This is a genomic window from Enterococcus raffinosus (assembly GCF_018917525.1).
In the GTDB taxonomy this organism is placed as follows: Bacteria; Bacillota; Bacilli; order Lactobacillales; family Enterococcaceae; genus Enterococcus_A; species Enterococcus_A raffinosus_A.
In genome coordinates, this window is the sequence record NZ_JAHLOS010000010.1 from 1 (window position 1) to 57,671 (window position 57,671).

Genomic DNA, 57,671 nt, shown 5'->3' on the forward strand with positions numbered 1-57,671 from the left:
TAGGTTTATTCAACTATGTGTCCGATCAAAATTTATCTGATTTCAAAATAGCCGAGAGAATTATGGTTGTTAAAAACTCTTAACTATTTAACTTCCACAGTTTAGTTGACAAACCCTATGAAAAGTTTATACTTTCTTTATAGTTGAAAAAACCGAGGAATTCCTCGGTTTTTTTTGCTTCTTCATTTGCAGTCCTATCAGTTATAAGCCCACCTCATCGATAATTAGAAAGATAAAAAGCCGATCATTCGCCATAGAACGACGTGTGATTGCGATCGTATTACAGATACATTCTGCATGTAGACAATCTCCGCATGTTCCCTTTTTGATACAAGGTGTTTTTTTCAATCCTAAACGGTGCGCATTTAGTGGTGCTGTATTTTTACGGACCATCTCAAGTGTCGTCGCTAAATCTCCATACACTTTCTTCATACTGACAAAAGCGAGGACTTTATCAGGTCCATAAGCAATGGCCGCTACCCGGTTTCCCACGCTGTCAACATTTACTAACTCACCCTCTTCTGTTATTCCATTGATACTCGTTAAGAAATAATCGGCCGTTAATGCTTGTTTCATTACTTGCTGTCGTTCTTCTAACGTAGTTGTTTTTTCACGATCAATCATTTTTTGATTTCGACTATATAGTGCTTCAATAATTCCAGATTGTTCAACTGTGATTGAACCCCCAAAACCGACTGACTTTTTTGGATCAATCAGTTCCAAAGCTTGGACTCTAGCTTCTTCTAGATTTTCACAAATAATAGGATGAAAGTTCCTTCGTATTAGTTTTTTGCTAAGCGTCATCGCTGCGACTGTGTATCGTTCTTTCTGATACTCTTCCATCAGTTTCCTCCTCGAACTTCTTCTTTTTATTTTCTCGAATTTTGAAGGTTAGCGCAAGCGCAAACAAAAAGCCTAAGAAAATTCTTAGGCAATTGATGATCTTATTTTTTTCGTTGATTGAGCGCGGAAAGCAGCTAATTCTTTAATATCCGCTAAAATTTTTTCATTGGTCACTTCAAAAGAAATTGATTTGCCAAGTTTACTGGTTTTGGCCTTTTGGTATTTCTCTTTCGTGTAGTCCTCACACATCTGGATTAACACATCTGCATCATCTAACTCCTTAGCACTAAAGGAAATCATTGCTACAAAAAAACCTTGTTTTGGATAGATTGTACACAATGATTTACCGCTCTTTTGAAATTTTATGTTCCAGCCCATCCAGTAGCCATCTCCCATTGAGCATCTACTGTATGTTTTTTTTGGTTTTACTCGATAAGTCTGTGTAAAATGATCTAATAAGTCCTGCCAAAGAGGATTCGCAATAAAATCCGTGATTTGTTGTTCTGTTGGCTCTTGCTCCTTATTGAACACCTCGTACCATTGCATAGTAACACCTGCTTTCCTTCATTTATTAATAGTTACTATAAATTATACCTAATTTCAGATTTCCACGCTTGTCACACAGTGCTCTTTTTTAAGAAAGGCTTCGCGAACTCGCTCAGCTTTTGAGCACCAGGTAGGTACTATTCCACATCAGCTCTGCAAGCAGTCTCTGTGTGTGTCAGCAATAAGACCGAAATATTTCTAAATTGCCAAGAAACACAGTGATCGAAGAGAACTGATGTTGATTGGTACCTCCTCGGTGCTTCTAAAATTTCGAAATATTTTTGCTTATTGCCGAAATGCTAGTTCTACTTAACGGAGTTTAGCAGTAACTGTATGCGTAGCTTGTGTAGAAAAGCTAGTTTGTGAAGCTGGACATGGATATACCTGCTCTAAAGCGATTTATTTATATGATACTTTAATACTTTCTTTATAATGTCAAAAAAAGAAGCCATCCAACACGGATAGCTGGATAGCTCCCTTTCTTAATCCTTTTGTGAGTAACCATTTTGATAGTCAATTTTGATACCGTCTTGAATATTGTAGACAAAAAGATTGAAGGATATCTGGTCGTCTTCAACGCTTTGTGCTTCCATTTGTACACCCCGAGCGACTAACTCGTCCCCTTTAAAGAAGGGCGTCACACGATAACGTACGTGATGATTAGTCTTTCGAATATAGTTGCCTATTTCTTTTTCATGGTCATTCATGCCTGGATCGTTCAATGAAGCCGTTCCAGTCATTAAATTTTTTAGATTATTATTCTCGCCAGAAAACTGATAAGCAATTAAGTGAGCCCGATTATACAAAGGCTCGTCATTATAAAATTTTTGTCGCCAGCCAGTTGGTTTTACGTATAAACGTTCCCGCTCTTGATGAGGCATTATCTCTTTTCCCAGCATTGCATTTGCAGTACCGACGCGGTTCAACTGGTCGAGGTCAGAAAATCGAGTCCACGCCCCCTGCTCCAACGAAAGATCTTTTGTAGTAAAACTAGGACGATTGTGATTCAGTTCGATCGTTTGATGTTGTCCATCATACTCAGGAATCTCTGATAACTGACTAACTGTTATTTCTTTTATTGTGTTGCTTTGCTCATTATTTGGCTTTACTTGCGAATAAACGCCATAAATCCCCGCCAATAGTACAACAACTGCCGAAACTATTTTGGGTGCTTGTCTTTTTGCTGCGATGGTTGTTCAACTCCTATAGAATCTTTTTTCCATCACGCTGATCCTACTATTTGGTTTGCTGCCAAATTTCTTTGATTGCCGGAACATTGCCAAGCTCGGTCAAATTACTTGGCATAATAACAGTGTTGCCATTATTTTCCACTACATGTTTGAAAGCTTCGATCCCAAGATACGCAATCATTTCATCTGTCAGATTGCTTTCAGCAATTGCCTTATTGATTTCTCTAATTCGAGCTGTTTCTGCTTCAGTCAGTTTGGCGATCCGGTCTGCTTCTGCTGCAGCATCGATTCTTGTACGTTCTGCACGAGCATCTGCATCAATCTTGGTCTGCCGAGCGCGCGCTTCCGCATCAATCTGCATTTCAGATGATTTCGCTTCTGATTCTAAGATCACTGATTGTTTTTTCCCTTCGGAAATCGTAATCAACGATTCTTTATCGCGGCTGGCTGTAATCAATTTATTCATTGAATTGACGATTTCATTTGAGACTGAAATTTCGCCGATATTGATTCGGTCGATTGACAAACCATATCCAGCTGTAATGTCCTTCACGCTTTCGTAAAGATTCACGTTAATCTCTTCCGTTCCGTTCAACACTTCATTCAGTTCCATCTTACCGATAATTCCTCGTAAGTTGGATTGGCAATCTTGGATCATTGACGTGACGGAATCCTCATTATCATACACAAAAGCCCGGGCATCTGTCACGTGATACTTGATTGCTTCATCGATTTCAACGATTACGTTATCACGAGTGATCACACTTTGTGGTTCGATTTGGATCGGTGTTTGCTTTAATGAAACCCGGCGACGAACAACATATAAGATTGGAATCAAAAAATGCAGTCCTGGTTCCAGCGTTTTTACATATTTACCGAAACTCTCGACGACTTTTACTTCCCCTTGCTGCACGATCACGACTAATTGACTAACGATGAATATGAGAACAATGATCGCAATTATGATTAAGATGATATTAAGTATTAACAATATAGTTCACATCACTTTCTTCTAGTTTATTATTGATAACGACTAACAACTCTCGACTGGTAAAGTCAACCACTTCCAGCATATCACCAACCTCAGGTGATCCATTAATCACTTTGTAGTCATACCAACTACCTAAAATTCGGATAAGCCCGGTAATGCTATTTACTTTGCTGCGAAAACATTTACCCATTGTTTTCTGCATTTGATAATCCAACACAATCTCCCCCTTCACTATAGTATACCAAAACTTTCACAAACATATTTTCCTTTATTTCATATTACTTTACACATCTCACCTATTTTTTTACACTTAGGAAAGAATGGGGGATAAAAATGATTAAAAATAAAAAACAATGGTTTGGTCTCTTGGTCATTCCATTAGAGCTATTGATCGGAGACTATATTTTCCCGCTCTTTCACTTAACAAACGATCCAAAAGTTGGGTTGCTATCCTCTACCTTGCTTTTTTTTACTGGGTTTTTAGTAATGATCTATCTATTCGGCGATTTCTTAAAAGCAGAATGGCGAGTATATCGTCAAAAACTGTTTCGCAGATTGTTATTGAGCATCGTATTAGTAGCAGGTATTTTTTTATTGTTACGAGTTGTTCGTGGTTTGATTCCCAGCGAACTATTGGAACTTGGCTCTTCAACCAACGATTCTTCCCAAACACTTAGTCCAAGCTGGTCCGTTCTAGCTGCAATCGCACCCTTTCTTGCTCCCTTTGCTGAGGAACTTACTTTTCGCTACTTGCTATTGGGAAAGCTGACGAATAAAGCACTACGTTTGATTATGCTATTCGTTCAAGGAATTTTATTTGGACTCGTGCATTGGAACAATTTTAATGGCAATATCTATGCCATGATTCCTTATATGGCTCTAGGTGTGTATTTTGGTTTGATCTATCTGTTTTCAAAAAACATCTGGAGTTCCATTATGGTTCATTGGATGCTAAATACGATGAACGCTATGTTGCCGGCTCTTCTACTGTTAATCCTTAGCTTATTTGGTATCAAAATTTAATCCTCCTTGTGAGGATTTTTTTATTCTAGTAAAGTCGCGTAAATGAAAAATAAATAGATTCCCACTCCCCAAATTAGCAATAAACAACCGATTGATGCTATTTTGTGCAAACGATTCTCCCTAGACATGACTGGATATTTCACATCAACATATTTACTGCGAGTAATGAATGAGACACCTAACAAAAGTGTCGGAAAAAGAAAAACAGTCAACTTACTGCCCCAGCTATTCACACCTCCGTCAAAACCAAATTGAATCGGAATTTCAGCTGGTAATCGGGAATAGAAAAAAATCCCTAGACTATAAAGTACTATTGAGATCATAAAGCTGATTCGAATCACCCAACGATAAACACGTTCAAAAATCATTTTCCTACCCTCCTCTGTGATTAGCACATAGTATATGCCTAGGTTCAAAGGAACTCTAGTAAATTCAAGTGCTAAAACAACTATTTCTATACAAATAAAATTCCTTCATTAAAGAACCGTTTCATTTGAATCAACAAAAAGTACAAAATATTCTTTTTCGCATAATCCGCTTTCACGATAACGCAAAAAAAACCAACGCTCAGCCACAAACGTTGGTTTCATCAGGATATAATACCCTAAACGGGAGTTACCTCCCGCAACACCTTTAGCATACATCAATCATCGATTGAATAGCAAGAGTACTTTAAAAGAAAAGTAATAAATACCAAAAAGAAAAAACATCGTAGCTGCTCTAAAGCTACGATGTTTGATCTGTCTAAGCGGGTGACGAGAATCGAACTCGCGACGGAAGCTTGGGAAGCTTCTGTTTTACCACTAAACTACACCCGCAGTACATAAGAGAGTATAACGCTTTTTATCCAATCAAACAACTATTTCTTCCAGACAATAAAATTGACAATTTGACCAATACTGATTATCTTACAGTTAGTAAGTATTGTTTATTCGAAAAGGATGTTTGACATGAAAACCTTAGCAACTGTTCAAGAAGCTATTAAAAAGAATACCAATAATATCGTATTTATTTCCTCAGAAACATGCAGTATTTGTCATGTGGATGAACCAAAAGCAAGGAACCTTGCCGAAAGCTATGATATCCCATTCTATCATTTGGATATTATGCATGAGACTGAGTTGGCTGGCTTTTTTGAAGTGTTGACTGTACCAGCGGTCTTAATCTATCACGAAGGAAAAGAAGTTGGGCGGCAGGCTCGATTCATTGATTTCCATACATTGGAAAATCTATTGCATCAGTTACCGAAAGCGGAAGAACAAACCGATTATCAAGCGCTGTTCGACGAGCTATAAACATTTTTTTATAACTGTGTTAAAAATCAAAAAAAGACTATAGATATCATCCACAAATCGGACTGTATCTATAGTCGGAGACTGAGCTCGCGCTCAGTCTTTTTTACTTGCTATCATTATTATGATGTAAGAAATAGATTAAGGTTTGTAATTCGTTGGTCAAGTCCACGCTTTGGATAATAACATCCTCTGGCGCAGTTAGACGAGCGGCAGTAAAGTTCAAAATCCCTTTTATTCCTGCATCAGCCAATTGATCGACCACTTGTTGTGCTTGTTGTGCTGGCAAGGTCAAGATTGCGATCTCGATTTGCTGTAATTTGATTTGTTCCACCATGTTGTCTAATGGATAAACGGGGATCCCATCCACGATACGACCTACGATGTCTTCTTTGACATCAAACGCACAGCTTACACGGATACTATTGCTTTGATGGAATTTGAATTTCAACAAAGCGCTCCCTAAATTACCGACCCCAACCAATGCTACATTAGTCAATTGGTCATCATTCAAGATTTTTCCGAAGAAATGCATCAAATCTTCAACGTCATATCCATATCCACGTTTGCCAAGTTCTCCAAAGTAAGAAAAGTCACGGCGAATCGTTGCACTATCGACTTGGATCGCCTCACTTAGTTCTGTTGATGATACTTTGGTTTTTCCAGCATTATTTAAAATACGTAAATACCGATAGTATAACGGCAATCGTTTAACAGTCGCTTTTGGAATTGAATGTTCTTTCACAATAACTCTCCTTTATCAAAAAAATTCGTAATTGTTGACTACTGCACTATAATAGCAAGAATCTTAGTGAAATTGCAACGCACTTGCTCGAAAATTTGTGAAAAAATCACGATTTATTGAAATGACCGCTTCCAATCGCAACGACTTGAAAAATATGTTAGACTGAATCCATTCGGAAAAATAAATTTAAGGAAGATATCCAATGATTTTATTACAAGCAAATCAAATTGCTCGCTATTTCGGCGCCGACACTTTATTTGAGAATATTCATCTTGAAGTTGCCAGTAAAGCAAGAATCGGTTTAGTCGGACGAAATGGTGCAGGCAAATCTACATTATTAAAAATAATCGCCAATATCGAAGCTCCAGATGCGGGACAAGTGATAAAGAACAAACAAGCCACACTGGGCTACCTCGCGCAAGATACTGGCTTAGATTCAACTGAGACCATTTGGAATGAAATGTTGAAAGCTTTTGATAAAGTTCGTCAAATGGAAGCTCGCATGCGAGATGTTGAAGTGGCGATTGGCGAAACACCTGAAAGCGATAGTCGTTACACTTCTCTTCTGAAGGAATACGACCAGCTGCAGCATGATTTTAATGATCAGAACGGCTATGGCTATGAAAATGAAATCCGCAGCGTCTTACATGGATTTAAATTCGATGAAAGTTTTTATGATAAAGAAATCAGTACCTTATCCGGCGGGCAAAAAACCCGTCTTGCCTTGGCACGAATGTTATTGGTCAAACCTGATATTTTGATTTTAGACGAACCTACCAACCACTTAGATATTGAGACATTGGCTTGGTTAGAAGACTATCTTCAAGGGTATTCTGGTGCGCTCTTGATCGTTTCACACGACCGCTATTTCTTAGATCGCGTCGTCAATGAGATCTATGAAATTTCTCGTCATAAAATCCGTCATTACACTGGAAATTATTCCCGTTATCTTGATTTAAAAGCCGCTCAGCTTGCCAGCGACTGGAAAGCTTATGAAAAGCAGCAGGTTGAAATCGAAAAATTAGAAGATTTCGTTGCACGTAATTTGGTTCGTGCCTCCACTACCAAACGCGCCCAAAGCCGCCGGAAAACATTAGAAAAAATGGACCGCCTAGATCGACCAGACGGCAAAGAGAAATCCGCGAAATTCATGTTTGATATCGACAAAGTTTCAGGCAATGTCGTCTTACAAGTTGAAGAGGCTGCTATTGGCTATGAGGAAACACTCTCTGAACCGATTGATTTGGATATTCGTCGAGAAGACGCTATCGCACTTGTCGGACCGAACGGGATTGGAAAGTCTACATTATTAAAATCGTTGATTGGACAAATTCCCTTCATTAAGGGGCAGCCCCATTTTGGAACCAATGTCACGGTCGGCTATTACGACCAAGGACAGGCTGATCTGCACGGCAATAAGACAATTTTAGCTGAATTATGGGACGAACACCCGACGACTCCAGAAAAAGACATTCGCAATGTATTAGGTGGTTTTCTTTTCAGTGGCGAAGATGTTGACAAGACGATCCCGCTACTTAGTGGTGGTGAAAAAGCTCGAGTTGCGTTAGCAAAGCTTTCTATGAATAAGGAAAACTTTTTGATCTTGGATGAACCTACCAACCATTTGGATATTGATAATAAAGAGGTGTTGGAAAATGCCTTGATCGATTATCAAGGAACCCTGCTATTCGTTTCCCATGACCGCTACTTTATTAATCGTATCGCCAACAAAGTGATCGAGTTATCTCCTGAGGGCAGCAGATTATATCTTGGTGATTACGACTACTATTTAGAAAAGAAAAAAGAAGAAGAAGAAATCGCTGAATTACAGGCAAAAGAAGCTGCACCTGTCGAAGCTCCCAAAAAGAAGTTTTACCAAGATAAGGAACAACAAAAGCTGATTCGCAGCTTACGTCGAAAGATCGAAGCAATCGAAGAGACACTTTCCACCTTGGATGAAAAAATCGCCGAACTCGAGATCCAAATGAGTCAACCTGATATTTTGAACGATCATGTTCAGCTATTAGAATTAACAAATGACTTGGAAGCAAAAAAGGCTGAGCAAGAAGAGCAGCTTTCAAGTTGGGAAGAACTCAGCTTAGAGTTAGAAGAATTCGAATAACTTACAACTTTTGACCGATGACACCTCATACTTTTTTCGTTTTAATAAAAGAGTGGAGGTGTTTTTTATGCGACGAAAAATTCGTCCTTTTTCAATTTTACTGGGAAGCTTTTTAGTGATTTCTAGTCTGGTAATCCTCTCTTCTCGAGTTTTCCACTTTAATAATAATGTTAATAGTCAACAGGATTTTTCCGCTAATGCGAATCAATATTTACAGGAGCATGGACAGGATTTCCCATTACTCGTACAAACCGATTCTCGTTGGGCCGATAAATCCTATGGCAGCGGCTCCGCTCAAAATGATTTAGCCACTAACGGTTGCGCGATTACTTCTTTAGCAATGATTCTTTCTTATTGGGAACATCGAACTGTTTATCCAACTGAAATTTTACAATGGAGCGGCAACCAGTATTATGAGGCTGGACAAGGAACCGCTTGGTCGATTTTTCCTGCCTTTGCTCAAAACTATGGACTGACTGTTGAGGACCTCGGCAAAGATCAAGCAAAAATTCAGCAGCATTTGAATCAAAATCAGCCAATTGTAATCTCCGTTAATCCTGGTGAGTTCACCGATGTCGGACACATTATGGTGATCAAAAAAGATGTGCAAAGCGATCAGATTATTGTTTACGATCCTAACGATAGTCCCGATAAAGGGCACTACATGAAAAAATACTCCATTGATGAGCTTATGTCGCAATTGGCGAATGCCTGGGCATACACAAAATAAAGCTGATGCACATGCATCAGCTTTATTTCTGGGGGTTCCTGCTTTCACAGGGGAAAAAGAATTATTTTTAGGGTTAAGTTCATCTTACGCTACATATTTGAAAAACCTATGAGCTTTTTAAATAAAAATAAGAAAAAAATGTGTCGTATTTATGAAGAGCATCTTCTGTGATGATTCTATCTAAACTGAAAGCATTCATGAGGCAAAAAGCCAGCCTCATGAATGCTTTTTTTACTAATTTATTTGTTGGACCAATGCTTTGAGAATATCGTTCATCTTCTCTCCATTATCTTCCATAATGACCTTCTCAGAAAGAATGAATGAGCCACCTACTCCGATTACATTTGGGTTTTCTAAATATTCGACAAAATTTTCTGCGTTAATCCCGCCGGTTGGCAAAAATTTCACATCGTAAAATGGACCGCTTAAAGCATTTATCGCCCTTAAGCCTCCATAAATGTCTGCCGGGAAAAACTTCACAACGTTGATCCCATATTCAGTTGCTGCTTGGATATCTCTAGGTGTTGCAGTTCCTGGAAAGACAGGAATCTCTTGCTCCAAACAATACTCAATAACCTCAGGAACAACTGCTGGAGACACGACAAACTGTGCGCCGTTTTCAATCGCGATCTTTGCCTCCGTTAGTGTTCGGACAGTCCCTGCGCCAACCATCAGCTTACCAGATTTTGCTAAGCGTTTGATTGCTTCTCCCGCCAGATTGCTTCGGAAAGTCACTTCAATCAAAGGGACGTTATTTTCCAGTAAAATCTCTTCTACTTTGGCCAAGTAACTCAAATCGGTTGCTGTATATAGTGGTAAAAGCTTTGTTTGCTTTAATTGTTCATAGATCTTATGCTCCATATTTACAGGCATTATTTTTCTCACTTTCTAAGGGATTTCTAGTCTTTACGTTTGGTAATGGCTTCATGTAGTCCTTGCATATAGGTAATACCCATCGCTCGATCGTATAGGCCATACCCCGGTCTCGCTACTTCACCCCAAAGTGTCCGGCCATGATCGGGACGAATGACACCGTCAAAACCAACTTCGACTAAAGCTTCCATAATCGCATACATATCAAGAGACCCCTCTGTTGATAAATGAGCAGTTTCTTTAAATTTACGGTAGCCTAAAAACTCCACATTACGGAAGTGAACAAAATTGATCCGATCTCCAATTGCATGAACGATCTTCACCATATCATTATTCGGATCTGCACCAAGCGCTCCGGTGCACAAAGTAACACCATTGTAAGGAGAATCAACCATGCTGATAATACGTTGCAAATCAGCCAGATTTTTTGTGATCCGAGGGAAACCAAAAATCTCCCAAGGCGGATCATCCGGATGAATGCCCATTTTGACATCGGCCTCTTCACAAACCGGGATAATTCTTTCCAAGAAATATTTCAAATTATCAAATAAAATTTCTTCTGTCACACCTTCGTACATTTCAACTAGAGAATTGAATTTGTTCAGACGTTCTTCTTCCCAACCAGATAGCTGAAAGCCTTTGGACTGACTGCTGATTAATTTGTACATATCTCCTGGTTCCATATTGTCTACCACTGCTTGATCGTACAACAACGCTAAGCTGCCATCTTCATTCTCGTAATTCAATGTTGTTTTTGCCCAGCCAAAAATTGGTTTAAAGCTGTAGCAAATCAAATGAACATCGCATGCAGAAAGATTTCTAATGGTTTGGATATAATTATCAATGTACTGATCACGTTCAGCAGTTCCCGCTTTGATCGCATCATGGATCGCAACACTTTCAATTCCTAATAATTCTAACTCTTCTTTTTCAATTGATTCTTTTAAAGCGCGTATCTCGGAAACTTCCCAAACATCACCTGGCATTTTATTCAGTAATGTGCCGACTACACCATTGATACCGGGAATTTGTCTTACATGATTTAAAGGAATGGAGTCGCCTTTTTCTCCATACCATCTAAAGCCCCACTTCATTAATCTTAGTCTCCTATCCTGCTTCTATTTGTACTTTGCCTTCACAAACTAAAATCCGTCCTCTTCATCGTCCTCTTCAATATCTGATGTATGCCAAACAGCTAAGCTATCTGTTCCTTGCGTTAATATCGCTGGCACTGCTTCTTCAACTGGTGTACTTAGAATTTGATGATTGATCGCTTCTAGCAGCATGGGCAAATTGACACCGCCGACTACATATACCTTTTCCTGCAGCTCCGGCTCCAATCCATTCGTAATTAAAACCGATTGATTATACGGACTAGCACTTACTAGGTCTGTTAATACGATAACACCAATAGCCTGATTAACCTCTTTGATGGCTGATTCAATCGTTGTTCCTAATTCTTGAACATCATCTCCGGGGTTTAGATTGACTGTGGCGATATTATTGGTTGTTCCCACGATCACTTCCGCGGCGTCTTTCAAGCCATCACTTAGTTTTCCATGTGTGGCAATTACGATTCCTAACATAAGCCCCTCCATTTCTCTCACTGAAACAAATTTGTTACAGCGACAATATTTTCCATGTTTAACTGTTTCTCTTTTAGATCAGCCTGATTTAAGTAATAGGCTGTGTTCGTTTGATCTTTTCTAGCACTAAAAAGATAACTTACTTTTTGATCTGATTCTTGATAGTCGACGTAGTCATCAATTTTTCCGTTATTCGGCGACTTGCCTACCAAATGCAGAGGTGCAGCAGCACCAACACTGTCCAAATAATAAATTTTACAGTGTCCATTGACCTGCCGTTGTAGTTCCTCTAGGCCCTTATTGCCATAGCTGCCTTCATCTAAAAAAGCATAAGCAATGTTCTTTTGTTTGTTCTCAGCGATCATTTTCAGCATCGCTAATAATGACGACGTATTGCGGACTAACGTTTTCCGATTCGATAATCCCTTGGTAATTTTTCCCAGCAAAGCGAAATAGCCTGCATAAATCACCATAATCGCAAGGGTGCTGATCGAATTAAATTGAAACGAGTTTGGTGAAAACCGCATATAGATGATCGTTCCAATAATGCCTAGAAGAATCGCAATAAGCGTGCTAGTCAAAATAAACGTCGTTGTCTTTTTCGCCTGATCCTTCCGATCAAACAATTGATAGGAACCGATACTTTCAGGAGGAGTATCATAGAAGGTGCAAATCACACGATCCGCCTGCTTGATATTGCCCACATAGACATTTCGCGAAGCATATTTCTTTTGCTGATCATATTCAATGACACGAACGTCTTCACGTATTTTTGCGATATCCGTCACCAAGGCTGCCAGAAATCGTTTCTTACTTTTTTCTGTTCGACGCAGCCGATAAACATATTGGTAACGAAACAGCCAATCTTTGAATACTTCTGATTGCTCCATCTGATCTTCCTCCTGTTTTTTATAGATTAAATTGCTTCAATACATCTTTTAAACTAGATTTTGGTGCCGATGGTGTTGCTTGGAAATAAATATCTTCAACACCGTAATTTTCGTGCATGTCTTTCAAACGTTCTGCATCGTCTTTATTCAAGTAAACAGATTTCGTTACCAATAGATCTCTATCAGGATCTTTTTGAGCGATCCCACCGATATTTAATTCTTTCATGGGTACCCCATGCTTGACTAAATCGTAGATGACACTAACGGTTTTTGTGATCAAAATGCAGTTATATTCTTTGAAATTGAACTCATCCCAGTAAAATTTCGCTTTTTCTGGCGTGATCACGATTGTTTTCTGGCCGGTCCGACTACCTGCATTTTTGTAAAGATCACGCATAAATTTATCTTTTGCTACTACTTCATCTACCACAAAAATTGAATTTACACCGCTTTTTTGCGATAAGGTCATCATTACTTGACCATGAATCAATCGTTCATCTACTCGAGCTAAATTAATTACGCCCATTTCACACACTTCCTTTTTAAAATTATAAGATTCCGACTCCGGCTAAAATGATTAGGATTAAGGTCAGCCAGAGCAATGCTTGCGTTACTTTCAGACCTTTCTTCGTATAGAACCAATAAACACCCATAACAACTGCTAACGGTAAAATACCTGGAACGATCTGATCAAGAATTTCTTGAATAACGAACTTTCTTCCAGAAATCGCAAACTTCAGTGTCGATTCAACTTTTACATAATTTCCTGCTAAAATTCCCATCATAAACAGCCCTAATACGGAAAGTGCTTCAATTGCTGTTTGAACTCCAGTACTTTGCATTAATCCAGTAGCATTTCGTCCCATCGTGAATGATTGTCTCGCAAAGAATACACCCAAAGCTGCCTGATAAATGGCGAAGAAAACGAATGGGAACAATGCGCCTAGGGCACTTCCCTGTTGCGCCCATGGAACAGCGATCGCAATGAAAATATACTGAACTGTTCCTGAGTCAATAGCATCCCCGATTCCGGCTAGGGCCCCCATCAAACCGGCTTTCGTGTTATACATCAGGTCATCCTGCATCAGGATTTCTTTTTTCTCATATTCTTCCTGTGCCCGTTGCTGCTCCATCGATGACATCAAACCAGTGATAACACCGCCACCCCAGCTCAATTGTGTATTGAAAAATAGTAGCTGCCGTTTATATGCGGCTTTTAAGGCATCGTCGTCTTTATATAATTTCTTCAAGATCGGCATCATCGCATAAAGCAATGATGGTGCTAAATAACGTTCAAAAGAATGAGGGATCTCATTAGCGAAATGCCATCTTAGATATGCTTTTGTGACATCTTTACTGGTAATTTCTTCAGGTGCTAGACTTTTATTTGATACTTCCGTCATGTTTTTTTCCTCCTATTTTAATTCATTAAAATCCGTCATCATAATCATCGTCGTCATCAAAGGTAGCGCCAGAGCTTGGTGTCGCAGACTCTGCTGCCGGTGCCGCTCCTTTTCCTTTTTGTGACTGTACAAAAATTAATGCAATCAAAACTCCGAAAATTGCGTAAGTAACCATTGTGATTTCTAGGGATTTCAATACAACACTCATGAAATAAGCTAGGAAGAAAAAGACCATATAATCTTTACGTCCGATAACATAAACGGTTGTCGCGATACCAATCGCGGCTAATCCGCCACCTACTACTTCAAGGATGTGAATGACCACTGTTCCTTCTAAGGCATTGATAACATCTGCAATAACCGGTGCTCCCAAATAAAGAGCAATAAATACTAATGGGACAAATAGGACAAATGATGCGATCGTAGGATAAAGAATGATCGAGCGTTTAATCGCATTCGCATTCAAATCTTCCACGGCTTTATCGGTGTATTTCCCTAAGAATGTGTTGATAAAGAAACGGAATTGATACAAATAGCTTCCTAACAATCCAACGGGTACAGCAACTGCGATCGCCGCTTCTGGCTTCAAATTCCCTAATAACGCTACTGGAACAGCAATTGCTGCAGCAATCGATGGTTCAGCCGGCATTGAGCCGCCAGGTGAGAAAACCCCCATATAAATCATTTGCAAAGCAGCAGTAACAATCATCGCCTGAGCAACATCGCCCATAACTAGCCCTACAACTAATCCAGTCATCAAAGGCGAGAAGCGTAAGGTCAGTGTCGCTCCTCCTCCCAACCATCTGGACATAACCGCAGCGACCCACAGCGCAATCAAAAGACTCTGCATAACACTTAAAGTATCCATAATTTCCTCCTTATTTCTATTTTCTATTCTTCCTTCTTTTCTTAGTAGAAAAGCTTGATTTTCCTATTTTAAAGCACATTCAACAAATCGGCCTTTTTATCTATCATGATTTATTGTGCCGATAGCCTCCATTTATTGCTCATTAATATAAGCTTCCAATTCAAAAATCGAATTCTTCAATAAATCGACTGTAATAGGGATTGGCAACAGATGAACCTTTTCCTTCGAGTCAATGAATTCTACAATCTGATCTAGAACTTTCTCTTCTTTAGGTAAAAGCTGCATTTGCGTCAAGGATGTTGGTAGAGAAAGCTCTTGATAAAATGGCAGCAAGGCATTTATCTGCTCCCACTTCTTTTCAACTGCCAGCTGGTAAAAAATACCATAGGCCACCTTCTCTCCGTGCAAATAATGATGACTTTCAGGGATATATTTGCTCATCCCATCATGCATCGCATGGGCGATGGCATTTCTTGCATACTTATCTCCTAAGCCACCAACCAAACCGGCAACAGCAAATACTATTTCAGACAAATGAACAAACTCTTCTGATACCTCGCCTTTCTCCATATCCTTGATTGCTTTGGCAGAATGATCTAGAATGGCTTTCTTACATAGTTCTGATGTATAGCCAGCTACTTGCAAGAATGGTTCATTTTTTAAGTGTTCCTGCTGTAAGATAGCGTCCGATTCATACCATTTCGCGATCGTATCGGCCAAGCCAGCAACAAAATAGTTAACCGGGGAATCAATAATCAAATTAGGATCGGTAATGAAAAAGGCCGCCTGTCGTAAGAAATGCTCGCTTTTTCCTTCCGCTTCACCGCTTTCCTTATACATCACTGAAAGTGGTGTCCACGGCGCACAATTACTAGCAAGCGTTGGAATCACCCCGAAGTTGACATTTAGCGTATGAGCAGCATACCCAACTAAATCTGTCAGTTTTCCGCCGCCTACACCAATAATGAAGTCGACTGCCTCTTCTTTGACTACTTTAGCGATTCGTTCTGCCCCAAAATAGCTGCATTCACCAGTGTACTGTAGAAAATGGAAACTGTAGTCTCGATCATTTAGAAAATTCAGAAAGGGCTTAGCCTTTTCAAAGGAAATCTGACCATGAACAATCAAAACATTTTTTGCTGAAAATTCTTGTAGTAACTCCGGTACAAAATCGATTGCTCCAACATGATAACGATAAAACTGTGGACCCACTTTAACCTTCAAATCAGTTAGCATTTCCCTGCTCCTTTCTAACCGATAATCTTACTTTCCGCTTGTACTGAACGCTCTGGAATTTTTCCAGCTACCACATCTTCGACATCTCGCAGACATTTCGCGCCCATTTCTTGCAGGCATTCCATCGTATAAGCGGAAGTATGTGGTGTCATGACTACGTTGCTAAAAGCAAGATAAGGATGATCCTTGCGACCCGGTTCTTCTTCTAAAACATCGGTGGCTAATCCCGCGATTTTTCCTGATTTTAAAGCGCTGACAATTGCGTCTTCATCTAATAACGCTCCGCGTGCACTGTTGGAAAGATAAACATTGTCCTTCATTTGAGCAATTTCATCTGTAGAAATCATATGGTAGTTTTCTTCATTTAAACTAGCACACAGACAAATGATGTCAGCCTCTTGTAGTAAATACGGCAAATCAACTTTTTTCGCTCCATAGCTTTCAATATGCAAAGCGGATTTATACGGATCATAGGCTAAGACATTACAACGAAATCCATTTCGCAAAGTTTCTACGACACAACTGCCAGTATTTCCGACGCCAATAACACCGACTGTTTTGTTGAATAGCGTTCGACCGACAAAGTTCGCTCGGTCCTCCCAGCTATCGTTTTTGACACTTAGATCCGCTTCAACGGTTTTTCTTAATAGCGCTAAGAGATTCGTGATATTATTTTCTGCTACTGCATCTCTTTCAACTAATGCTGGAATAATTGAGACCAGCGTATCGTGTTGGCGGGCAGCCTCAATATCAATATTGTTGTAGCCAATCCCATGTCTCGTAATTAAAATAAGTTCATCTTTGTGATCAAAAAATTCCTGAGTGAAAAATGGTGTGACACTTGCAATAATGATATTGTAGCCTTGTAATAATTCCGCTAATTCACGTCCGCCGATTTCCCCGTCCACTGTAAACGATTGAACTTCACCGATTTCCTCAAGCCGTTGCAGCTGCTCACGAAAAATTTTCCCGAAACTGCTCGAATTAACGATCGCTATTTTGTATTTTCCCATCTTCAAAGCTCCTTTTATGCTTGCTTAACAACTTATGACTGACGAATCCTTATCCTCTAATCTGCAAAAAATGCTCTCCTATCGCCACATCTCCTTCTTTTTTGATGAACATCACAGCCTTGATTCATTTTATAAGATTATGGAAACCGATTTCTGATAGCGCTTTAACCTTATGACTCTATTATACAAAAAAATATTTTTTTGTAAACAAGAAAAACAAAAAATATTTTTGTTGATTTTTTTTCTCATTACTAGTATCTTAAGAATAAACATATTGGATTAAGGAGGGGATAGAATGTCTAGCCCAATTCACTTACAAATCAAGTCAATGTATAAAGATTTTAGTCCTAAAGAACAAGCAATTGCCGACTACATATTAGAAAATCCTAACAAAGTTAGCCACAGCTCCATCAGCGACCTTTCGGCTGAGCTAGGTATCGCCGACTCGACTTTTTTTCAATTTACTAAGACTTTAGGATTTAATGGCTTCAAGGATTTCAAAGTTGCTTTATTAAAACAGGAAAATGATTTGACCGCCGTTACAATTCATGAAAATGTTCAAAAGGAAGATTCTGAATTAGTGATGGCACAAAAAGTTTTTAATTCAAATATGACCACTTTGACAGATACTAGCAAGCTGCTAAAGGAAGATGATTTGAAAAAAGCAGTAAAAATGATCTCTGACTCTAGGCGTTTGTGTTTCTTTGGTGTTGGCGGTTCGGAAATCGTAGCGACTGATGCGTATCACAAGTTTTTGCGCTCACCTATTCCTGTGGGTCATAGTACGGATTATCACATTCAATTAATGGAGGCCTCCCTGCTCACAGAAGAAGACTGTGCCATGATTATCTCCCATTCTGGTAAATCCAAAGAAACCATTCACATCGCTGAGGCGGCTAAAAAGAATGGCGCAAAAGTAATTGTAGTGACCAGCCAAATCAATTCACCTTTAGCTAAATTAGGAGACGTGGTCTTTATCTCAATCTCTGAAGAAATTGAATTTCGCTCTGAGGCATTAGCTTCACGAATCGCTCAGTTGAGTATTATTGATTCACTATATGTGATTCTGATGTTCTATAATCGCAAAAATGCGCAAGAAACCATTTCAAAGGTTAGAAAAGTAATATTGAGTTTGAAGGAATAGCAAAAAAAGTGCTCTAATTAGTAAATCATACATACTAATTAGAGCACTTTTTTTAATTTCTACTCTCAAACAGTCCAGCGACCACATATTAACTCGCACATCTCGAATTCTTGATGCTGAACATAATTACATCAATATTTTTTCACACGAACGTTTTCGTAGTTACAATACATATTGAAAGATCATATAATAATGACTCGCTGCTCCTGCTAAAACAAACAAATGAAACAGTTCATGACTACCAAACCCAGGTATCTGAAATTGGCACTTTTTTGAAGCATAGATAAACGCTCCAATCGAGTATAAAATGCCGCTGACAAACAGCCAGACGATTCCTTCAAAAGCCACGCTTTCAGAAAGCGGCTTAACCAACAGTACAATTCCCCATCCCATAATCAAATAGATGGTTGCACTAAACCATTTTGATTCCTTAAACCAGAAGATTTTCCCAATAATCCCTACCAGCGCCATTGACCAGATCAAGATCAAACTAATCCATCCGAGCAACCCTTTCAAACACAGTAAGCAAATCGGTGTATAGCTTCCTGCGATCAGGCAAAAGACCATTGAATGGTCAACCTTTCTAAGTCTTCGATGGACGGTTGGCGAAATATAGAAAATATGATAAATCGTCGATGCGGAAAAGAGTAAGATCAAGCTTGCCCCGTAAATGCAAAAGGAAACCAACTTGATAGGTGGCGCCTCTTGGTTGACTGAAAATAAAATCAAAAGAACAGTTCCGCCAATTGATAGCAGCACTCCCCATAAATGTAATAAGCCACTTGTAATGCTCTCAGCACTACAATAGAATTGTTTTTTCTCCATTTCCTTCCCCTCCGTTCTTAAATAACTTTCATTAATTACTTTGCTGCAAACTAGGATAAACCTCCTCTAAGACACGATCAGGAAAATACTGATCAATTCTTTGCTCAAAACGATTTTGAGCCAGTCCACCAGATTGCCGTTCATTCCAACGCTGTAATGCAAGACCGGACACGGTAAGATTGAGTCCAAACAGTAGTAGCACGATTTTAGTAAGCTTCCGCATCTGAGTTAAACCAATATTTTCTATTAAATTCGATAAGAAAGGATAGATAATTTTAACGAATAAAACACCTAAAACTCCCCAAAAGAATAGATAAACCAGGCTTGTTCGTCCAAAACAGTTGAGAGGGTGTTGACTGTAATCCCATAGTTTGATCCCCAGTAAAAAATCCTTAACCAGACTACCAAAATATTCCGTTATTCCGCCCATCTCTCCGCCGAAAAGAAATAACCTGATTGGTGAATGAATGTGTCGAAGCAGAAGAACAAAGACACAAGCACCTATACCGTATATTGTAAGGAATGGACCAACGATCACCCCTCTGTACCAGATAGGATCTCCTGTCATAAAAAAACGATAGCCATTTTCAATCAAAAAACCGATCATTGAACTAAAAATAAAAATCCAGAACAATTTTGCTCCTTTCATTCTACATTCCTCCCTTCAGTAATTGAACGATTCATTTAATAAGAATAGTAAAAATTATTTCACACGGATATCTCCATTTCTCGTTTCGAGCTTGACTTGAGGAATAGAACTGTCATTTTCGTCCACAAATTCCTTTCGTTGATTTTGAATTTTCCCCTCTTTTGATTTTAAAGTGAAACGGGCCTTTTGTAATTTTGATAATACCAGTGTGATAGGACCATTCTTGGAAAATGCTGACAAATCATCGGATAATTTCTTTACTGTCACTTTAATGCTTCCATCACCATTTGCTAAAAATTCTCCGCCGCCTGAAAAATTAGAAAGAGACAAATTCCCACTTTTGGTTTCGTAATTTACCTCTCCCTTTACCGTTTCAAGTACGGCTTTCGAGCTAGTCGTTTGTAGCCTAATCCTATCAGCCTTCAGACTTTTTAATTTGATGATTCCGCTCGTACTTTTAATTTGCAGCTTCTCTTCACTCTGTAATAGTTTTCCTTCAATCATGCCACTCGTCGTGGTCAAAGTAATTCTGTCAGCAGTTAGATTATCACTAGTTATTTTTCCGCTAGTAGTGTCCAGTGATACCGCTGCTAAAGTTTTATTAGAAAGTTCTGATTCGATCTTCCCACTGGTGGAATGTACCTGTAATTTATTCGTATATTCTTGGGGAATCGAAAGTACCATTTTACTTTTGAAGCTTGATCCTAATGGACGTTTTCCCTCATTGAGAGTTAGCGTCTTTCCTTTTTTAGAAACCTTAGAGTAATACTTTCGTTTATCCCTACTTAGGTATTCCTCCAAAATAATCTTTTGACTTTTCGAATTTTTGATCACTAGGTCATCCGCATCATAATCTAAGACAATTTTTGAAATAGTCTTCATGTTGATCGTTTGGGTATTAACCAGCTTTGCTTCCTCGTCAGAACCACAGGCGGAAAAAACAATTCCCAATAATACACCTCCTAGCAAACCTCTTAAAATTCTTTTGCAAGATTTCATCTTCTCATCCTTTCAGTTAATTGAACCGTTCATTCAATTCTGTTTTTAAGAAAAACAGAGCCTTGCTCTGTTTAAATTCCATAAGCATGCAGCAACAGATCCAGACAGATTTCTTTTGCTTTTCCTCGTGAAAGTGCCCTATCTGGCTCAAAAGCATCATACCTGATGTGCATTCCCCACCAAGCTAGGCTCTCAGTAACCGCCCTGGCAGTGTAAAAAGTGTTCTCAACTTTACGAAATTCCTCTTTTTCAATATAAAGCTCAATATATTGTTGGATCTGAAAAAGAAATCTTTTGCGATAATCGCGATAATAGAAGCTAAGCTCCTTTAAATCCTCCCCATTGTGTTCAATGATTAAACAGCTCACCGCATAATTTGAGACAATATCAAACGCATCAGAAAGCATTGCTTTTAGAGGATAGTCGACAGCCTGATTCTTTAGATGCCCATCAAAGTTCCCCTGATTTTGTTCAAAGGTTTCCATGATTTCATCCTCTAGGTTATCAAAAAGCGTGGAATCAATGGGATAATGCAGTTCTTGCTCAAAAAAGCTCGGGTCAATTGTTCCCTTTAAGATAAAACTGAGAATATCTCTCTTTCCGCTAAAATACTGATAGATCATTCCAGTAGATAAGCCAATTTCCTTTGCAATATCGCGAATTTGCGTTCGACCATAGCCTTTATTAATAAAAAGCTGGCTTGCTGCATCATAAATTAATTCTAGACGATTCTCCATGAATTTCACCTCCATCCATTAATTGAACCGTTCGTTCAATTATAGTTTACCTGCTTTTGCGTCCTTCGTCAAAAAAATTTAGCTTTTTCTAATCAATCTACCTAACAGTTTTTTTACCTCCGTTGTCCTCTTAACTTCGATATCCTTTCAGTTTCGTGAACGATTGCTTTTATAGCACAAAAAAGAATGCACAAGAATTTGTACATTCTCCAAACACCATTCTTCATTTTGATAATTGCTTTTTACTGCGAATTGATAGATTATTACCAGAAACTCGTTTTAACAAGGACACACAAAACTGGATCATAGGACCTAAGAGAAAAATAGCAAAGGCGGTTCCAACACCAAATGTGCTGCCTAAAAGAATGCCGCTGATAACAATGATAAAATCTAGGATGATTCTACCCTTTTGCAGCGAAACCTGTAAACGATTGCAGACACAAAACATCATTCCTTCCAATGGGCCTGAACCTAAGCCACCAGTTAAATATATCGCTGTGCCTAGTGCCATTAGACAAAACCCCAAAAAGGAACTTGCCATACTATTCTGAAAAAATTCGATAGATTGAAAAACGCCCGCCGTTCGATTAATGGTTTCGCCAACTAAGAATGTATTGATGAGACTACCGATTCCTAAAATTCTACGATTGTACAAAAAAGTAATCAACAAAAATAGAAAACTGATCAATTGACTCCAGCGTCCAAAGGGAATCGTTGTATGTTTCATTAAGCCTAAGATCAACGTACTAACAGAATCAAATCCTTGATTGGTCACCACGATCATTTCGATTCCAAGCCCCATCAAGATCGTACCGAAAACCACCAAGAATAATCGACTCAAAAAGTTTTTAGTCATCGGCCTCCACCATCGCCTTTAGCTTTAAAATAAACGCCTCATAATCTTCGCTCATACTTAACTGCTTGGTATTGATCGGCTCTGAAACAATCTCAATGAATTTTTCAAAAAAGTCATTGAACTCATTTGCTTCCTCCTTATTGATTGCGATATAAGCGATTAGCTTAATCGTATGATCGGCCCAAACCAATGGTTCTTGTAGCGTCATGATTGCGACACCGCTTCTTACAGCTTCCAACTCGACCGAATGCGGAACCGCGATTCCTGATGGAAAACTGGTTGGAGACATCCGCTCGCGTTTTTCTACTCTTTCGAGAAATTGAGCATCTACAAATCCTTCATTCATCATCCGCTGATTAATTTGACTTCGTATTTCGATAGGCGTTAATCCAGCAGGATCAAATTGATTGAAATACAATTCTGGCAAAATGAATTTTTCGATGGTTTGATACATGCGTCGTTTTTCGCGCTGTGATTTTAACGCATCAATTCTTTTTTCAATTTTCTTAACATCCTTGTCGGTTAGAAAAGGATGGATAAAAACAGAGCCTTCGTTTGACGAAGCTGTTTCCCGATCCGTTGTTAGCAATAAATCATACTCAGCATTCGCTGCTTTCCATTTTTCTGTCACTGTGACGTTGATATTTTCTCCCAAGCGTTCTTCAATCTCGTTCCTTAGGTTTCTACCAATATCATGATAATCGTTTACTACCAATTGAATAGTAATCTGATTACGAAAATGTTTTTGCGTTTCAAGGAAGGAGCCTATATGTAAAGCAATAAATGAAATTTCGTCATCATTGAACCAGATAGCCAAGCGATCTTGAATTAAAGAAGAAATGTACACGGCTAGATCATAAATCAAGGGATACGCTGTTTTTAAATCCAATAAACTGCTATTGCGAGTAAAGGTTTCATAGTGGGAACGATAATAAAGACTTTGTAAATGAATCGCTAATTTATTGAAAAAATCCTCATCATTCAATTCGACTAAATAGGTCCGCTCCACCTCGGCTAAGACATCCTTTAAGGCGCTGATGATTTTGGGATCAACAAAGCTAGAGAGCTGCTGACTCTTTTCTTTCGTTAAGGTTTCATTTTGCATACCAATAAATAATAATGACAATTGCTCCAATTCTGCGTGAGAAAAATGAATGTCGTATTGCTGAGCCAATTGATTACTGATTTCTTCTGCGATCAAAAATTCCGAGCTACTTTGTGCGGGATTCTCATTCAAGCTTTTCTTTAGACTATGCCCTTGGCGAATGCGTTCGATGCTGATGGCAAAGTGGAGTACGATGTTATTCAGCGAGTATTGATTGATCTGGATATTATTTTCAGCTAACACCTGTTGAATCGTCTGCTGCAGCTTTTCCAGCGAGATGTAGCCGATCATTTGCTGAATACTGACCTTCAATTTTTCCTGCAGGTCACTTTCGTTGTATAAAAGTGAGATGAGGTAGCGGCGTTTTGCCCGTTCTGGTCCGGTTAGCTTAATATAATCTTGTTCGAAAACAATTTGAATCGCATCGTTGGTGATTTCTTTTTTCAATTGTTGAATATCATTTTTTAACGTCGATTCGGAAATAAAAAGTTTTTCCGCCAACTCATAAAAATCAACACCTTCTGATGAGTGCTTCAACAGCTCCAAAAAGATCCGGGATTTGCGATCTTCGGTACCCCCTGACTCGATACCCACCTCCCCATTCAGCTGGTAGCCGCGATGACTGGTCAAAATAAGTGCTGAATTGTTTTGGTTAATCTTGGCAACACGATTACGAATCGTACGAGTGGTGCAATTGCTAAATTCAGCTAGTTCATCTGAGGTTACCCGCCGAGCCTTTTTATTTAGATAATCAATCAGCTCTTTTTCTTTTTTAGTCAGCACATTTACACCTCCATTCAAAGAAAAGTTGATCACGAAGATCAACTTTTCAATTGATTATAACGTCTCGCCGTTTGAAGCAATCACCTGTTTGTACCAGTTAAAGCTGTCCTTTTTGATTCGTTGACCCGAGCCTTTTCCTTCATTATCCAGATCGACATAAATGAAGCCATAGCGCTTTTCCATCTGGGCAGAAGAACAGCTGATAATGTCAATCGGTCCCCAAGCGCAATACGCAATCACGTCTGCCCCGTCATACATGGCACGCTTCATTTGAGCAATGTGCTCAGACAGATAAGCTATACGATAATCATCATGGACCTGTCCGTCCTCCAATTTGTCATACATGCCAAAACCATTTTCCGCAATAATGATGGATTTGTGATAGCGATCCCAGTATTGAGATAATGAATTGTACAGTCCCTGCGGATCAACTGCCCAGCCCCATGGATTGGCCTTCAAATTCGGATTCGGTGTCACCGAAGATGGACTCATCGTATTTTTTGAAGCATCGACCATTTGCGAGTAGTAATAAGACAGGGCTAAATAATCCATTGGATGATCCTTCAGCAATTGTTTGTCTTCATCAGTAATTTCTAGGTGGATGCCATTTTCAGCAAAGTAATTCAAGGCATATTGAGGGTACGCGCCTTGGAATTGAACATCGGTATAGAAATATTGCATACGATTTCGACGCAAGGCCAAGTTCACGTCGTCAGGATCACAAGAATACGGATACGCCGTACAATCTGCCATCATCGTACCAATCATCATATCAGGATTGATCGTTTTAGCATAAGCTGCCAATTTGGCACTAGCAACAAACTGATGATGCACCGCTTGGAAACTCGCTTCCTCATAATTATCTACCGTATCGTAAGGAATCGCGGTTGAATTAAAAGGCTCGAACTGAATCAAATTGACTTGATTGATGACGATCCAATATTTTACCTTTGTTTGATAGCGTTCTAAGACTACTTTTCCATATTTAACAAATAAATCAATCACTTTGCGATTGTTCCAGCCGCCATATTTCAACGTAATTTCAACAGGTGTCTCGTAATGTAAAATAGTAATGATCGGCTCCATCCCCAGTTCAATGATCTTACCAATCAAGCGATCATAGTAGGCCAATCCCTCTTCATTGGGCTCTGTTTCTTCCCCAGTCGGAAAAATCCGTGTCCAGTCGATTGAAGTCCGAAAGGTCTTGAAGCCCATTTCGCTGAGTAATTCCAAGTCTGATTCATAGGTATGATAAAAGTCAATCCCATGACGTTTTGGATAATAACCTTCCGTATCCGCTAGGTTAGCCTTCACATCCGCCAAAGACATCCCCTTATGCTGTTCCTCTGCAATCTCAGCATTGCTTTTATCTGGATAATACTTGTGCAGGTCCGCAAGACTAACGCCTTTTCCATCAACTTTATAGGCGCCCTCTGCCTGATTAGCCGCGATGGCACCGCCCCATAAAAAGTCTTTTGGCATTTGATAATTTTCCAATGAAATTCCTCCTTGAATAATTGTACTGTTTATTTTTGGCTAAAGGTTTCAAACAAGCGAACCAAATGTTCACCGATTAAGATTTCACTTTGCGCTGTCATCAATGTATCCTGCGCATGGCAAAACAAGGTTGAATAACGAATCTGTTCACCTGAGGCTTCTAATTGCAGCGTATCTGTCTGCAAACCGTGAGCAATCACTACCTCTTTACGTGCGGCCTGAACCTCTTGCTTTGCTGTAGTAAAATCCATTGCTTCTATACTTTCCAAAGAATGAACGAGATGATCACGTGCGTTTCCCGCATGAACCAAAATGTTCATCGATAATTGATTTAATTGATCATTCTCCTCTAAATGCTTTGTCTCTTCCATATGCGACCTCCTGCTAATAGCTTATAGTTATTTTTAATGAACAGCTTCTGCCTCTGCTTCCTCCAGGGCCTCCTGAGCTTCTTGTTTTACCAATGAATTGTCATAGGCCTTAAAGAACGGCAGGAATATCAGCCACGTAATGGCAAAAATCAACACACATACAACAATCGCTCGCCAATCCTGCGTTGCTAAATAGGATGTAAATGGGTATGGCATATACCACAACAGGAATGTGCTGGATGGTACGTTGACTAACCCTAATGACATTGTTACATAAGCAATTGTTGGAACAATAATACTGTTGATCCACATTGGCACCATTAAGTAAGGATTAAAGGCAATCGGTGCTCCGAATACTAGTGGTTCATTGATATTAAAAATCGAAGGAATGATGACTGCTTTACCGATTGCTTTTAATTGGGCAGATTTACTCAACAGCAACATCATCACTGATAAAGCCAATGTTGTTCCGATCCCGCCCATTGAAGAAAAGGCGTAACAGGTTTCTTGAGTAGCGATGTTGATTGCTTGTCCACCATTTGCCACCGCTTCGGCATTTGCTGCTAAACCAGACATGTAAACCGGATAAACAACGGGCATCATTACCCAACCAGAAATACCGAATGTATATAGAAATACAGGAATGAAAACTGATAAAACAAAGCCTGGATAGGATTGGACAATGCTTGCTAATGGACTGAAGACTAGCAAGACAACATCAAAGAAATCAATTTTGAATTGGAAGGTAATCAGCCAACCAACCAGTAAGACAAATGTAATCGGCAATAGGCTGTTAAACCAGCCAACAACAAAATCGGGAATTGGTGTATCCTCATCAAAGAATGAATACTTCACAGCAAAATTCATCACGAAGCTGACGAACAAGCCGGTAATCATGGAAAGAAACATGCCCGTCGCACCAAAACGAGAAAGAATGAAGACCGCTTCACCCTCGGCTGTCATCGTTGGGAAGAGCAGCATCATGAATAATACCAAGGAAGCTGCACCAGAGATCAACTTCTGACCACCATAGCCTTTTTTCTCCATTAAATAGTAGGGAATTAAGAACGCTACTACTAACGCATACATCCCGAATGAGAAGTTGCTGATCATAGAAAAATCAGGCATTCCGCTGAAAATATTTTTTAATAATGACACCACTGTTACTAATGAACCAACGAAAACCAATGGCAAAGCAATCATGATGGAATCCTGAATAGCCGATATCCATGGATTCTTTACTACCTTATTCACTTTAGGTGCAAAGGAGTTCGTCATAAAATTCATAATTTTATCCATCAGCTAATCCTCCATTTTTAAAATCAAATCCAATGCCTTCTCACCATTTAACGTTCCATACACTGCCTGCGGAATCACTGCTGCTTTGACATTTTTATCTTTTGTTTGCTCTTGAAGATCATTCAGCATGTACGACAAGTGCGGCCCAATCAACAAGTAATCGATTTCATTAATACGATCATCTAACTGCGATTCGCTCGCTGCCTTCACAGTTACTTCGACCTTTCTTTTTTTTGCCGCTTTTCTAATCGCCGCAGCCATAAAGCCGCTCGAAGCGCCTGATCCACAAATTAACAAGATGTTTTTCATTTTCTTCACCACTTTCATTTATTTACAAGCTTATTATAGGAAAATCTATGCTGGCCTCACAAACTTACTTTTTTCCTAGCAATGGGAAATTCAAGTATTCCTAATTTTGCCAAAGCTAACTCAAGCATACGATTTGGCTAACCAACTTGTTCTATTTTTGGTTAAAAACGACATCTACATCTCAACCTTAACAAATCGCAAAAAAAGACTCCGTGATCCTAATGACCACGAAATCTTTCTTTCATATCAACAATAGGTTTTTTGAGAAAATAACTCCTTGACCGCCTGTTCCGCTAAGGATAGCGGATCGTCTCCTAACAAGTGAAGCTGTCTGCCTGTAGCATCCATATTCTCGGCCAAAAAAGCATAGAAATCCCATACCTGCCCATTTTTCTCGGCGAAGGCCCCGATCGGAAGGTCGCAATTGCCATTCATTTGACGTAAAAAGAAACGTTCTGCCGTTGCCGCTGAAGATGTTTTTTCATCCGTTATTTGAACTAACAAATCAAAAACCTCGCGATCTTCTTTTCGACATTCAACACCTAAAATCCCCTGACCAATTGCAGGGACACATAATTCTGGAGGCAATATCTTATAGCTAGATAATTGATCAAAATAGTTCATTCGTTCTAATCCAGCGCAAGCAAGAACAGTCCCGTCCATCTTTTCGCTTACCATCTTCTCCAAACGGGTTTCTATTTTCCCACGGATTGGAACAAATCGCATATTAGGATACTTCATCGCTAACTGTTTTGCTCTTCGCAGACTACTTGTACCAATCGTTACCTCTTTTTCAGCTTCAAGTACAGCGTCATTCTTCAAAATCAGACAATCCCATGGCTGTGCACGTTTAGGCGTAGCTGCTAGAATGAGGTCGTCAGGAAGGTTGGCGGGCATATCTTTTAAGCTATGTACGGCAAAATCGATCTTTTTTTGTTGCAGCTGGTATTCGACTTCCTTAACAAAGACACCTTTTCCTCCAATTTGAGTCAAAGGTGCCTGCTGCAGTCGATCGCCTTTAGTAGAAAGTCCGACAATTTCGATTTCCAGCTGTGGACAGTGTGTCATTAACAAATTTATCACAATTTGTGTTTGCTTCATGGCTAAGGGACTCTTTCTTGTCCCAACCTTTAATTTTCTCATCGTATTCCTCGATCAATTATTTTTCCTCCACTATTATAGAGGAAGTCTTCGTACTTTCCAATCCTTCGGTGTTTTGTTTCATCCCCACTTTAAAGGCAAGGAAGTACATGCCAGCTAGAATAACGCCGCCACCAACTAGATTTCCCGTCCAGACGAATACCATATTTTCAATGAATTGGCCAATCGTTACTCCACCTGCTAACACTCCAGCAGCTACCAAAAACATATTCGCCACAACATGCTGATAGCCTGCGATGACAAACCCTGCGACAGGCAGCCACGTACCGAATATTTTACCAATAAAATCTCGAGAGGCCATATTCATATAGACCCCTGTGCAAACTAAGATGTTACATGCAATTCCTGATAAAAATGCCTGTAACGGGCCATCTGCCACACGCCCTTGAGCCACCGCAATCGTCCGACCGACAAAATCTCCCTGCAAGGTGTTCGAAAAATAGCCAAAAAATACAGCGACTGCTAAAGCGCCAACCAAATTAAACACTGTAACAAAAAACATATTACGTACCCATTGCTTCAGCGTGATTTCCTTTGCATATAAGGCCATGCTGACTGCCATCATATTTCCTGTAACCAATTCGCCGCCAACTAATAATAAGCAAATGAGACCAAAGGGAAAAACAACTGCTCCCAGCAAATTCACTAAGGTTCCCCATTCCTTTGGCATTGATCCCATCGTACGGATCATTGCAACTCCGGCTAAGCCAATAAAGATTCCCGCCATCGTTCCTAACACAGCGATTGTCAACAGACTGTAATTCGCCTTGGCCTTGCCTCGCGTAATCGCTTCATCTACTAAATCCCTCGGTGATAATGACATCCTTTCACTCTCCTTTTCTTAAGTACAAAACAGTTTTTCTGAAGTCGAATCTATGAATTTGACCTCTTCGAATTGCTGTTCTGATAAATAACGTTCACTGATAAGATCGAAGCGTTTGTCGCGCATTTCTCCTACCTGGTGCCACCAAATATCCGCTCCGGCACTTGTGTAGTGAATCAGTTCGTCGATAGTCGGTGAACGTGTTGAAACAAGCAGATACCGTTTGCCAAATGCTGGCAGCTGTTCAAACCAATTGAATCGACATTCATTTGAAACCACTTTGCCAATTAAAATCATTGCCGGATTTTTAACTCTTTCTTTTGCGATAAGGCCTTCAATCGTTGAAAATGTCCCGCACACTTTCTTTTGTCTTCCATAGGTCCCCCAGCTAATGACTGCAATCTTCGTATTCGCAGAAAAACCTTGGTTTACCAACTGTAAAATGAGCTTTGGCAATGCCTCGATTCCCATGTAGATACAAAGCGTCTGTTCAGCAGAATGTTCAGGCAAGAGAACTTCCTCATTCATTTTTAAATGAGCAGTCATAAAGGTAACTGCTCTTGCCTCCCCCCGTTCAGTTAGAGGAATACCGTTATAGGCTGCTGAGCCACTAGCAGAAGAAACACCGGGAATTATTTCAAATGCGATATTATTACCGGAAACTACTTCCAGTTCTTCTGTTAAACGGCCAAATATTTCGGGCGTTCCTCCTTTTAAACGAACAATTTTGCTGTGATTTTTTTGTGTATCCAGCAATAATTGGTTGATTGTCTCTTGCTGCATACTTGACTGATACGGTGTCTTCCCCACATAAATAAACACACAATCAGGTTTGCAGTAAAACAGCAGCAAAGGATTGACTAAGCGGTCGTAGATCACCGCATCAGCCTCCTGCAGACGCTTTTTTCCTTTAAGGGTTAGTAATTCAATATCACCCGGACCAGCCCCAACAAATGAAATCATCACTAAACCTCTATATAAATGTCATCATCAATGATTTCTACTGGAAACACTCTTAGCTGTCCCTCATCAGGCTCTTGAATCTTTCCATCAATCAATGAAATCTTATATTCACGCATTGGTTCGTACAAATATTCCCCCGATACAATTCCTTCTAACACAGGTCCCTGCGTTAACGGACAGTAATCTTCGATCGCACAGACTCGTCCATCGGAAAGCTGAAAAAGAGCGATTCTTTCTCCCTGCAAATCAATCAAGCGGCCAATTCGCGGAATTAACTTCGCTTTTTTTGTTGCTAATAATTTTGTCAACTTATTCACCTACTCCCACTAATTCTGGCCGTTCAATGGTATACATTTTTTCTCTTAAATCCACGTCCTTGGTAATTGGTCCCCATGAATCCTGGCGGGCTTTAGCCGCAATCGCTTGATTAAGACTGTCCCAAAGTGTTTGACGTTTCTCAGCATCCAACAAAACAGCCTTAACGTTTTCAAACCCCACTCGCTCCACCCAAGGCGCTGTTCGTTCGCCATAAATTCCTGTTTCTCGGTAGTATTGCAGCATTGCGCCACATAGTTCAATGACTTCCTCTTCCGTTTCAACGGTCACTAAATGCTGCGCTTCTACTAGCTCAATCCCGCCATTTCCTCCAATTAGGATTTGGAAGCCATTTTCAACACCGATGATTCCAAAGTCCTTGACTGCTGATTCCACACAGCTTCGCGGACAGCCAGAAACACCTACCTTGAATTTGTGTGGTGTATCAATATACTCAAAGTTTTCTTCGATTTTAATTCCTAGTTCCATCGTCTTCTGGGTGCCAAAGCGACAGAAGCTTTGCCCGACACAGGTCTTAACCGAACGGAACACTTTTCCATAAGCTTGGGCAGCAACCATATCTAGCTCTTCCCAAATTTTAGGCAAATCCTGTTTCGTCACTCCGTATAAGCCGATACGCTGCGAACCCGTTACCTTTACTAATGGAACATTGTAGCGCTCTGCTACTTGAGCCAGTTTAATTAGCTGTTGCGGGGTCGTTTGTCCGCCGCGCATTCTTGGGATAACTGAGAAAGTCCCGTCCTTTTGAATATTGGCGTGCATTCGTTCATTGACTACTCGTGAATCTCGTTCATCTTCATGCTCCGCTGGCCAAGCGACATTCAGATAGAAATTGACCGCAGGACGGCATTTATAACAGCCCTCAACGTTGCGCCAATCTAGTTTAGCAAAGACCGCTTGCGTACTTGTCAGATGCTTAGCATAGATTTGTGTAACGACCTGATCACGATTTAAATCTGTACAAGGACAGATACCCGTTGCCGTGGTAACGGCATCCCCCAGTTCATATTCTAATAAGGTTTGGACCTGCGGCTTACACTTTCCACAGGAGGTACCAGCTTTCGTGACCTTTCCAACTTCTCCGACACTGGACAAGCCCTTTTCACGAATTGAACGCAAAATCGTGCCCTTATCAACGCCATTACAGCCGCAAACTGTTTCGTCATCTTCCCATTCGACAACGTCCGTCCCCATGCCTGCTCCTTCACCTATTGCTTGAAGCACAGCAATCGTCTGCAGATCCAGCTCGTTGATTTCTTGGCCTTTTTTCATCATATTGTAGTAGCGACTACCGTCATCAGTGTCGCCATAAAGCACGATTCCCTGAATTTTCCCATCCTTCAAGAAAATTTTCTTATATTTTTTAGAGGCACTGTCAAATGCTTCGATACTGTCCATACCCTCAGTATTTAAAATGTTGCCGGCAGAATAAAGATCTGCACCAGAAACCTTTAATGAGGTAAAGGTCTTTGAACCTTGATAAGCTTTAACTTCTGACTGCTCCGTAAGCAGATCTGCCAATATTTTTCCTTGCTCGAACAGCGGTGCCACAAGTCCGTAGCAAATACCATTGTGCTCGACACATTCGCCGACTCCGTAGATATTCGGAAGGCTGGTCTCCATGTAATCATTAACGACAATCCCGCGATTCACTTCTAAACCAATTTCCCGGGCCAGCTCCACCGCTGGACGAATACCGATCGACATCACGATCAAATCCGTTTCGATTTCTGTACCGTTTGAAAAACGCATACCTGTCACGCGCTCGTTTCCTAAAATCTCTTCGGTACTATGCTCCATCAAGAATTTCAGGCCTTGCTCTTCAAGCTCTGCCTGCAATAACTTTCCGGCCTTCTCATCTAATTGTGTTTCCATCAGCCATTTTGCCAGATGGACAACCGTGACATCCATCCCTTGCTCCTGCAATCCCTTTGCCGCTTCAAGACCTAGCAAGCCGCCGCCAATAACGACCGCCTTTGAATATTTTGCTGCCGCAGCTAACATTTCTGCCGTATCGTCGATTGTTCGAAAAGCGGTCACCCCTTCCTTATCTGCTCCAGGAATTGGCAGAATAAAGGGATGAGAACCGGTAGCGAAAATAATTTTGTCATAGGCAACAACTTCCCCTGATTCAGTTGTGATCGTTTTCACTTCTGTGTTTATACCTACCGCTGGATCTGCATTTTTCAGAATAATTTGATTTTCCAGATACCATTCGGTTGGGTTTGTAATGATTTCATCGACTGTCATTTTTTTCTGCAATACATTCGAAAGCATAATTCGATTGTAATTTGGATATTGCTCGCCCCCAATGATCGTAATCTCATACCGATCAGGATCGCGCTCCAAGATTTCTTCTACTGTACGAACGCCTGCCATTCCATTCCCAATTACCACTAACCGTTCTTTCACTATCTCCACCTCAGCTTCTATTTGTTCACATAATCACAATAAAGGATATCAAGTGTTTTTTATATTAGGGAATCCCCTAATTATTTAAGAAAGTCTTCGCGAACTCGCTCAGCTTTTGCTTATTGCCGATATGCTAGTTCTGCTTAACGGAGTTTAGCAGTAACTGTATGCATAGCTTGCGTAGAAAAGCTAGTTCGTGAAGCCGGAAATGGATATGCTTGCTGTAAAGCGATTTATTCATGTGAAAATTTTATACCTTCTTTCATAGTCAAAAAAGCAGATGTGACCTAAGTAATAGTCACACCTGCTTTTTCAAATAATTAATGTTACAGAGGCAGAAGCTTAAAAATAATCCGAAATTTCCTTAAGCGACCACTTTCAATCACGATTAAATGTAGGGCGTTAGTCTTTCAAGAATCGCTGAGACTAATGCTGCGCTATCTTGCATAGTAGGCAGCAGAATATCCTGTGCTCCTCTGTGTTCAATAATATTATTTTTTATTTTTCTCGCCAGATACCCCTCCGTTAAAAACAAACGTTGAATAATCATAGGTTCGCTCTGCTTCTCCAAAATAGGCAGATACAGATGCTCCCCATAATAACCAGCTGGATAGACCCTTCGTCCAAGTTGCCTTTCAAGCTTACTAGCGATTTGCGCTAGCTGCTTAAACGGTTCCTGATAATGGGGTGTGCCGTGTGCGATCAAAAGTACCTCTGCCCTTGAATCCTTCACCGAGGTCACTTGCTGCAACAAGAATTTCTCAACTGCATGCGTTGTTCCCAAAGTAGGCAAGATTTGATAGGGCACCTTCTTATTAAGTGCTTTTTGGGCACGCTTCGGTAAATCCTCATTTGCGTGGGTGGCTGGAAAAAGCAGCACCGGCAGAAAAATAATCTCGCTTACCTGTTGCGATAATAAGGATTGAATAGCCATCTCTAAGGTTTGATGTTCACCTTCCAGCAGCCCTATTTCATAAGGGAGCGTAAGGTGTTTCGTTGCTGCTTCAATCCCTGAAAAATTTGCAACTGAAAGCTTGTTTTTGCGACCATGTAAAACAAAGATAATCCCGATCATTTCTCTTCTCCTAACTAAATCAGCTTACTCAGGCTCCAAACAATTCCTTTTTTTAGAAATCAATCAAATGATTTTTTAAGCTGTATTGTAATAGACTCGCGTAACTTTCCAATTTGAGTTTTTTTCGAATATTTGCCTTATGGACCTCTACTGTCTTTACGGAAATGAATAACCGTTCGGCGATTTGCTTATTATTATTTCCTAGGGCGATCAGTGGCAAAATCTCCTTCTCACGCTTAGACAAGCTGGCGTACAAAGGATCTTCTTTCTCTAACGTAATCTCGCCTAACTCCTGTTCCGTGTAGCCATCATAGTATCGCTTGCCAGCATAAACGCTTCGAATCGCTTTTGTCAAGGTCTCGTCATTTGCTGTCTTTAAAATAAATCCATCAGCCTTCGCCTTCATCGCCTCTTGCACATAGGAACGATCATCATACATGGTCAAAATAATCACCTTAACCTGCGGGAAGGTTTCCTTGATGCGTTTAGCAGTCAATAAACCGTTCTCACCAGGAGGCATGCTGATATCCATTAAAAGAATATCAATTGGGTTGTTTTCAACCAGCATAAAGGCCTCGTGTCCATCTGCGGCATCTGCCACCACATCCATATCCGGCTGAGCATTCACTAAAAATGCCAAGGCATTACGAATCATCGCATGGTCATCCGCAATAAGAATTCTCACTTTATCTCCTCCTTCAGAGGAACATGAAGTTTGATACACGTTCCTTGGTTTGGTCTAGCGTAAATGGTTAACTTACTATTAATTGAATGGGCACGCTCCTTCATATTTGCCAGACCAAATCCCTTTTCCTTATGCTCTCCTTCAAATCCGATTCCCTGATCCTTTATTTCAACTAGCAAATCTTCAGTCTGAAACGAAAGCCGAACAGTCATTTGATTTTCACCTGAATACTTCATCGCGTTGTTGACTGCTTCCTGAATAATTCGGTAAATGGTTATTCGCGTGGTTTCATTCATGGTTTGCTCTTCACCTTCACGCAACAGATTTATTTCAAAACCGGTCATTTCACTGGTTCGCTCAACAAACTGTTCCAATGCGTGAACAAGTCCAAAGGCATCAATCGCCATTGGCCGCAATTCACTAGCCATTTCTTTAATTTCAGTTAGAACCTCTGAAAAATGACGATCGATCCCTTTTAATTTCTCCATCTGGGCATCGGAAGACAACCATTTTAATCCTCGCGTTTCCAGCATCAAGCTGTAGACACTTTGAGCAATACCGTCATGCAAATCTTGAGCAATTTTCTTTCTTTCATACTCACGCGCATTATTTAAGTAATCAAAAAAGGAGGTCTCGGTAGAAATAGTTGGCCGTGCTTGAATTTGCAAAATTCTCTGCTTACCATCAGATTGTAGGCTTCCCCAGAACTCTTCTTGTTTTCCATTGCAATCGATTAAAACAAACGGAAATCCGGACTGAGATATTTTTCCTGGCAATGAGCAATTTAAGCACTCTTCTTTTGTGCTATGCAGCGCGCACCCTTCCCCTCGACTAATTTCCAATATTGCTTTTAAGCTAAATCGATAATTTGTTTCAATCTGCTTGGCTAATTGTGTAACCGCCAACACCTGATCGGATTGATCTAAAAGCCATAGCGCTTCTTGGATACGTTGAAACAATGATAAAGGAAATTCAATCATCCTGGTCCTCCTCGAACAGTTCGCTCAATTCACTTGCCAGCTTTTCCAATTGTTCTCTTTCAGTCTTAGTAAACTGATGATTTTGGCGATAGCCCAGCAACAAGACCGCCACCACTTCTTTGCGCTTGATTACCGGAGCTGCTAAGGCGACCTGTAATTTTTCTAGTCTAGCAATTGGATAATCAATCAGCTTTTCTGGCTGCTTTAGTATGTTCTCATCTAATTGTGTTCGTGCTGTTTTCCAAACCAATCCAGCAATACCTCTGCCGATTTGCAATCGAATCTTTTTATAGGCCTCACTTTGATTCCCCGCTACATAGATCCAGCGAATCTCCTTTGGCTTATCGTCTGTCGCTACATTACATGCAATCCCAGCAAAATCACACGCTAGTCGCTGCTGATGCGCTTGCAGCCATTTTTGAGTGGTGTCCATAGTGATTACTCCAATTCCTTATTTTTTCTTACTTTTAAAATTCGCTCATAATTTCACTATTATCATACCAAAGTCTTGGCAATAACCCTATATCCAAAATGATTATTCGACTAAGGAGACGATACTTTGAAGGTGATAGGATTTTTAGCACCGTTAAAAAGACTGGATAATTAGTTATCCAGCCCTCCAGATTCGTAATCTATTCTTTCAGCATTCTCAGTTCAATTAATAATGATGAAAATCGCTGGTCTTCCAACAATGGATAAAATTCCTCAGATTGTTCAATTAAATCAGCCATTCGTTCTGCGATATATTGGGTGGAAACGGAGGAGTCCTTCAACGCAATTTGATTGAATAGAAGGTCTTTTCTTGGATTCTTCAATGTAAAGGCTGTTTTTAAAGCAGGGATAAATTTTTTTAATTCCTTTAGTGCTTCATCGTTTTTTCCTTGTATCGCTAAAATTTCAGCCTTAAACAAATAGTAATTGGCATTGGTGCCAGAAATCTGATCAATATGAAGCAGTTTATCCATTTCGATACCAATTTCAACAATTTCAATCGCTTTTTCATACTCCTTCTGCTTACGCGCGACTTTTGCTATGTGATAAAGATTCAGACTAGCATCTCGTAATTCTTGGAATAGACAAAGCTGACTCAGCTTCAAAGATTCCTCATAGGCTTCCTTTCTATATAGAATAGTTGTCTTCATCATTCGAGGATCTTGATTTACTGGTGGTAATTCCTCGATCACCGCCTCAGCCTTGGCTAATTGCTCATCCATCAAATAGAGGCTTGCCAAAACATGCAGAGAAGCTTGCTTCAATTCAAGATTTTCCGATGTTCGAAGCCCCTCAAATGATTGAATTGCTTCATGAAGTTGATGCTTCATCTGACTCTCCTCAGAAGAAGCGTTCAGATAGAAGATATACACTGAAGCTAGGCGAAAGCGTAACAGGTCATCACTAGGATAGACTTTCAGCAGCGCGTCGCAAAAGTCCATTGCCTGTTGACTATCACCTGTTTCAAAAATAGCTCGGGCTTCTTTTTCAAAATTCGCTACTTCCAGCTCGCTCAATGCTTTCTTAAAATTGACTAGCTGATCCACACTCGTCTTCAACAATCGTGCCAACGGGCCTAATAAGGAAATGTCTGGATAGGTACTGTCTGTCTCCCACTTCGAAACGGCAGCAGTTGTGACTCCTAAAGCTGCCGCTACCTGCCCCTGTGTCAAATTCTGTTCTTTTCTAAGCTTCTGGATAATCCTTCCCATTAACAACGTCATGTTAATCGCCCCTCTCTGATCACCTTTAGTGTACCATTGCTTGTCGTAATTGATAATGGAGCAGTTGTTAACGAATTGTAGGATTTTATTAACCAACAAGATTTTTTCTACAGCAAAAAAGCGTAAGACCATTAGAAAGATCATTACGCTCTCAAATTTTAAATCTTCGCCAAGTATTCAGAAAATTTGTTCAAACCGGCAATCAATTCTTCTGTACTACAACCATACCCGATCCGAACACAGTTTTCAAATTCAAAACAATCTCCAGGAGTAAACAGCAAACCATGATTATCGATCAGATCAAGACAGAGTTCTCTGCTTGGACGATCAAAATCATAATAAAGCAGTGTCACGGTACCTGCCTGTGGTTTTACATAAGAGATGTGGGGTTCTTTTGCTACCCACTCATCTAAAATCTTCAAATTGTCACGTACGATTTTTAGATTCCTTACCAAGATTTTTTCTTTATTTGCTAAAGCGATCGCAGCTAGTTCCTCATCAATCATGCCGCAGCTGATAGTATTATGATCACGGTGAAGCAAGCACTGCTCTAACGCTTTGACATTTTTTGTCGCAATCCAGCCTAACCGCAGCCCAGCCAGCGACCACACCTTCGACATGCTGCTAACACTGATGCCTTTTTCATACATATCGGCAATTGAAGGGCTCTCCACCTCTTCTTGAGTCAATCCGCGATACGTCTCATCTGAAAGAATATAAGCATCTGCTGCTCTAGCAATCTCAATAATCTCTTCCAGCATCCCACGATCCATTAAAGCACCAGAAGGATTGTTAGGATTATTAATGATGATCATTTTCGTTTTTGTACTGACCTGATTTCTCAATTGCGTCAAGTCAGGCAAGAAATTATTTTCAGGTGTCAACACATGCTGCTTCACCGTTGCTTGGAAAGAAGACGGAATCGAATACAGCTGCTGATACGTTGGTAGTACAGCTACCACCTCATCCTCAGGTTCAACCAATGAATAGAGCACCAAGTGATTTGCGCCAATTGCGCCATGGGTCGTCGTGATATTCTCTGCTTGGATCGTTTCGTAAAGGGAAGCAATCCCTACTTTAAACTTTGGATTGCCAAAAATATGTCCATAAGTCAGGCGCTTTTGCGTCAGTTCGTTTAATACTTCATGCTTATTTAATCCAGCAATCGCGAATAACTCATCCATGCTGATGGAGTCGACACAAGTCTCTCCGGTGTTGTAAATCGCTTTATCTTCATGTTCATTCATCCATAATTCCACTTTAAACGGCTCTATCTTCATTCTGTCGCTCCCTCTCCTGACACTCGACACTCGATGAAGCTTTTATCAGCAAAATTTCATCGTCTTTTTATTATAGAGGATATGGTGCAGTGTAGCTAGAAGGATTTTCGTTTTTTACCAATTAAAAAGCAGTGCGATGACTGCTTACTTTAGGTGGATCTTTTGGAGACTCATGACTTCAAAAAAATCAGAACAGCTGCTTTCAACTAGCTGCTCGATCGCTGGAGTTGGATCGACAAAGTTTTTGATGTGGACACAGGACAAACCAGCCGCAACTGAGGATCGTATCCCATTGGGGGAATCTTCATAAACGACGATTTGATCGACAGGCTGCTGAGCGACCTCGATCGCCTTGAGATAGATTTCGGGATCGGGCTTTCCTTTGGTAACCTGATCACCGTATACACCAAAAGAGAAGAATCGGGCGAGCTTCAAGTTTTCCAGAATGCTTTCTGCTTCTTTTTGATAACTAGACGTAACAATGCCGCAAATGATCCCGCGCTTTGACAAATAAACCAAATATTCGAAACAGCCTTTAGTTATGGGAAAAACCGCCTGCGCTTGTGGCTGCTCTCGTCTAGCCATAAACTCTTCAAACAGCTGATCAAACATCGGAATCTCACCGAAGTGCTTTTGAAACCTTTCCTTCAAGATCGATGTCGGCGATCCGACAACACTTTGATAAAAATCCTTCTCTAAACAGTACCCCTCTCGTACCATCAATTCCTGCCAAATCGAAAAATAATAGCGTTCTGAATCAATCAATGTGCCATCCAAATCAAACAATGCAACCTTCATTTTTTTCCTCCCTGACCAAAGAGCACCGAGCGTAAGCTCGATGCTGATGGTTATTCAAGATTGGCATGCCGGAAATCCATATCCGTCTGCTCTTGGTTTAGTTCCTTTTTCAAATCAACGATTAGTGAATCATAGACAAGCCAAGATAACTGCTCAAAAGAGGAGCCGTTTGGCTGGATCGATGGTGCTTTCTCTGTTGCCTTATCACCCGTTGAAATACCGGGAATTTGAATCAATGCATCAGCCATCGTACCAATCGGATTCTTCGGGTGGATCGTGATCGTCGCCAATTGAGCTTTTTCACTTTTAGCTTTTTTTGCCATATTGACCAGACCTGATGTACGACCTGAGCCAGACCCGATTATGATCAAGTCGTTTTCGCGAATCGAAGGGGTGGTTGGCTCGCCCACAAAATACACGGTAAAGCCTAAATGCATCAAACGATTAGAAAAGGCACGAGCCGCAAACCCGGAACGTCCGGCACCAGCAATGAAAATACGTTTTGCCTTTAGTATCAACGATTGAACCTGTTCCAATTGCAGTTGATCGATTTGATGAGCATCTTCAGTCAGCTCAGTTAGGATTGCAAGTAAATTTTTTGATGGGGTCATCCGTTTTCGCCCCCCTAAGCTTTCGCAAGCATCGCTTTTTTGATCAAGCGTGCTTCTTCTACAGGATCGGGCGCATGGGTGATGCTGCTGCCAACAATAATGATATCAGGATTCAGAGCAACATATTTATCGATCGTCTTGCTGCTGATCCCGCCAGCGACTGCAATCTTACTTTTCTTCGCACAAGTTGTCATGACCTTCAAATCGTCAAGTGGAGTTCGACCGCAGGCTTGCTGATCCGCTCCTGTATGGACCGCTAACACATCTACCCCCAGCTCTTCCATTTCTGCCACTTTTTCTTCAAGATTTGCCACACAAATCATATCGACGACAATTTTTTTTTCAAAATCGCTTCCTGCTTTGACACATTGCTTGATCGTCGCTACATCAGTCACACCCAAAACGGTCACATATTCGGCACCTGCTTCAAAACCCAGCTGTGATTCATAATAGCCGCCGTCCATGATTTTCTCATCTGACAAGATCTCTTTATTTGGAAACTTCTCTTTGAATTGGCGGACAGCCTCCATCCCGGAATCAATCACAAATGGTGTACCCACCTCAATAATATCAACGTGCTCCTGTACCTTTTCTGCAAAGACTAATGCTTCCTCTAATTTTAACTCATCCAAAGCTAGTTGTAATTTCATTTTTTCACCCTATCCTTAATAGTTTTTCAATCCAGCAGCCTGTCCATCGGCCTCTAATAATTGTGTGATCTCTTCATCTAAATCAACGATCGTTAGTGATAGACCACCCATGTCTAACGAAGTGACAAAATTACCGACATAAACCTTTTCGATCTGATGACCCTGGTCCTTTAATATGGATAAAACTTGACCACAAATGACATATTGCTCCATCAGCATGGTTGAGCCTAAGCCTGAGATCATTACGGCCAATTTTCTATTTTCATCAAAATCAAAGTCCGTCAAAATAGCTTCCGTCATCTCGTGAGCAATTTCATCTGCAGTACCTAATGCTTTCTTTTCAATCCCCGTCTCACCATGGTGACCGATCCCAAACTCCATCGTCCCCTCGTCGATCAAGAAATTAGGCGTACCGACAGCTGGAATGGTACATGGTCTGACTCCGACACAAATACTTCTGGTTCGGTCAACTACTTTTTGCGCTACTTCTATGACCTCATCCAATGTCGCACAACTCGCTGCTTTTGCTCCGCCAACCTTCCACATGAAATACCCGCCAGCGATTCCGTGACGCTTTTCACGAGTTTCTTTAGGAGAAGAGGCGATGTCGTCTGTCGCCACGACATACTTGACTTCAATATCCTCATCCTCAGCCATTTGAATTGCCATTTTGACATTCATATTATCGCCGGCGTAGTTACCAAACAGGCAGGCCACCCCTCGTCCATTATCTGCCTCGATCATTGCATCCAAGAACGCTTGAGCGGGCGGTGAGGCAAAAATTTCACCAATTGCAACAGCGTCCAACATTCCTTCACCCACATAACCTAGAAAGGCTGGCTCGTGTCCGCTGCCTCCACCCGTAATTACGCCGACTTTTTCTTTCTTCTCCTTGAGGGTGACGACTCGCTCATTCAGCGGCGAAAGCATCACCTCAGGATGTGCCACCACAAAGCCCTTCAGCATATCCTCAACAATAAAATCTGGATTATTCACAAAAATTTGCATCGCTGCTATTCCTCCAATAATTCATAGATTGTTTGTACCATCGCTTCAAGGATTAAATAACAAGAGGTCGCTCCGGCATCCTGATGTCCGATCGAGCGATCACCAATCCGGCTTGCGCGTCCAATTTTTGCAGGGATCGCCTTTGTAGATTCAAGACCTGTCTTAGCCGCAGCTAAAGATTCTGCTAAACAAAGCTCAAAGCTTTTCCCAGCTGATAATGCTTTTTCATATGCTTCAACTGATGGAATCAACACATCCATCAAACTTTTATCACCAACTCGAGCATCCGTTAGTTCAGCAAGATTTTGATACGCCTTCTTCAACATATTCAGCATTATTTCTTTGTTGATCTTTCCGCTCTTTCTGGATGCCGCACTTAGTCCTCTGAAGAAACTTCCGTATAATGGTCCCATCGAGCCGCCGATTTTATTCATCAATACCTGACTGATGACTTTTAATCCTTCACTCATGGTGTAATCAGATTGTTTATCTAGCTCATCTCTGGCGATGGTGAAGCCCTTATTCATATTGATGCCATGATCACCATCACCGCCATGACTATCGACCTCAGTTAAATATCCTTTGTTGACTTTGATCGTGGAAATAATCGCGTCCACCACTCGACTTCCTGCTTGATTTGAAAATTCTGCATTCATGCCGACTTACCCCTTCATTTCCAGAAATTTCTGATAATTTTTCTTGATCGCCTGATGCATCCGATTGTCTAATGGAATCTTCGTATAATGAACGATTGCTTCATCAATACCCTGCTCGGCCACATACGCTAAAAGTTCAACAGATTGTTCGTCTTCTGGATTGTCAAAAAGGAATGCTGCTGCGATCCCTTCTAATAGGCGTTGATTCTCTAGTCCCAGCTCTTCGCATTGAACACATGGCCCTACCAAGCGTTCCTCTGGTTGCAGCTTGCGAATCGGCGAGCGAGACACTCGGGTAATCAGATCCTCGATGCCCGGTGTCTGGTAACGATCCATAATAAAATTGATGTAGTCGATCATATCCTGTTCAGTGAAGCCATATCTTTCCATTAACAAATGTGCGGATTCCCACATCGTCTCGCGAATCATCTGTACTAGCTCTTCATTATGGAAAACATCCTGGATAATGGAGTAGCCATGGACAAAACCAATATACCCAGCCCATGCATGACCGCAGTTCACTATATAAAGCTTCCGTTCGATATATTTTTTCAAATTGGTCGTATAGATAACCTCCTTGATCGGCTTATCTGCTGGATCGACTAATTTTGATTCTTCGATCACTAATTCATGATCGCGACCGATGTCGATCGTCTTTTTCCCTTCGTGCTCAGAAGCCAATACCATCCGGTCAACCGCGGTATTAGGAAATGCCGCGATGGTGTCTAGCCAGCCCTCCACTGATGAATCTAATGCAAGAATCGCTTTACGCAGAATCTCGCTATTGAACATCGCATTCTCACACGCCAAGATGTTTACTCGATCATGGCCATGATCCACACGCTTTTTCAATCCTTCAAGAAGAACAGGAGCAATCTTTGGCAAATTTTCAGCCCAGACTGCTGTCGTGATCAAGTCAGTGGTACTGATTTGATCAATGATCGCTGCTTGATCTTCGATGGAAGATAATGCGTGGATGTGTGTCAGCTGTTTCTTTTTGTACGCCTCATTGATCAGATACAAATCAAAGGTGTTCGTTTCATTGATTTGGTCAACTAAGCCGCTATCAATATCAACGATCGTTACCTCAAAATCTGATTCATTCAACAGGTCAGCGATAAAGCCGATCCCGATACTTCCTCCGCCAAAGTGTAATGCTTGTTTCATTAAACGACGACCTCCTCAAAAATTTTCAAAATCTCTGCTTTAGATGTTGCTTGACGAAGAATCTCGACATTTTCCATCTCTGAACAAATCGTCGCAATCTGTCCTAAAATCTCTAGATGCTCATTATTTTTTCCCGCTATACCGAAAACTAAATAGGCTGTGTTCCCATCAAAATCGACACCTTCTGGAACCTGTAATAACGAGATTCCAGATGAGTGGATTTTTTCTACTGACTTCACTATGCCATGGGGAATAGCAATATTGTTTCCGATGTATGTCGAGACTTCTTCTTCCCGCGCCAGCATGTCCTGAAGGTAGCTTTCCTCTACATACCCATTTTCAACTAGAATTTTTCCAGCAGCTAAAATGGCTTCGATTTTATTCTCATAGTATTGATTCAATTGAATATTTTCGTCTTTAAAAATTTTCATCTTCCCATCTCGCAATCTATACAATTTCATTCATCTTTACTAAATAGGTTTTCAAATCATTCGCTGATTCGATTTTGCTTAATTCGTAGACATGATCAAAAAAGATCTCTTTGACTTGTCGATAAAACTTTTGACTGATCTCTGAAAAATCTTCCGTTGTTTCGATCACGACTAAATAATAATTGCCCAACTGCTTGGACGCCTCAGAAATCAACTGGATACGATCCGCCGATAAAGCTTTGTTTCTGCGAACAATGAAGTTCACCGTCTGTTCCTGCTGCACCGTTGTTTGAATGCTGTTAGTCAGTTTCGCTTCATCAACGTCCAATGCAATAGCTAACTGCTTGAGTGCATCTCGCTTTTTCTTGATTTTTGTAGTGAATATTCTTTTTTCGCTGAATTGACAATGATTCATCAGCTCCAAGATTTTTTGGGTGTAGAACAGCTTCTGGACAAGATGCTGTTCAAAATCCTCGACATTCATCTGCTTTTGCCGCTGGATCGTTTTTAGATCGCTATATTTATGATTGTTGATCTTAGTCTGGACTAAAGCCAATTCCTGTTCATTCAGTAAAGGAGAGACCTTTAAGTAGTCTTCCGGCGCCAATGGCAGCGGGATCGTGGATAGAACGAGTTCGTAATCATGAACATCTTTATTATGCAGATCAGTTAGCGAAATAATATCTTTTACGTAAACCTCTGGAACTTCGTATTCCAACCGGCTGGTCAGCATTTTTGATGAGCCCATCCCACTGGAGCACACGATCAACACACGAAAGGCCTTATTAGATAGCTTGTCGATCATCATCACGAAGTACAACACGAGGAAACACAGCTCATCTTCTGGAAAAAAGTCTTTTCCGAAGACTTCTTCTGCTGCGCGACTGACAATCTCAAAGATGAACAGATAATTTTTCTTGATCTCATCTTTCATGGGATTTCTGACAAACAGCCCGCTATTGATCCGCGTGACGGCCTTTCTTAAATGCGCAGACAGATCGCGAATTTGTCGTTCATTGCCGTGAAGCTTCACCCCTAATTGTGCTTCGACATTATTCACCATGGCCTTCACTGAAACGGCGATATCATTATCAAAACGCGGCAGGTCAAACTCATCTGTATGATTTCGCTGGAAATATAAGTGAATGATCCACTTCAAGTAATCCAAAAAGGATTCTGGATGACTTTTTTTCGCCAAGATCGTCTTTTGCTTTTCAATCATTCGTTGATAAAGTTTGTTCCCTGTTTGATCCAGCTCGATGGCGATCGTATCAATCGAATTATTTGGCAGAGCGGTCAGATGACAGATATTGAGCCATAAAGAGAGTAAAATGACGAGCTCCTGTAAATCATTATCGTCAATATCTGCCTTCAACTCGCCTAACTGCTCGTATGCAAAATGGAGAGGTTCATTTATTTTTTGAAAACAAATCTTTTTATAAAATGAATCCTTCGATTTCTTTAGTAAAAACCAAGCGATAAATTCCGAAGAAGTCACATGCTTCGTCAAGATATCCAAAGTCAAGATATGACGATTGATCACATCCGTCTCCAATTTGATCCCTTCGCCTTTTTTAGGGATCACTCGAATCCCCTTTGCAGGTAGATTATCTGTTAAAAAGGCGATATCCTTCTTGATTGTTGAAAGAGAGACTAATAATTCCGCAGCAATCGCCTGCATCTTGATAAAGTCCTCTTCCAACAATAGGATCAATGTGACGAGATCGACCCGTTCTGTCACAGTCAAGATTTGATGAATATTCTGCTTTTGAAAAGCCTGCTTCAGTGCTGAGAGACTCTCAGACTTGCCTTGAATCTCAAAGCCTTCTGAAGGAATCGTCACCAGTTCCAAATCAAAGGTCTTCAAGGTCGCTTTAATATTTTTTAATTCTCTGTAAACGGTCCGCTCATTGATGTTCAGCTGATCACTGATATCCTGTGCTGTATGTTTATTTCTACTATTTAATAAGATCGTTAAGATAGAGCTCTCTTTGGTAGATAAATACATGTAGATTCCTCCCCCATCTATGAATTAGTAGAATTCATCATACTACACTAATCTGAAAGCGGATACACCTATTCGCCATTGTTTTCTCGGATAAACTTTATAAAACGGTCATATTCACTATTGTCCAAGAAATTCTTGATCGTCAAAATAGGAACCTGTTTATCACTTGTCAGACCTTTTACCCTCTCTAATAAAATTTCATTAGTAATGATCAAATCGGCGTTCTCTGGAATGTTGTCAACTGAAACATTTTTGACTGTTACCTCCAGCATATTTTTACGGGCTTTGGTACTCAACATGGACGCCCCCATCGCACTAGATCCCATCCCAGCATCGCAAGCGATGATGACATTCTTGATCATCTTGCCTGTTGTCACAGCAGTCTCAGCTACGATTGGTTCTGGCGCTGCCGTTTCGAATGCTTCTGTAGTAGATGCACCAGCACCCTCTAAAGCCAACGCTTCTTCAGCCGCAAGATCCTTTTTCAAACTTAGGCGCAAGAAGAAGGCACCGACAACAAAGGAAACTAAGACTGCTGACGCATACATCGCGATGTTTACGACAAAGTTTCCTCGCGGCGTCATCATCAGTAAAGCTAAGAAGCTGCCGGGAGAAACGGCGCCGACCGTTCCACCACCGAATAATTGACCAATAGCTAAGGCCACCATGTTGCCTGCAATCGGTGCTAAGATCGTGACTGGTTTGATCATGGCATAAGGAAAGGCTACTTCACCGATCCCGCCTAAGAATTGGATGAGCATAGAGGCTGGTGCCGATTTTTTTGCCATCCCTGTACCAAACATTGAAAAAGCGATCAGCAATCCAACCCAAGCGCCGCCATTTGCTTCAACTAAGAATAAGAGCGATTTGCCTGTTTCTAGTACTTGCTGGGTCCCCAATGGAATCATGATCCCATGGTTGACAGCGTTGTTTAAGAAAAGAACTTGTGCCGGCTGAACAAAGATACTGGTCAATGGAATCAAGTTACGCGCCATCAACCAATCGACTCCTCCTGAAATGAAGGATAGAATAACTGCAAAGATCGGCTCGACTGCCACAAATCCAATAAGTGCTATCGCAAACCCAAGAAATCCTAATGAGAAGTTGTCCACCAGCATTTCTAACCCCGGCTTTACTTTTCCCTTAAATAATCCGTCAATCTTCTTCATCAGAATCGCACCGATCGGCCCCATGATCATACCGCCGATCAACATTGTGATATCCGCTCCGACAACTACCCCCATAGTTGCCAACGCGCCGATTGCTCCGCCTCTTTTACCGTAAACGTTGTATCCGCCAGTATATCCAATCAAGACAGGTAATAAATAATTCAAAATCGGCGGAACCAGTTCATTTAAGTGTTCATTCGGCGTCCATCCAGTCGGGATGAAGAACGCTGCCATCAAACCCCAAGCAATAAATACGCCGATATTCGGCATCACCATCGAACTTAAAAATCCACCCATACGCTGAATCTTCGCTCTCCAGCTATTTGCATTTGCAGGTTGCTGAAATTCCATTTTCTTTTCCTCCTTAAGAATATTCGTTTTAGAAAGCGCCTTCTGACACTAATTATAGGGGGCGTTTTTCAGAAAAGCTATCGTTTGAAAGGACACCTTTGTCAGTCTTCCTCTGTCAAAAATACTCTTGTGAGACTTTTCAGCATTCTTTAGACTTTAAGTACTAATAGTTATTGGAGGGAAATGTATGTCTGTAAAAAAACACACACAGAAAATAATTGAGGAATTGTCATTCTTTGTCGATTACGAGAACGATGAGGAGCTAGATCAATTAGTAGAAGCAATCTTGGCTGCCAAAAAGATTTTTCTTTCTGGAGCTGGCCGGTCAGGTGTCGCTATCAAAGGATTCACGAACCGTTTGCTTCATTTAGGCTTAACGGTCAGTCTTGTGGGTGAGATCAGTTGCCCGAGAACAGCTAAGGGGGATTTGTTGATTCTCGGTTCTGGTTCTGGTACCACACCGAGTTTGGTAGCCTTAGCTAAAAAGGCCAAGAAAAACGGGGTGACACTTGCTTTGCTTACGATGGATAAAGAATCTGAAATAGCCAAGCTAGCCGATGTCGTTGTCGGACTTCCCGGCGTATCGCCGAAACTAAAAGAAAATAATCTCACCTCGATTCAACCGATGGGTTCTGCCTTTGAACAAATCAGTTTTCTAACCTACGACGGGATCATCCTAGAATTAATGGAAAGGATGGGAGAAACTGGAGAGAGTATGCTGGAAAGACATACCGATATGGAGTAAAAAAAAATGCGGAATTGCTCTAGGTTAGCTAATTCCGCATCATCATTATTCGAACATATATTTTGCAAATCTAAATCGTTAAAAATCTCACTTCCTTAATTTCCTAGTCAGCAAAAGTCCTTACTCATAGCTGTTTCAAATTTTTATACTAGGCTATATTCAAGCAAAAATAAACTTTTCTTTTGCACCTTTTTTACTTCCTTTAGGCACACTTCTTCCTCAACGACTCAGAGGTAATACAATCCAGCCTTGCAAACGATAACTAAAATCTCTGAGGCTATAACAAATAAACCTTAATAAAAGGATGTAAAAATTACTTCTAGATCTTACCAAATCTCTTCAGTAATGCCCGTTCCCGCTTCGTATAATTGTTTTTGGATGCGGTTTTTGATTTGGGTGGTTTTTCGTCAGGTGTATCAATCATGGTACCGGCAGCCACTAAAGTCCGTTCGTCCTCATCTTTTGAAGATGTAGATTTGGATGTTTTCTTTGCTTTATCAGAAATATCCGGAACAATTCGATCATTTAGATTCGTTCTCTGTGAGATTAGGTTATTATAGGGCAACATGTCAAAATCTTCATCACTTACCTCACCGAGTTCCGCTTCACGCATAATCGCTTCTGCTTCCTTCAGCAAGCTTTTGATCAGCGTAATCAGCTGATCCTTGTTCAGCAAATGAAGGTCGTAGCCCTTCAATAGATCTGACTCTTCATCTGTAACCGCTTTTATTTTTTGGGTTTCAACAACAACTTCTTTTGCTTCTTGCTCTTTCGGTGCTCGCGAACTGTAAAGCGTAGTGGTCCCTTGGCATTCGCAATCCAAGAATTTTGCAAATTGGCGTATATCTCCCTTTTTAAAAATTGTCATTTTTGTCAAAATGCCAAGAATGCGCTTCGTCTCATCAAGAGTCTTGCTTGGATCAACGTCTCTTAATTTCCAGACATGCTTCTTCCCACTTTCATCTTCAAAGTAAGAGATAAGAGTATAGTTATCATATTTTTCAGTAATTTCAGCTGTCCCTTTATTTTTCAAGTAGCTCTCATAGATCCGGATCTTTTTGGTCGCTTTATAATAGTTTGTTTCAGTTTTAAATAAACGTTTAATAACAGTCAGCCATTCAGATTCTTCCACATAATCCTTTAAGAATGGACAAAACTTTTTAAGCGTTTCACTCGGCTCAGCATGGAAAAGCAGCTGTCGAACAAGGTCTTGGCACGGTAGTGAAAAATCGCTAACTACTAATGCATTTCTTAAAATGATCGCGATAATGTATTCAATGACTAGATCTACATTTCCAGTCTCATCCCAGAATTTATACACTTTCTTCTCTAGGTTTTCCTTTTTCTTGACTGTAAAGAGTTGTCTTCTTGTCAGCTGCTTTATTTCCATGTACTTCGCTTCCTTTCCACTTGCCGAATTTACGTTTTTTATTTAGTTCTATTATTAATTAAAATGAAGAAAAGTGGAAATCCAGCTTGTTTTGACGAAGAAACATTATTAGTAAATTTTCATTCTTATTTAAGTCACTTTATTGGAATCTCTAAAACAGAAAACAAGAGTTGCTAAATATTTTTCAAATAAATCAATGTAGAATCAGTAAAAAAAGTTTCAAGTGAATGATAAAATATGAAAAATCGAACTGAAAATTATTAATTTTTGAACACTATTCTTTTTCTTAAATTTTTATATCAAAGCTGAATTCTCATGCATTTTAGGCTTCTCTAAACTATAGAATTACCTGAGGATATTCGCTATTTCTAACCCAAAATAACCGAAAAAAAACCGTCGCGAGTTACACGACGATTCTTCTCATAGTGATCTGTCAATTAAAATATAGAGCAGTGTTGCTAGAACCAGAATAATTCTGATATGGATACTGACTCTAAAAATGAAGGAAACCAATAGCAATCCTAAACAGCAGGCTATGATGAATGATCGTTTTCTCATAAATAAACGCCAATATACCCGCCGCCAATGGCCTTATAATAATCGATTCTTTTCTTTCCGCGATAGGTTTTTGGCGGAACATTTTTGAACCATTGTTTTAATGTTAATGTCCTAGCTCCGATATTTCCTGTTTGAGTGTCAAAGCTCACGAGCTCATTTTCCGCACCAAGTGCCGATACTGGCGTTGTTGCCAATACTGTTAATAAAAAGACTGCTACCATTTTTTTCTTCATAATCGCTCAACCTCCTATTACTTCAAATTATAAAGGCTGAGGAGTGATTTGTTCGAAATTTGTCATAAACGCTCATTATTTTGTCTTAATCGCTGTTTCAAGCTGTTTAATTAGCCGAATAGAAAGTAAACATTTCTCCCCATTTACCATAATGACCTCTCTTTTTTTCTTATCGATCAGCTGTATATTCTTATAATTGATCACATACGATTTATGGATTCGAACAAGTAGTGGCGATAACTCTGGAACATCATTTATTTTCCCATAAAATTCTAACGTGCTATTGGCTAAGTGGAGAATCAGTTTGTGAGGCGTTGGTGCTGTTTCAAAAAATATCACCTGCTGCAGATCAAATACTCGAATTTGATTGCCAATTTTGAGCTGGATGAAATCATCAGCCTTTTGTGCTTCTTTTTGATAATGTCGCTGAGCCTGATTTAACGCCTCTTGAATTCGCTCCCGTACAGCAGTGATCTCAGCTTCTTTTAAAATATAGTCCATAGCCTCGACTTTATATTTGAAAGTTAGCGCCAACAGCTCATCATGAGTGGTGATAAAGACGATTTTACCGTGTAAATCCTTTTCCCTGATTTTTGCACCTAATTGAATCCCATTCATATCACACTGCAAATCAACATCCAAAAAATAAATCCCTCTGCAATCCGGATGTTGCTCTAAATAATCAAGAATATGTTCCGGTGTATCTGTACTAACTTTGATCTCCATGTCCAGCTCTTCGATCAGCAAATACTTTCTAATATAGGATTCAATTTGATTTCGTTGAGCCTCATTGTCTTCACAAATAAAAATTCCTAACACACTTACCCCTCCTCGCCGATTACAATAATCTTCTGGATAAATCGTTGTTCAGATAGGATTGTTTCCAAAAGAATATGGGGCTCCATCGATGTTAACTCGTCAATATTGGAGAGCCCAAGTCCTCTTCCTTCTCCCTTTGTTGAAAACCCTTTTTGTTTCAACACTTGCAATGGCTCAATCTGCTCACGTGCAGTATTTTCTATCACAAAAATCGTATCCCCCTTAATCGAAAAAATCCCGATTGACACTTTCCCCCCTGGCATTGTTTCGACTTCCTCGATCGCGTTATCTAGCAAAATACCTAGAATACGAATCAGCACGACCGAATCAACCGCCGGATTCAACTGAATATCATCATCCGTTTCGATTTGGATGGCGATATTTTTTTCTTGGGCAGCTAGCAGTTTCATGGTTAAAATACTTTTTATCTCCAGTGAATCGATTTTATTCAATTCATCTGCATGAAGGACATCACTTCTCAAATAATTCTTAGTTTTTTTGACACTTGAATTGAAGAAAGTTTTTAACGCTTCGAATTCTTCATTTTCTATATAATATTCGATTGAGGTTAAAAGATTAACGTAATCATGGCGAAACTCCCGAATTCCTTGATATTGATTTTTTAAATCCTCAATATATCGTTGGTGTATAGCATGCTCAAGCTGTCTTTTTTCCGCCTCCAGCTTCAAGTTTTGGTTACGGGAAATCGCTTGAATGATCACCCCGCCAAAAATCGCAAAAACCAGATAAAAAACAGAAACAAAGGCCTTTAAAAAGAAGGTCGATGCATAGAGTGAAATCGTCCAATAGGAAAAATAGACGATCAATGAAATCGTTGATAAATAGGCGAAGAGATTGACTTTTTTCTTTCGTCTAATCAAGGGCAGCAACCACTTTTTATAGGCCATGATGCTAAGAAGCAAAAGACCTAGATGAAGTAACAAAAATAGAAAAAAGATTGGAATGCTCTGCTGCTGGATGACCAAAGAAAGCAAAGGCTTAGATATATTGCTTACTACTATCTCAATCAGGCAGGCGCTGGAAACCACCAGCAATGAAGTGACAACATTCCCTTCCTCTGAATTTTTCACCGATAAAATTAGAAAAAAGATATACATCACGACAGTATCAATATAGGAAAAATAGGCCCCTACGAAAAAACCAAATAATACAATCAGTAAAATCAATAAGTAGTTGATCCGCTTTTTATTTTTAATATCGTCCAGAATAAAATAATTAATTCCAAACGCGATTAAATGCGAAAAAGATAAATATCTAATAATAAATGTCAATAGCATTAATTTGCCCTTCCTTTTCTGTTAGTCCAAGTATACCAAATTAGAAAGAATGGACACACGAAACTTTTAATCCCTTTCTATTTAGAAATCATCATACAAAAGACTATCTATGCTAAATTCAGAACATACAGATTGAAATTGACTTTTCCAAATATACCTTCTACTCTTAAGATAAACGCCAAATTATAAAGCTTGAACGATGCCGATCATTTATTATAAAGGAGCTGCTTTTATGAACTATCAAGAAATCAAATCATTGTTCCCCTCCTCTTCATTGCAGACTACAAACGATCATAGTCCTGATGATATAGCTATTCCCGTAGAAGCTGGATTCATTCGGATATCGAAAAAAGAATTAACTGCCCGTGAAGAAGAACTCTTAACTCTTCTCTTTGGTAAAAATAAAATTGATAAAGAAAAACATTCTTGGTATTCATTTTTATTCGAAAACAAATCAATTGACCAAGAAGGCCATTACCGAGTGATTCAAATAAAACTTAGCACCTCTGATTTCCCGCTAAAAGAACTTTGGATTGAAGAAATCAAACAAATTTTTCCGAATATCGTAGACTTCTTTTTTACAACCGAAACTACCGCCTTTCTCGTTGAAAAAGAATCCGATGACTATTTGAGTACCAATGACCTTGATGGCTTGTTTCTAGCTCTTGATACGGATTTCAATGTTTCGACAAGATTATTTGTCGGTTCCTTTCATTCTAGCCAACATAAATTTGCTGAATTTTTTTCTGAAGAGCAGACAGTCTTTTGGGAAACAACGACAAACTTGAAATGCAAAGATATCTCCAATGTGGCGATGTCCTTCTATTCAAACGAGAACATAAAAGCCAGCGTGCTTTTATCGGAGCTTTATACAATGTGGCTTAAGAAAAGTGAGATGTGTGAGATTATTCCGGCACTTTGGAACAATCTAGGAAATCTCAGCTCGACGGCAAAAGATTTGTATATGCATCGCAACACGCTGCTATATAAAATTGAAAAATTTTATTCTGAAACAGGACTTAATTTGAAAGAAGCGAATGCACTTTTTCTTGGTTACCTTCTTATCTTGAATTTTCATCATTCCTAGGATTTCGGCAAACTATACAAAAATTGGCTTTTTTCTTGTGTACATTCACGTTGAGATAAGAAAGCGCAATCATGTATAGTTTGAGTAACAAATCGAGGAGGGAACAAAAATGGTTGAAATCGCTTTAAATGGTATCCACAAGAAATATGAGAACAATGAGAATTACTCGGTCACGGATTTTAATTTACATATTAAGGATCGCGAGTTTATTGTATTCGTTGGACCTTCAGGATGTGGGAAATCTACTACCTTAAGAATGATCGCTGGATTAGAGGATATTTCTGAAGGTGAATTTCTGATAGACGGCAAACTGATGAACGATGTTGCGCCCAAGGACAGAGATATTGCGATGGTTTTCCAAAACTACGCACTCTATCCGCATATGACAGTCTTTGACAATATGGCTTTCGGGCTTAAGCTGCGAAAATTTGATAAAAACGACATAAAAAATCGGGTTGAAAATGCCGCTGAGATTTTGGGCTTGACTGAGTATCTTCACAGAAAACCTTCTGCTTTATCTGGTGGACAAAGACAGCGTGTTGCTCTAGGACGAGCAATTGTCAGAGATGCTCAAGTCTTTCTGATGGATGAACCTTTATCCAATCTTGATGCCAAGCTGAGAGTCGCCATGCGAGCAGAGATCGCTAAACTTCATCAACGCTTAAATACTACCACCATTTATGTTACTCATGACCAGACTGAAGCCATGACCATGGCGGATCGAATCGTCATCATGAAGGATGGCTTTATCCAACAAATAGGCTCGCCGCAGGAAGTCTACAACACGCCTAAGAATGTCTTTGTGGCTGGCTTTATTGGCTCGCCGGCGATGAACTTCTTCACCGTCCGACTATCAAATGGCTGTATTACCAATGAGCATGGTCTGAACTTAAGAATTCCACAAGGGAAGAACAAAGTCTTAGTCGAAAAAGGCTACGAAGGCAAAGAAATGATTTTTGGTATCCGTCCCGAAGATATTCACACTGAGCAAATTGTCATTGATGCGACACCAGAAGCTACTGTAAGATCAGAGATCGTCGTTTCTGAATTACTTGGTGCAGAAACCATGCTTTACTCAAAAATTGGCGATACCGAATTTGTCTCACGTGTTGATGCCCGCGATTTCCATCAACCAGGTGAGAAAATTGATTTAGCCTTTGATTTAAATAAGAGTCACTTTTTTGATAGTGACACGCAAGAAGCGATCACCCTGCCTTAAAATCAAACAGATTTACACTATTGACCACCCATTTTCACAAGGGTGGTCTTTTTGATTTCTTTACATCTAAAAATTTGAATAGTTGATTTTTCTTATTTATCGTATATAATTTCCTATATAGAAAGGATGAGGCAGATGTCAGAAGCAAAACCCTACGGAACGGTACTCATAAAAGCAGCCAGAATTATGGATTTTTTAGCAGAGGAGCCTGATCAATCCCTTCAGGAAATTACAGCTGCTACAAAGATGACACCTTCAACAACTATTAAAATATTAGACACCTTAGTCCTAATTGGCTATGTAAAAAAAAGTGAGCATAAAACCTATCGGCTAGGTTCAAAATTAATTCGCTACGCCAACCAACGGCTTGAACAAATAGATCTGGCAGAAATCACTCTCCCCTATCTAGAAAAGCTCCAGCAAACGATTGATGAAACCATTCATTTAGGGATTTTAAACGATAATGAAATTCTCTACATAAACAAACTGGATGCAAAACACCAAACGATTCGCATGTCGTCAAAGATTGGGATCACACGTCCGTTATACAGTTCTGCCATGGGTAAAGCTGTCCTGGCAACCTTTTCTCAGGAAGCCTTTGATCAATATCTGGCAGAGCATACCTTAGTTCCTCATACAGAGAACACTATTACCAATCCTTTACGCTTGGCCAAAGAGCTAAAGGAAATCCGGCAGTCAGGGATTGCCTTTGACGATGAAGAGGTCGAATTGGATATCTTTTGTGTCGGTGCTTCCTTAGAAAAAGACGGACAAGCGATTGGTGCTTTTAGCGTCAGTATGCCTAAATACCGACTAAACGATGAGAAAAAACAGTTGATTATCCAAACGATCCTTCAAACCAAAAGAGACTTAGAACAACTGTTAAATAAATAGCAGAAACCTGCTTAGCTGATTGGACACATGCCTGTCCAACCAGCTTTTTTCTGTTTAAGAAGCCTTATCCACCTCTTGCGCAAAAAAAAGAGCAAGAAAAACAATTTTCTTCATTAAACCGTTTGCAATTCCAGCTTTTCCATGTATAATGAAACTATAAATTTCCTTATAATAAAATATGATTTCCAAATAAGAAAAGAGTGGTAATTGTGAAAAAGATTGAAATTCTTCAACGATTAGAAAAGGCCGGCGTTATTGCTGTTGTTCGCGGGAAAACAAAAGAAGAAGCATTACAGGCAAGTCACGCGATTGTAAAAGGCGGAATGCATGGACTCGAGTTAACCTTTACTGTTCCACAGGCAGACGAAGTAATCCGAGAACTATCTGAGGCCTATCAAGATTCACCAGAAGTAGTTGTTGGTGCCGGTACTGTGTTAGATGCCGTGACTGCCCGCTTGGCGATTATGGCTGGCGCTGATTATATTGTCAGCCCTACCTTTGATCAAGAAACAGCGGAAATCTGCAACCTCTATCAAATTCCGTATTTACCCGGTTGTATGACGATTACCGAGATGAAACAGGCCTTGAAGAGCGGTGTGGATATTATTAAGCTCTTCCCAGGAAGTGCATATGGCCCGTCGATTATTCCAGCCTTTAAAGCACCTCTGCCACAGTTGAATATTATGCCAACTGGCGGAGTCAGCCTAGACAATATGGCCGAATGGTTCGCAGCCGGTGTCATTACGGTCGGCGTTGGTGGTAATCTGTTAGCCCCTGCGGCAACTGGCAATTTTGAAAAAGTAACCGAGGTAGCTGCCCAATACATGACGAAGTTCCATGAAATAAAAGGACACTAATCCCACATTCAATCGTTAAATAGAAACTTGAAAATAAACTCATAAAGGAGGCTAATCATGGGAAAGGTTGTTACTTTAGGGGAAATCATGCTGCGTCTTTCGACCACAGCTGGTACACGACTCGCACAGGCTGAAGATTTTTCTGCTCATTATGGCGGCGGTGAAGCCAACGTCGCAATTTCCTTAGCAAACTATGGACATCACGCGGTTTTTGCCAGTAAAGTGCCTACAAACGAACTTGGTCAGGCTGTGAAAAAGCATTTGAATCGTTATGGTGTTGATACTTCTCAGCTTTTGCTGGGAGGCCCTAGACTGGGAACCTATTATCTTGAGGCGGGTGTCGGTGAACGTGGCGCAAGTGTGGTCT

The 57,671-nt window shown here is 40.2% G+C and carries 61 protein-coding genes and 1 tRNA gene (1 of these 62 running past the window's edge); 11 read left to right on the forward strand and 51 right to left on the reverse strand.

Annotation, left to right across the window (positions count from 1 at the left end):
- Positions 1–201: 201 nt before the first annotated feature.
- The 5 genes from KQI58_RS08445 to KQI58_RS08465 all read right to left on the reverse strand — a co-directional run bounded on the left by KQI58_RS08445 (position 202) and on the right by KQI58_RS08465 (position 3,772).
- Complete coding sequence (locus tag KQI58_RS08445) at positions 202–843, reverse strand: lactate utilization protein (protein WP_216408209.1); 642 nt, start codon at positions 841–843, stop codon at positions 202–204.
- 84 nt (positions 844–927) lie between these two features.
- Complete coding sequence (locus KQI58_RS08450) at positions 928–1,389, reverse strand: DUF3788 domain-containing protein (RefSeq protein WP_216408211.1); 462 nt, start codon at positions 1,387–1,389, stop codon at positions 928–930.
- A gap of 482 nt (positions 1,390–1,871) precedes the next feature.
- Entirely contained in the window at positions 1,872–2,528 is a 657-nt protein-coding gene (locus KQI58_RS08455; protein WP_253295854.1) for a DNA/RNA non-specific endonuclease, read from the reverse strand.
- 97 nt (positions 2,529–2,625) lie between these two features.
- Entirely contained in the window at positions 2,626–3,570 is a 945-nt protein-coding gene (locus KQI58_RS08460) for an SPFH domain-containing protein (RefSeq protein WP_216408213.1), read from the reverse strand.
- Positions 3,557–3,772 carry a hypothetical protein gene (locus KQI58_RS08465; protein ID WP_216408439.1) on the reverse strand — a complete coding sequence of 72 codons (216 nt, stop codon included), beginning with the start codon at positions 3,770–3,772 and terminating at the stop codon, positions 3,557–3,559. The genes KQI58_RS08460 and KQI58_RS08465 overlap by 14 nt, the downstream gene beginning before the upstream one ends.
- Before the next feature lie 131 nt (positions 3,773–3,903).
- On the opposite strand from KQI58_RS08465, the gene KQI58_RS08470 reads away from it, so the two are divergent.
- A complete protein-coding gene (locus KQI58_RS08470) occupies positions 3,904–4,593 on the forward strand; it encodes a CPBP family intramembrane glutamic endopeptidase (protein ID WP_216408215.1) in 690 nt (229 codons plus the stop codon).
- Between the two features lie 20 nt (positions 4,594–4,613).
- On the opposite strand, the gene KQI58_RS08475 is transcribed toward KQI58_RS08470, so the two are convergent.
- A complete protein-coding gene (locus tag KQI58_RS08475; RefSeq protein ID WP_216408217.1) occupies positions 4,614–4,961 on the reverse strand; it encodes a DUF1648 domain-containing protein in 348 nt (115 codons plus the stop codon).
- Between the two features lie 379 nt (positions 4,962–5,340).
- Positions 5,341–5,411, reverse strand: a tRNA-Gly gene (locus KQI58_RS08480).
- A gap of 132 nt (positions 5,412–5,543) precedes the next feature.
- Here KQI58_RS08480 and KQI58_RS08485 point away from each other — a divergent pair.
- Positions 5,544–5,888: a thioredoxin family protein gene (locus KQI58_RS08485; RefSeq protein ID WP_216408219.1), complete on the forward strand. Its 345-nt coding sequence runs from the start codon at positions 5,544–5,546 to the stop codon at positions 5,886–5,888.
- A 103-nt stretch (positions 5,889–5,991) separates the two neighbouring features.
- Here KQI58_RS08485 and KQI58_RS08490 read toward each other — a convergent pair whose 3' ends face one another.
- The gene (locus KQI58_RS08490) at positions 5,992–6,630 is read right to left on the reverse strand and encodes a redox-sensing transcriptional repressor Rex (RefSeq protein ID WP_102871434.1); all 639 of its coding nucleotides are present in this window, start codon (positions 6,628–6,630) and stop codon (positions 5,992–5,994) included.
- 202 nt (positions 6,631–6,832) lie between these two features.
- On the opposite strand from KQI58_RS08490, the gene KQI58_RS08495 reads away from it, so the two are divergent.
- Together KQI58_RS08495 and KQI58_RS08500 are read left to right on the forward strand one after the other, a co-directional pair.
- Positions 6,833–8,752 carry an ABC-F family ATP-binding cassette domain-containing protein gene (locus KQI58_RS08495; RefSeq protein ID WP_216408221.1) on the forward strand — a complete coding sequence of 640 codons (1,920 nt, stop codon included), beginning with the start codon at positions 6,833–6,835 and terminating at the stop codon, positions 8,750–8,752.
- A 67-nt stretch (positions 8,753–8,819) separates the two neighbouring features.
- Positions 8,820–9,482, forward strand: coding sequence for a C39 family peptidase (locus KQI58_RS08500; RefSeq protein WP_216408223.1), 663 nt, complete (start codon positions 8,820–8,822; stop codon positions 9,480–9,482).
- A 234-nt stretch (positions 9,483–9,716) separates the two neighbouring features.
- Here the strand turns inward: KQI58_RS08500 and KQI58_RS08505 are convergent, their stop codons facing one another.
- The 9 genes from KQI58_RS08505 to KQI58_RS08545 all read right to left on the reverse strand — a co-directional run bounded on the left by KQI58_RS08505 (position 9,717) and on the right by KQI58_RS08545 (position 17,351).
- Positions 9,717–10,355: a bifunctional 4-hydroxy-2-oxoglutarate aldolase/2-dehydro-3-deoxy-phosphogluconate aldolase gene (locus KQI58_RS08505; protein ID WP_216408225.1), complete on the reverse strand. Its 639-nt coding sequence runs from the start codon at positions 10,353–10,355 to the stop codon at positions 9,717–9,719.
- 26 nt (positions 10,356–10,381) lie between these two features.
- Positions 10,382–11,449 (reverse strand): mannonate dehydratase, encoded by a 1,068-nt coding sequence (gene uxuA / locus KQI58_RS08510; protein ID WP_216408227.1) that lies wholly within the window; start codon positions 11,447–11,449, stop codon positions 10,382–10,384.
- Between the two features lie 48 nt (positions 11,450–11,497).
- Positions 11,498–11,941, reverse strand: coding sequence for a PTS sugar transporter subunit IIA (locus tag KQI58_RS08515; protein WP_216408229.1), 444 nt, complete (start codon positions 11,939–11,941; stop codon positions 11,498–11,500).
- A gap of 17 nt (positions 11,942–11,958) precedes the next feature.
- Positions 11,959–12,831, reverse strand: coding sequence for a hypothetical protein (locus KQI58_RS08520; protein WP_216408232.1), 873 nt, complete (start codon positions 12,829–12,831; stop codon positions 11,959–11,961).
- A gap of 19 nt (positions 12,832–12,850) precedes the next feature.
- A complete protein-coding gene (locus KQI58_RS08525) occupies positions 12,851–13,357 on the reverse strand; it encodes a PTS system mannose/fructose/N-acetylgalactosamine-transporter subunit IIB (protein WP_216408234.1) in 507 nt (168 codons plus the stop codon).
- A 22-nt stretch (positions 13,358–13,379) separates the two neighbouring features.
- Complete coding sequence (locus KQI58_RS08530) at positions 13,380–14,234, reverse strand: PTS system mannose/fructose/sorbose family transporter subunit IID (RefSeq protein ID WP_216408235.1); 855 nt, start codon at positions 14,232–14,234, stop codon at positions 13,380–13,382.
- Positions 14,235–14,259: 25 nt separating this feature from the next.
- The gene (locus KQI58_RS08535) at positions 14,260–15,102 is read right to left on the reverse strand and encodes a PTS mannose/fructose/sorbose/N-acetylgalactosamine transporter subunit IIC (RefSeq protein ID WP_216408237.1); all 843 of its coding nucleotides are present in this window, start codon (positions 15,100–15,102) and stop codon (positions 14,260–14,262) included.
- Positions 15,103–15,234: 132 nt separating this feature from the next.
- Entirely contained in the window at positions 15,235–16,338 is a 1,104-nt protein-coding gene (locus KQI58_RS08540) for an iron-containing alcohol dehydrogenase family protein (RefSeq protein WP_216408239.1), read from the reverse strand.
- A gap of 14 nt (positions 16,339–16,352) precedes the next feature.
- Positions 16,353–17,351, reverse strand: a complete 999-nt coding sequence (locus tag KQI58_RS08545) for a D-isomer specific 2-hydroxyacid dehydrogenase family protein (protein ID WP_216408241.1) — start codon at positions 17,349–17,351, stop codon at positions 16,353–16,355.
- A gap of 295 nt (positions 17,352–17,646) precedes the next feature.
- Here KQI58_RS08545 and KQI58_RS08550 point away from each other — a divergent pair, with 295 nt between their 5' ends.
- Positions 17,647–18,495, forward strand: a complete 849-nt coding sequence (locus KQI58_RS08550; RefSeq protein ID WP_216408243.1) for a MurR/RpiR family transcriptional regulator — start codon at positions 17,647–17,649, stop codon at positions 18,493–18,495.
- A gap of 162 nt (positions 18,496–18,657) precedes the next feature.
- Here the strand turns inward: KQI58_RS08550 and trhA are convergent, their stop codons facing one another.
- From trhA to KQI58_RS08700, 30 genes are all read right to left on the reverse strand, one after another.
- Positions 18,658–19,320 carry a PAQR family membrane homeostasis protein TrhA gene (gene trhA / locus KQI58_RS08555; protein ID WP_216408246.1) on the reverse strand — a complete coding sequence of 221 codons (663 nt, stop codon included), beginning with the start codon at positions 19,318–19,320 and terminating at the stop codon, positions 18,658–18,660.
- Between the two features lie 31 nt (positions 19,321–19,351).
- Positions 19,352–19,969 carry a putative ABC transporter permease gene (locus KQI58_RS08560; RefSeq protein ID WP_216408248.1) on the reverse strand — a complete coding sequence of 206 codons (618 nt, stop codon included), beginning with the start codon at positions 19,967–19,969 and terminating at the stop codon, positions 19,352–19,354.
- Positions 19,970–20,023: 54 nt separating this feature from the next.
- Entirely contained in the window at positions 20,024–20,920 is an 897-nt protein-coding gene (locus tag KQI58_RS08565) for a DUF4097 family beta strand repeat-containing protein (RefSeq protein WP_216408250.1), read from the reverse strand.
- A gap of 119 nt (positions 20,921–21,039) precedes the next feature.
- Positions 21,040–21,705, reverse strand: coding sequence for a TetR family transcriptional regulator (locus KQI58_RS08570; protein ID WP_216408252.1), 666 nt, complete (start codon positions 21,703–21,705; stop codon positions 21,040–21,042).
- Positions 21,706–21,928: 223 nt separating this feature from the next.
- A complete protein-coding gene (locus KQI58_RS08575) occupies positions 21,929–22,561 on the reverse strand; it encodes a YczE/YyaS/YitT family protein (protein ID WP_216408254.1) in 633 nt (210 codons plus the stop codon).
- Complete coding sequence (locus tag KQI58_RS08580) at positions 22,554–24,449, reverse strand: BglG family transcription antiterminator (protein ID WP_216408256.1); 1,896 nt, start codon at positions 24,447–24,449, stop codon at positions 22,554–22,556. Before KQI58_RS08580 ends, KQI58_RS08575 begins: the two co-directional genes overlap by 8 nt.
- 54 nt (positions 24,450–24,503) lie before the next feature.
- Positions 24,504–25,946 carry a glycoside hydrolase family 1 protein gene (locus KQI58_RS08585; protein ID WP_253295855.1) on the reverse strand — a complete coding sequence of 481 codons (1,443 nt, stop codon included), beginning with the start codon at positions 25,944–25,946 and terminating at the stop codon, positions 24,504–24,506.
- Between the two features lie 29 nt (positions 25,947–25,975).
- The gene (locus KQI58_RS08590; protein WP_216408258.1) at positions 25,976–26,317 is read right to left on the reverse strand and encodes a PTS lactose/cellobiose transporter subunit IIA; all 342 of its coding nucleotides are present in this window, start codon (positions 26,315–26,317) and stop codon (positions 25,976–25,978) included.
- 33 nt (positions 26,318–26,350) lie between these two features.
- Positions 26,351–27,616 carry a PTS sugar transporter subunit IIC gene (locus tag KQI58_RS08595; RefSeq protein ID WP_216408260.1) on the reverse strand — a complete coding sequence of 422 codons (1,266 nt, stop codon included), beginning with the start codon at positions 27,614–27,616 and terminating at the stop codon, positions 26,351–26,353.
- Between the two features lie 3 nt (positions 27,617–27,619).
- Positions 27,620–27,925 (reverse strand): PTS sugar transporter subunit IIB, encoded by a 306-nt coding sequence (locus KQI58_RS08600; protein WP_207107058.1) that lies wholly within the window; start codon positions 27,923–27,925, stop codon positions 27,620–27,622.
- A 246-nt stretch (positions 27,926–28,171) separates the two neighbouring features.
- Positions 28,172–29,068, reverse strand: coding sequence for a hydroxymethylbilane synthase (hemC, locus tag KQI58_RS08605; protein ID WP_049220644.1), 897 nt, complete (start codon positions 29,066–29,068; stop codon positions 28,172–28,174).
- 16 nt (positions 29,069–29,084) lie between these two features.
- Positions 29,085–29,909, reverse strand: coding sequence for a formate/nitrite transporter family protein (locus KQI58_RS08610; RefSeq protein WP_216408264.1), 825 nt, complete (start codon positions 29,907–29,909; stop codon positions 29,085–29,087).
- Positions 29,910–29,927: 18 nt separating this feature from the next.
- Positions 29,928–30,872: a uroporphyrinogen-III C-methyltransferase gene (gene cobA / locus KQI58_RS08615; protein ID WP_216408266.1), complete on the reverse strand. Its 945-nt coding sequence runs from the start codon at positions 30,870–30,872 to the stop codon at positions 29,928–29,930.
- 2 nt (positions 30,873–30,874) lie between these two features.
- Complete coding sequence (locus tag KQI58_RS08620; RefSeq protein WP_016181941.1) at positions 30,875–31,180, reverse strand: nitrite reductase (NAD(P)H) small subunit; 306 nt, start codon at positions 31,178–31,180, stop codon at positions 30,875–30,877.
- 1 nt (position 31,181) lies between these two features.
- Positions 31,182–33,620 carry a nitrite reductase large subunit NirB gene (gene nirB, locus KQI58_RS08625; protein WP_216408268.1) on the reverse strand — a complete coding sequence of 813 codons (2,439 nt, stop codon included), beginning with the start codon at positions 33,618–33,620 and terminating at the stop codon, positions 31,182–31,184.
- Positions 33,621–34,008: 388 nt separating this feature from the next.
- Positions 34,009–34,695: a sirohydrochlorin chelatase gene (locus KQI58_RS08630; RefSeq protein WP_216408270.1), complete on the reverse strand. Its 687-nt coding sequence runs from the start codon at positions 34,693–34,695 to the stop codon at positions 34,009–34,011.
- A gap of 52 nt (positions 34,696–34,747) precedes the next feature.
- Positions 34,748–35,380, reverse strand: coding sequence for a response regulator transcription factor (locus tag KQI58_RS08635; protein ID WP_016181938.1), 633 nt, complete (start codon positions 35,378–35,380; stop codon positions 34,748–34,750).
- Complete coding sequence (locus KQI58_RS08640; protein WP_216408272.1) at positions 35,377–36,360, reverse strand: sensor histidine kinase; 984 nt, start codon at positions 36,358–36,360, stop codon at positions 35,377–35,379. Before KQI58_RS08640 ends, KQI58_RS08635 begins: the two co-directional genes overlap by 4 nt.
- Complete coding sequence (locus KQI58_RS08645; protein ID WP_216408274.1) at positions 36,353–36,793, reverse strand: GAF domain-containing protein; 441 nt, start codon at positions 36,791–36,793, stop codon at positions 36,353–36,355. The genes KQI58_RS08640 and KQI58_RS08645 overlap by 8 nt, the downstream gene beginning before the upstream one ends.
- A gap of 199 nt (positions 36,794–36,992) precedes the next feature.
- Positions 36,993–38,075 carry a helix-turn-helix domain-containing protein gene (locus KQI58_RS08650; protein WP_216408277.1) on the reverse strand — a complete coding sequence of 361 codons (1,083 nt, stop codon included), beginning with the start codon at positions 38,073–38,075 and terminating at the stop codon, positions 36,993–36,995.
- Between the two features lie 158 nt (positions 38,076–38,233).
- Complete coding sequence (locus KQI58_RS08655; RefSeq protein ID WP_216408280.1) at positions 38,234–39,355, reverse strand: aminotransferase; 1,122 nt, start codon at positions 39,353–39,355, stop codon at positions 38,234–38,236.
- Positions 39,356–39,499: 144 nt separating this feature from the next.
- Positions 39,500–40,153 (reverse strand): HAD family hydrolase, encoded by a 654-nt coding sequence (locus KQI58_RS08660; protein ID WP_216408282.1) that lies wholly within the window; start codon positions 40,151–40,153, stop codon positions 39,500–39,502.
- A gap of 50 nt (positions 40,154–40,203) precedes the next feature.
- The gene (gene hxlB / locus KQI58_RS08665) at positions 40,204–40,764 is read right to left on the reverse strand and encodes a 6-phospho-3-hexuloisomerase (RefSeq protein WP_216408284.1); all 561 of its coding nucleotides are present in this window, start codon (positions 40,762–40,764) and stop codon (positions 40,204–40,206) included.
- A 14-nt stretch (positions 40,765–40,778) separates the two neighbouring features.
- Entirely contained in the window at positions 40,779–41,414 is a 636-nt protein-coding gene (hxlA, locus tag KQI58_RS08670; RefSeq protein WP_216408287.1) for a 3-hexulose-6-phosphate synthase, read from the reverse strand.
- Between the two features lie 15 nt (positions 41,415–41,429).
- The gene (locus KQI58_RS08675; protein WP_216408289.1) at positions 41,430–42,422 is read right to left on the reverse strand and encodes a dihydroxyacetone kinase subunit DhaK; all 993 of its coding nucleotides are present in this window, start codon (positions 42,420–42,422) and stop codon (positions 41,430–41,432) included.
- Positions 42,423–42,427: 5 nt separating this feature from the next.
- On the reverse strand, positions 42,428–43,078 hold the full coding sequence (gene dhaL, locus KQI58_RS08680; RefSeq protein ID WP_216408296.1) for a dihydroxyacetone kinase subunit DhaL: 651 nt from the start codon (positions 43,076–43,078) through the stop codon (positions 42,428–42,430).
- A 6-nt stretch (positions 43,079–43,084) separates the two neighbouring features.
- Complete coding sequence (locus KQI58_RS08685; protein WP_216408298.1) at positions 43,085–44,245, reverse strand: mannitol dehydrogenase; 1,161 nt, start codon at positions 44,243–44,245, stop codon at positions 43,085–43,087.
- Positions 44,245–44,676 carry a PTS sugar transporter subunit IIA gene (locus KQI58_RS08690; RefSeq protein ID WP_127979359.1) on the reverse strand — a complete coding sequence of 144 codons (432 nt, stop codon included), beginning with the start codon at positions 44,674–44,676 and terminating at the stop codon, positions 44,245–44,247. The genes KQI58_RS08685 and KQI58_RS08690 overlap by 1 nt, the downstream gene beginning before the upstream one ends.
- A 16-nt stretch (positions 44,677–44,692) precedes the next feature.
- On the reverse strand, positions 44,693–46,684 hold the full coding sequence (locus KQI58_RS08695) for a BglG family transcription antiterminator (RefSeq protein ID WP_216408301.1): 1,992 nt from the start codon (positions 46,682–46,684) through the stop codon (positions 44,693–44,695).
- 68 nt (positions 46,685–46,752) lie between these two features.
- A complete protein-coding gene (locus KQI58_RS08700; protein WP_216408303.1) occupies positions 46,753–48,204 on the reverse strand; it encodes a PTS mannitol transporter subunit IICB in 1,452 nt (483 codons plus the stop codon).
- 187 nt (positions 48,205–48,391) lie between these two features.
- On the opposite strand from KQI58_RS08700, the gene hxlB (KQI58_RS08705) reads away from it, so the two are divergent.
- The gene (gene hxlB, locus KQI58_RS08705) at positions 48,392–48,949 is read left to right on the forward strand and encodes a 6-phospho-3-hexuloisomerase (protein ID WP_216408304.1); all 558 of its coding nucleotides are present in this window, start codon (positions 48,392–48,394) and stop codon (positions 48,947–48,949) included.
- Positions 48,950–49,268: 319 nt separating this feature from the next.
- On the opposite strand, the gene KQI58_RS08710 is transcribed toward hxlB (KQI58_RS08705), so the two are convergent.
- From KQI58_RS08710 to KQI58_RS08725, 4 genes are all read right to left on the reverse strand, one after another.
- Positions 49,269–50,339 carry a hypothetical protein gene (locus KQI58_RS08710; RefSeq protein ID WP_216408307.1) on the reverse strand — a complete coding sequence of 357 codons (1,071 nt, stop codon included), beginning with the start codon at positions 50,337–50,339 and terminating at the stop codon, positions 49,269–49,271.
- Positions 50,340–50,893: 554 nt separating this feature from the next.
- Positions 50,894–51,130: a hypothetical protein gene (locus KQI58_RS08715; RefSeq protein WP_216408309.1), complete on the reverse strand. Its 237-nt coding sequence runs from the start codon at positions 51,128–51,130 to the stop codon at positions 50,894–50,896.
- Between the two features lie 75 nt (positions 51,131–51,205).
- Positions 51,206–51,949, reverse strand: a complete 744-nt coding sequence (locus KQI58_RS22990) for a LytR/AlgR family response regulator transcription factor (protein WP_216408311.1) — start codon at positions 51,947–51,949, stop codon at positions 51,206–51,208.
- A gap of 2 nt (positions 51,950–51,951) precedes the next feature.
- The gene (locus KQI58_RS08725) at positions 51,952–53,247 is read right to left on the reverse strand and encodes a sensor histidine kinase (protein WP_216408313.1); all 1,296 of its coding nucleotides are present in this window, start codon (positions 53,245–53,247) and stop codon (positions 51,952–51,954) included.
- A 232-nt stretch (positions 53,248–53,479) separates the two neighbouring features.
- On the opposite strand from KQI58_RS08725, the gene KQI58_RS08730 reads away from it, so the two are divergent.
- From KQI58_RS08730 to KQI58_RS08750, 5 genes are all read left to right on the forward strand, one after another.
- The gene (locus tag KQI58_RS08730) at positions 53,480–54,334 is read left to right on the forward strand and encodes a helix-turn-helix domain-containing protein (RefSeq protein WP_216408315.1); all 855 of its coding nucleotides are present in this window, start codon (positions 53,480–53,482) and stop codon (positions 54,332–54,334) included.
- Between the two features lie 109 nt (positions 54,335–54,443).
- Complete coding sequence (locus KQI58_RS08735) at positions 54,444–55,553, forward strand: ABC transporter ATP-binding protein (RefSeq protein ID WP_016181915.1); 1,110 nt, start codon at positions 54,444–54,446, stop codon at positions 55,551–55,553.
- 135 nt (positions 55,554–55,688) lie between these two features.
- Positions 55,689–56,447 (forward strand): IclR family transcriptional regulator, encoded by a 759-nt coding sequence (locus tag KQI58_RS08740; protein WP_216408318.1) that lies wholly within the window; start codon positions 55,689–55,691, stop codon positions 56,445–56,447.
- A gap of 209 nt (positions 56,448–56,656) precedes the next feature.
- On the forward strand, positions 56,657–57,304 hold the full coding sequence (locus KQI58_RS08745) for a bifunctional 4-hydroxy-2-oxoglutarate aldolase/2-dehydro-3-deoxy-phosphogluconate aldolase (RefSeq protein ID WP_216408320.1): 648 nt from the start codon (positions 56,657–56,659) through the stop codon (positions 57,302–57,304).
- 57 nt (positions 57,305–57,361) lie between these two features.
- Positions 57,362–57,671: the 5' portion of a sugar kinase gene (locus KQI58_RS08750; protein ID WP_216408321.1), read on the forward strand. It continues 701 nt past the right edge of the window; the window shows 310 of its 1,011 coding nt (coding positions 1–310); its start codon is at positions 57,362–57,364; its stop codon lies beyond the right edge, outside the window.

Bases quoted from the DNA above. Each gene is read 5' to 3' on its own strand.
- KQI58_RS08685 (WP_216408298.1), bottom strand. From the start codon at position 44,245: ATGAAACAAGCATTACACTTTGGCGGAGGAAGTATCGGGATCGGCTTT.
- KQI58_RS08470 (WP_216408215.1), top strand. From the start codon at position 3,904: ATGATTAAAAATAAAAAACAATGGTTTGGTCTCTTGGTCATTCCATTA.
- KQI58_RS08525 (WP_216408234.1), bottom strand. From the start codon at position 13,357: ATGGGCGTAATTAATTTAGCTCGAGTAGATGAACGATTGATTCATGGT.
- KQI58_RS08700 (WP_216408303.1), bottom strand. From the start codon at position 48,204: ATGGAATTTCAGCAACCTGCAAATGCAAATAGCTGGAGAGCGAAGATT.
- KQI58_RS08740 (WP_216408318.1), top strand. From the start codon at position 55,689: ATGTCAGAAGCAAAACCCTACGGAACGGTACTCATAAAAGCAGCCAGA.
- KQI58_RS08500 (WP_216408223.1), top strand. From the start codon at position 8,820: ATGCGACGAAAAATTCGTCCTTTTTCAATTTTACTGGGAAGCTTTTTA.
- KQI58_RS08545 (WP_216408241.1), bottom strand. From the start codon at position 17,351: ATGGGAAAATACAAAATAGCGATCGTTAATTCGAGCAGTTTCGGGAAA.
- KQI58_RS08650 (WP_216408277.1), bottom strand. From the start codon at position 38,075: ATGACGTTGTTAATGGGAAGGATTATCCAGAAGCTTAGAAAAGAACAG.
- KQI58_RS08550 (WP_216408243.1), top strand. From the start codon at position 17,647: ATGTCTAGCCCAATTCACTTACAAATCAAGTCAATGTATAAAGATTTT.
- KQI58_RS08465 (WP_216408439.1), bottom strand. From the start codon at position 3,772: ATGCAGAAAACAATGGGTAAATGTTTTCGCAGCAAAGTAAATAGCATT.
- KQI58_RS08575 (WP_216408254.1), bottom strand. From the start codon at position 22,561: ATGACTAAAAACTTTTTGAGTCGATTATTCTTGGTGGTTTTCGGTACG.
- hxlB (WP_216408304.1), top strand. From the start codon at position 48,392: ATGTCTGTAAAAAAACACACACAGAAAATAATTGAGGAATTGTCATTC.
- KQI58_RS08690 (WP_127979359.1), bottom strand. From the start codon at position 44,676: ATGAAAATTTTTAAAGACGAAAATATTCAATTGAATCAATACTATGAG.
- hemC (WP_049220644.1), bottom strand. From the start codon at position 29,068: ATGAGAAAATTAAAGGTTGGGACAAGAAAGAGTCCCTTAGCCATGAAG.
- KQI58_RS08725 (WP_216408313.1), bottom strand. From the start codon at position 53,247: ATGCTATTGACATTTATTATTAGATATTTATCTTTTTCGCATTTAATC.
- KQI58_RS08520 (WP_216408232.1), bottom strand. From the start codon at position 12,831: ATGGAGCAATCAGAAGTATTCAAAGATTGGCTGTTTCGTTACCAATAT.
- KQI58_RS08715 (WP_216408309.1), bottom strand. From the start codon at position 51,130: ATGAAGAAAAAAATGGTAGCAGTCTTTTTATTAACAGTATTGGCAACA.
- KQI58_RS08610 (WP_216408264.1), bottom strand. From the start codon at position 29,909: ATGTCATTATCACCGAGGGATTTAGTAGATGAAGCGATTACGCGAGGC.
- KQI58_RS08590 (WP_216408258.1), bottom strand. From the start codon at position 26,317: ATGGAAGAGACAAAGCATTTAGAGGAGAATGATCAATTAAATCAATTA.
- KQI58_RS08735 (WP_016181915.1), top strand. From the start codon at position 54,444: ATGGTTGAAATCGCTTTAAATGGTATCCACAAGAAATATGAGAACAAT.
- KQI58_RS08540 (WP_216408239.1), bottom strand. From the start codon at position 16,338: ATGCTAACTGATTTGAAGGTTAAAGTGGGTCCACAGTTTTATCGTTAT.
- KQI58_RS08695 (WP_216408301.1), bottom strand. From the start codon at position 46,684: ATGTATTTATCTACCAAAGAGAGCTCTATCTTAACGATCTTATTAAAT.
- KQI58_RS08515 (WP_216408229.1), bottom strand. From the start codon at position 11,941: ATGTTAGGAATCGTAATTGCCACACATGGAAAACTAAGTGATGGCTTG.
- KQI58_RS08655 (WP_216408280.1), bottom strand. From the start codon at position 39,355: ATGAAGATAGAGCCGTTTAAAGTGGAATTATGGATGAATGAACATGAA.
- KQI58_RS08595 (WP_216408260.1), bottom strand. From the start codon at position 27,616: ATGGATAAAATTATGAATTTTATGACGAACTCCTTTGCACCTAAAGTG.
- KQI58_RS08485 (WP_216408219.1), top strand. From the start codon at position 5,544: ATGAAAACCTTAGCAACTGTTCAAGAAGCTATTAAAAAGAATACCAAT.
- KQI58_RS08475 (WP_216408217.1), bottom strand. From the start codon at position 4,961: ATGATTTTTGAACGTGTTTATCGTTGGGTGATTCGAATCAGCTTTATG.
- KQI58_RS08570 (WP_216408252.1), bottom strand. From the start codon at position 21,705: ATGGAGAATCGTCTAGAATTAATTTATGATGCAGCAAGCCAGCTTTTT.
- KQI58_RS08505 (WP_216408225.1), bottom strand. From the start codon at position 10,355: ATGCCTGTAAATATGGAGCATAAGATCTATGAACAATTAAAGCAAACA.
- KQI58_RS08730 (WP_216408315.1), top strand. From the start codon at position 53,480: ATGAACTATCAAGAAATCAAATCATTGTTCCCCTCCTCTTCATTGCAG.
- hxlA (WP_216408287.1), bottom strand. From the start codon at position 41,414: ATGAAATTACAACTAGCTTTGGATGAGTTAAAATTAGAGGAAGCATTA.
- KQI58_RS08675 (WP_216408289.1), bottom strand. From the start codon at position 42,422: ATGCAAATTTTTGTGAATAATCCAGATTTTATTGTTGAGGATATGCTG.
- KQI58_RS08645 (WP_216408274.1), bottom strand. From the start codon at position 36,793: ATGGACACCACTCAAAAATGGCTGCAAGCGCATCAGCAGCGACTAGCG.
- KQI58_RS08710 (WP_216408307.1), bottom strand. From the start codon at position 50,339: ATGGAAATAAAGCAGCTGACAAGAAGACAACTCTTTACAGTCAAGAAA.
- uxuA (WP_216408227.1), bottom strand. From the start codon at position 11,449: ATGAAGTGGGGCTTTAGATGGTATGGAGAAAAAGGCGACTCCATTCCT.
- KQI58_RS08660 (WP_216408282.1), bottom strand. From the start codon at position 40,153: ATGAAGGTTGCATTGTTTGATTTGGATGGCACATTGATTGATTCAGAA.
- KQI58_RS08560 (WP_216408248.1), bottom strand. From the start codon at position 19,969: ATGAAAGGAGCAAAATTGTTCTGGATTTTTATTTTTAGTTCAATGATC.
- KQI58_RS08600 (WP_207107058.1), bottom strand. From the start codon at position 27,925: ATGAAAAACATCTTGTTAATTTGTGGATCAGGCGCTTCGAGCGGCTTT.
- trhA (WP_216408246.1), bottom strand. From the start codon at position 19,320: ATGGAGAAAAAACAATTCTATTGTAGTGCTGAGAGCATTACAAGTGGC.
- cobA (WP_216408266.1), bottom strand. From the start codon at position 30,872: ATGATTTCATTTGTTGGGGCTGGTCCGGGTGATATTGAATTACTAACC.
- KQI58_RS08630 (WP_216408270.1), bottom strand. From the start codon at position 34,695: ATGATCGGGATTATCTTTGTTTTACATGGTCGCAAAAACAAGCTTTCA.
- KQI58_RS08530 (WP_216408235.1), bottom strand. From the start codon at position 14,234: ATGACGGAAGTATCAAATAAAAGTCTAGCACCTGAAGAAATTACCAGT.
- hxlB (WP_216408284.1), bottom strand. From the start codon at position 40,764: ATGACCCCATCAAAAAATTTACTTGCAATCCTAACTGAGCTGACTGAA.
- dhaL (WP_216408296.1), bottom strand. From the start codon at position 43,078: ATGAATGCAGAATTTTCAAATCAAGCAGGAAGTCGAGTGGTGGACGCG.
- KQI58_RS08640 (WP_216408272.1), bottom strand. From the start codon at position 36,360: ATGATTGAATTTCCTTTATCATTGTTTCAACGTATCCAAGAAGCGCTA.
- KQI58_RS08445 (WP_216408209.1), bottom strand. From the start codon at position 843: ATGGAAGAGTATCAGAAAGAACGATACACAGTCGCAGCGATGACGCTT.
- KQI58_RS08535 (WP_216408237.1), bottom strand. From the start codon at position 15,102: ATGGATACTTTAAGTGTTATGCAGAGTCTTTTGATTGCGCTGTGGGTC.
- KQI58_RS08495 (WP_216408221.1), top strand. From the start codon at position 6,833: ATGATTTTATTACAAGCAAATCAAATTGCTCGCTATTTCGGCGCCGAC.
- KQI58_RS08450 (WP_216408211.1), bottom strand. From the start codon at position 1,389: ATGCAATGGTACGAGGTGTTCAATAAGGAGCAAGAGCCAACAGAACAA.